This window comes from Streptomyces sp. NPDC029159, assembly GCF_055564055.1.
This window is the reverse complement of record NZ_JBVHWT010000009.1, coordinates 1-56,439: the sequence shown is the minus strand read 5'-3', so window position 1 is coordinate 56,439 and position 56,439 is coordinate 1. Positions and strand designations below refer to the sequence as shown.

Annotated in this window: 54 protein-coding genes and 2 riboswitches (1 of these 56 only partly in view); of the genes, 34 read left to right on the top strand and 20 right to left on the bottom strand. The window is 72.7% G+C overall.

The window, feature by feature from the left end; genetic code table 11:
• On the bottom strand, positions 1-266 hold the 5' end (the start) of the coding sequence (locus tag ACZ4U4_RS18910; RefSeq protein ID WP_467875369.1) for an MBL fold metallo-hydrolase. Its footprint begins 622 nt before the window's first position; only the first 266 of its 888 coding nucleotides appear in the window; it begins with the start codon at positions 264-266; the stop codon falls past the left edge of the window.
• A 198-nt stretch (positions 267-464) separates the two neighbouring features.
• Here ACZ4U4_RS18910 and ACZ4U4_RS18905 point away from each other — a divergent pair, with 198 nt between their 5' ends.
• The gene (locus tag ACZ4U4_RS18905; protein ID WP_467875366.1) at positions 465-626 is read left to right on the top strand and encodes a hypothetical protein; all 162 of its coding nucleotides are present in this window, start codon (positions 465-467) and stop codon (positions 624-626) included.
• A gap of 84 nt (positions 627-710) precedes the next feature.
• Here ACZ4U4_RS18905 and nadA read toward each other — a convergent pair whose 3' ends face one another.
• Positions 711-1,901 (bottom strand): quinolinate synthase NadA, encoded by a 1,191-nt coding sequence (gene nadA, locus ACZ4U4_RS18900; RefSeq protein ID WP_467875363.1) that lies wholly within the window; start codon positions 1,899-1,901, stop codon positions 711-713.
• Positions 1,902-2,258: 357 nt separating this feature from the next.
• On the opposite strand from nadA, the gene ACZ4U4_RS18895 reads away from it, so the two are divergent.
• Positions 2,259-2,615, top strand: a complete 357-nt coding sequence (locus tag ACZ4U4_RS18895) for a HesB/IscA family protein (protein WP_345083378.1) — start codon at positions 2,259-2,261, stop codon at positions 2,613-2,615.
• A 162-nt stretch (positions 2,616-2,777) separates the two neighbouring features.
• On the opposite strand, the gene ACZ4U4_RS18890 is transcribed toward ACZ4U4_RS18895, so the two are convergent.
• Together ACZ4U4_RS18890 and ACZ4U4_RS18885 are read right to left on the bottom strand one after the other, a co-directional pair.
• A complete protein-coding gene (locus tag ACZ4U4_RS18890) occupies positions 2,778-4,262 on the bottom strand; it encodes a hypothetical protein (protein ID WP_467875359.1) in 1,485 nt (494 codons plus the stop codon).
• A 184-nt stretch (positions 4,263-4,446) separates the two neighbouring features.
• Positions 4,447-4,671 carry a hypothetical protein gene (locus tag ACZ4U4_RS18885; protein ID WP_467875357.1) on the bottom strand — a complete coding sequence of 75 codons (225 nt, stop codon included), beginning with the start codon at positions 4,669-4,671 and terminating at the stop codon, positions 4,447-4,449.
• Between the two features lie 137 nt (positions 4,672-4,808).
• Here ACZ4U4_RS18885 and ACZ4U4_RS18880 point away from each other — a divergent pair, with 137 nt between their 5' ends.
• A complete protein-coding gene (locus ACZ4U4_RS18880) occupies positions 4,809-5,783 on the top strand; it encodes a carbohydrate kinase family protein (protein ID WP_467875355.1) in 975 nt (324 codons plus the stop codon).
• 87 nt (positions 5,784-5,870) lie between these two features.
• Here the strand turns inward: ACZ4U4_RS18880 and ACZ4U4_RS18875 are convergent, their stop codons facing one another.
• Complete coding sequence (locus tag ACZ4U4_RS18875; RefSeq protein ID WP_467875352.1) at positions 5,871-7,265, bottom strand: aminotransferase class V-fold PLP-dependent enzyme; 1,395 nt, start codon at positions 7,263-7,265, stop codon at positions 5,871-5,873.
• A 314-nt stretch (positions 7,266-7,579) separates the two neighbouring features.
• On the opposite strand from ACZ4U4_RS18875, the gene ctaC reads away from it, so the two are divergent.
• From ctaC to ACZ4U4_RS18855, 4 genes are all read left to right on the top strand, one after another.
• Positions 7,580-8,548, top strand: coding sequence for an aa3-type cytochrome oxidase subunit II (gene ctaC / locus ACZ4U4_RS18870; protein WP_467875350.1), 969 nt, complete (start codon positions 7,580-7,582; stop codon positions 8,546-8,548).
• Positions 8,545-10,281 (top strand): aa3-type cytochrome oxidase subunit I, encoded by a 1,737-nt coding sequence (gene ctaD / locus ACZ4U4_RS18865; RefSeq protein ID WP_467875347.1) that lies wholly within the window; start codon positions 8,545-8,547, stop codon positions 10,279-10,281. The genes ctaC and ctaD overlap by 4 nt, the downstream gene beginning before the upstream one ends.
• Positions 10,278-10,676, top strand: coding sequence for a cytochrome c oxidase subunit 4 (locus ACZ4U4_RS18860; protein WP_467875344.1), 399 nt, complete (start codon positions 10,278-10,280; stop codon positions 10,674-10,676). The genes ctaD and ACZ4U4_RS18860 overlap by 4 nt, the downstream gene beginning before the upstream one ends.
• Positions 10,677-10,790: 114 nt before the next feature.
• Positions 10,791-12,062, top strand: a complete 1,272-nt coding sequence (locus tag ACZ4U4_RS18855; protein ID WP_467875342.1) for a L,D-transpeptidase — start codon at positions 10,791-10,793, stop codon at positions 12,060-12,062.
• A 19-nt stretch (positions 12,063-12,081) separates the two neighbouring features.
• Here the strand turns inward: ACZ4U4_RS18855 and ACZ4U4_RS18850 are convergent, their stop codons facing one another.
• Positions 12,082-12,483 carry a hypothetical protein gene (locus tag ACZ4U4_RS18850; protein WP_467875339.1) on the bottom strand — a complete coding sequence of 134 codons (402 nt, stop codon included), beginning with the start codon at positions 12,481-12,483 and terminating at the stop codon, positions 12,082-12,084.
• A gap of 299 nt (positions 12,484-12,782) precedes the next feature.
• On the opposite strand from ACZ4U4_RS18850, the gene ctaE reads away from it, so the two are divergent.
• From ctaE to ACZ4U4_RS18820, 6 genes are all read left to right on the top strand, one after another.
• On the top strand, positions 12,783-13,403 hold the full coding sequence (gene ctaE, locus ACZ4U4_RS18845) for an aa3-type cytochrome oxidase subunit III (protein ID WP_030281841.1): 621 nt from the start codon (positions 12,783-12,785) through the stop codon (positions 13,401-13,403).
• An 80-nt stretch (positions 13,404-13,483) separates the two neighbouring features.
• Entirely contained in the window at positions 13,484-14,293 is an 810-nt protein-coding gene (qcrC, locus tag ACZ4U4_RS18840; protein ID WP_467875336.1) for a cytochrome bc1 complex diheme cytochrome c subunit, read from the top strand.
• Complete coding sequence (qcrA, locus tag ACZ4U4_RS18835) at positions 14,290-15,351, top strand: cytochrome bc1 complex Rieske iron-sulfur subunit (protein ID WP_467875332.1); 1,062 nt, start codon at positions 14,290-14,292, stop codon at positions 15,349-15,351. Before qcrC ends, qcrA begins: the two co-directional genes overlap by 4 nt.
• Positions 15,348-16,985: a cytochrome bc1 complex cytochrome b subunit gene (gene qcrB, locus ACZ4U4_RS18830; protein WP_467875330.1), complete on the top strand. Its 1,638-nt coding sequence runs from the start codon at positions 15,348-15,350 to the stop codon at positions 16,983-16,985. Before qcrA ends, qcrB begins: the two co-directional genes overlap by 4 nt.
• 138 nt (positions 16,986-17,123) lie before the next feature.
• The gene (trpD, locus tag ACZ4U4_RS18825) at positions 17,124-18,188 is read left to right on the top strand and encodes an anthranilate phosphoribosyltransferase (RefSeq protein ID WP_467875327.1); all 1,065 of its coding nucleotides are present in this window, start codon (positions 17,124-17,126) and stop codon (positions 18,186-18,188) included.
• Positions 18,189-18,320: 132 nt separating this feature from the next.
• Positions 18,321-18,438, top strand: a riboswitch (SAM riboswitch).
• Positions 18,439-18,645: 207 nt separating this feature from the next.
• Positions 18,646-19,968, top strand: coding sequence for an aminotransferase class V-fold PLP-dependent enzyme (locus tag ACZ4U4_RS18820; protein WP_467875324.1), 1,323 nt, complete (start codon positions 18,646-18,648; stop codon positions 19,966-19,968).
• A 551-nt stretch (positions 19,969-20,519) separates the two neighbouring features.
• Here the strand turns inward: ACZ4U4_RS18820 and ACZ4U4_RS18815 are convergent.
• Positions 20,520-20,801, bottom strand: a complete 282-nt coding sequence (locus tag ACZ4U4_RS18815; protein ID WP_345083345.1) for an Lrp/AsnC family transcriptional regulator — start codon at positions 20,799-20,801, stop codon at positions 20,520-20,522.
• On the bottom strand, positions 20,798-21,589 hold the full coding sequence (locus ACZ4U4_RS18810; protein ID WP_467875320.1) for a rhomboid family intramembrane serine protease: 792 nt from the start codon (positions 21,587-21,589) through the stop codon (positions 20,798-20,800). Before ACZ4U4_RS18810 ends, ACZ4U4_RS18815 begins: the two co-directional genes overlap by 4 nt.
• Positions 21,590-21,784: 195 nt before the next feature.
• On the opposite strand from ACZ4U4_RS18810, the gene ACZ4U4_RS18805 reads away from it, so the two are divergent.
• From ACZ4U4_RS18805 to ACZ4U4_RS18790, 4 genes are all read left to right on the top strand, one after another.
• The gene (locus ACZ4U4_RS18805; RefSeq protein ID WP_467875318.1) at positions 21,785-22,024 is read left to right on the top strand and encodes a hypothetical protein; all 240 of its coding nucleotides are present in this window, start codon (positions 21,785-21,787) and stop codon (positions 22,022-22,024) included.
• Positions 22,025-22,043: 19 nt separating this feature from the next.
• The gene (locus ACZ4U4_RS18800; RefSeq protein ID WP_467875315.1) at positions 22,044-23,414 is read left to right on the top strand and encodes an NYN domain-containing protein; all 1,371 of its coding nucleotides are present in this window, start codon (positions 22,044-22,046) and stop codon (positions 23,412-23,414) included.
• A gap of 304 nt (positions 23,415-23,718) precedes the next feature.
• Positions 23,719-24,735, top strand: a complete 1,017-nt coding sequence (locus ACZ4U4_RS18795) for a C40 family peptidase (RefSeq protein ID WP_467875312.1) — start codon at positions 23,719-23,721, stop codon at positions 24,733-24,735.
• Between the two features lie 147 nt (positions 24,736-24,882).
• On the top strand, positions 24,883-26,364 hold the full coding sequence (locus ACZ4U4_RS18790; protein WP_467875309.1) for a hypothetical protein: 1,482 nt from the start codon (positions 24,883-24,885) through the stop codon (positions 26,362-26,364).
• Here the strand turns inward: ACZ4U4_RS18790 and ACZ4U4_RS18785 are convergent.
• The gene (locus ACZ4U4_RS18785; RefSeq protein WP_467875307.1) at positions 26,345-27,754 is read right to left on the bottom strand and encodes a glycosyltransferase 87 family protein; all 1,410 of its coding nucleotides are present in this window, start codon (positions 27,752-27,754) and stop codon (positions 26,345-26,347) included. The genes ACZ4U4_RS18790 and ACZ4U4_RS18785 overlap by 20 nt on opposite strands.
• Positions 27,755-28,045: 291 nt before the next feature.
• On the opposite strand from ACZ4U4_RS18785, the gene ACZ4U4_RS18780 reads away from it, so the two are divergent.
• Positions 28,046-29,188: a glycosyltransferase family 4 protein gene (locus ACZ4U4_RS18780; protein ID WP_467875305.1), complete on the top strand. Its 1,143-nt coding sequence runs from the start codon at positions 28,046-28,048 to the stop codon at positions 29,186-29,188.
• Between the two features lie 131 nt (positions 29,189-29,319).
• Here the strand turns inward: ACZ4U4_RS18780 and ACZ4U4_RS18775 are convergent, their stop codons facing one another.
• Positions 29,320-31,116: an AMP-dependent synthetase/ligase gene (locus tag ACZ4U4_RS18775; protein WP_467875302.1), complete on the bottom strand. Its 1,797-nt coding sequence runs from the start codon at positions 31,114-31,116 to the stop codon at positions 29,320-29,322.
• A gap of 291 nt (positions 31,117-31,407) precedes the next feature.
• Between ACZ4U4_RS18775 and ACZ4U4_RS18770 the strand changes: the two genes are divergently transcribed.
• From ACZ4U4_RS18770 to ACZ4U4_RS18745, 6 genes are all read left to right on the top strand, one after another.
• Positions 31,408-32,184, top strand: a complete 777-nt coding sequence (locus tag ACZ4U4_RS18770) for a metallophosphoesterase family protein (RefSeq protein WP_467875299.1) — start codon at positions 31,408-31,410, stop codon at positions 32,182-32,184.
• A gap of 160 nt (positions 32,185-32,344) precedes the next feature.
• A complete protein-coding gene (locus ACZ4U4_RS18765; RefSeq protein WP_467875296.1) occupies positions 32,345-32,818 on the top strand; it encodes an SRPBCC family protein in 474 nt (157 codons plus the stop codon).
• Between the two features lie 2 nt (positions 32,819-32,820).
• Positions 32,821-34,029, top strand: a complete 1,209-nt coding sequence (locus ACZ4U4_RS18760; RefSeq protein ID WP_467875294.1) for an ArsA family ATPase — start codon at positions 32,821-32,823, stop codon at positions 34,027-34,029.
• Between the two features lie 99 nt (positions 34,030-34,128).
• Positions 34,129-34,608, top strand: a complete 480-nt coding sequence (locus tag ACZ4U4_RS18755) for a DUF5304 domain-containing protein (protein WP_467875291.1) — start codon at positions 34,129-34,131, stop codon at positions 34,606-34,608.
• 74 nt (positions 34,609-34,682) lie between these two features.
• Positions 34,683-35,624 carry an ROK family glucokinase gene (locus ACZ4U4_RS18750; protein WP_467875288.1) on the top strand — a complete coding sequence of 314 codons (942 nt, stop codon included), beginning with the start codon at positions 34,683-34,685 and terminating at the stop codon, positions 35,622-35,624.
• Between the two features lie 77 nt (positions 35,625-35,701).
• A complete protein-coding gene (locus ACZ4U4_RS18745; RefSeq protein ID WP_467875285.1) occupies positions 35,702-36,454 on the top strand; it encodes an endonuclease/exonuclease/phosphatase family protein in 753 nt (250 codons plus the stop codon).
• A 4-nt stretch (positions 36,455-36,458) separates the two neighbouring features.
• Here the strand turns inward: ACZ4U4_RS18745 and ACZ4U4_RS18740 are convergent, their stop codons facing one another.
• Both ACZ4U4_RS18740 and ACZ4U4_RS18735 read right to left on the bottom strand, forming a co-directional pair.
• The gene (locus ACZ4U4_RS18740; RefSeq protein WP_467875283.1) at positions 36,459-37,133 is read right to left on the bottom strand and encodes a hypothetical protein; all 675 of its coding nucleotides are present in this window, start codon (positions 37,131-37,133) and stop codon (positions 36,459-36,461) included.
• Positions 37,120-37,917, bottom strand: coding sequence for an alpha/beta hydrolase (locus tag ACZ4U4_RS18735; protein ID WP_467875279.1), 798 nt, complete (start codon positions 37,915-37,917; stop codon positions 37,120-37,122). Before ACZ4U4_RS18735 ends, ACZ4U4_RS18740 begins: the two co-directional genes overlap by 14 nt.
• Positions 37,918-38,113: 196 nt before the next feature.
• Here ACZ4U4_RS18735 and ACZ4U4_RS18730 point away from each other — a divergent pair, with 196 nt between their 5' ends.
• The 5 genes from ACZ4U4_RS18730 (at position 38,114) to ACZ4U4_RS18710 (ending at position 43,338) form a co-directional block, all read left to right on the top strand.
• The gene (locus tag ACZ4U4_RS18730; protein ID WP_467875875.1) at positions 38,114-38,881 is read left to right on the top strand and encodes a lysophospholipid acyltransferase family protein; all 768 of its coding nucleotides are present in this window, start codon (positions 38,114-38,116) and stop codon (positions 38,879-38,881) included.
• Between the two features lie 29 nt (positions 38,882-38,910).
• A complete protein-coding gene (gene macS / locus ACZ4U4_RS18725; protein ID WP_467875276.1) occupies positions 38,911-40,221 on the top strand; it encodes a MacS family sensor histidine kinase in 1,311 nt (436 codons plus the stop codon).
• Entirely contained in the window at positions 40,218-40,913 is a 696-nt protein-coding gene (locus ACZ4U4_RS18720; RefSeq protein ID WP_467875273.1) for a response regulator, read from the top strand. The genes macS and ACZ4U4_RS18720 overlap by 4 nt, the downstream gene beginning before the upstream one ends.
• Before the next feature lie 192 nt (positions 40,914-41,105).
• On the top strand, positions 41,106-42,134 hold the full coding sequence (locus ACZ4U4_RS18715; RefSeq protein WP_467875271.1) for a 6-phosphofructokinase: 1,029 nt from the start codon (positions 41,106-41,108) through the stop codon (positions 42,132-42,134).
• Between the two features lie 187 nt (positions 42,135-42,321).
• Positions 42,322-43,338 carry a 2-hydroxyacid dehydrogenase gene (locus ACZ4U4_RS18710; protein ID WP_467875269.1) on the top strand — a complete coding sequence of 339 codons (1,017 nt, stop codon included), beginning with the start codon at positions 42,322-42,324 and terminating at the stop codon, positions 43,336-43,338.
• Here the strand turns inward: ACZ4U4_RS18710 and ACZ4U4_RS18705 are convergent.
• Positions 43,304-45,292 carry an anthranilate synthase family protein gene (locus tag ACZ4U4_RS18705; RefSeq protein ID WP_467875266.1) on the bottom strand — a complete coding sequence of 663 codons (1,989 nt, stop codon included), beginning with the start codon at positions 45,290-45,292 and terminating at the stop codon, positions 43,304-43,306. The two genes, ACZ4U4_RS18710 and ACZ4U4_RS18705, sit on opposite strands and share 35 nt — an antisense overlap.
• Positions 45,293-45,386: 94 nt before the next feature.
• Positions 45,387-45,443 carry a trp operon leader peptide gene (locus tag ACZ4U4_RS18700; RefSeq protein WP_384598785.1) on the bottom strand — a complete coding sequence of 19 codons (57 nt, stop codon included), beginning with the start codon at positions 45,441-45,443 and terminating at the stop codon, positions 45,387-45,389.
• 202 nt (positions 45,444-45,645) lie between these two features.
• Between ACZ4U4_RS18700 and ACZ4U4_RS18695 the strand changes: the two genes are divergently transcribed.
• Both ACZ4U4_RS18695 and ACZ4U4_RS18690 read left to right on the top strand, forming a co-directional pair.
• A complete protein-coding gene (locus ACZ4U4_RS18695) occupies positions 45,646-46,995 on the top strand; it encodes a class II 3-deoxy-7-phosphoheptulonate synthase (RefSeq protein ID WP_467875264.1) in 1,350 nt (449 codons plus the stop codon).
• A 169-nt stretch (positions 46,996-47,164) separates the two neighbouring features.
• Entirely contained in the window at positions 47,165-47,530 is a 366-nt protein-coding gene (locus ACZ4U4_RS18690) for a (2Fe-2S)-binding protein (protein ID WP_467875262.1), read from the top strand.
• 21 nt (positions 47,531-47,551) lie between these two features.
• Here the strand turns inward: ACZ4U4_RS18690 and bfr are convergent, their stop codons facing one another.
• Positions 47,552-48,031: a bacterioferritin gene (gene bfr / locus ACZ4U4_RS18685; RefSeq protein WP_467875259.1), complete on the bottom strand. Its 480-nt coding sequence runs from the start codon at positions 48,029-48,031 to the stop codon at positions 47,552-47,554.
• 153 nt (positions 48,032-48,184) lie between these two features.
• Between bfr and ACZ4U4_RS18680 the strand changes: the two genes are divergently transcribed.
• Entirely contained in the window at positions 48,185-48,808 is a 624-nt protein-coding gene (locus ACZ4U4_RS18680) for a sulfite oxidase-like oxidoreductase (protein WP_467875256.1), read from the top strand.
• Positions 48,809-48,874: 66 nt separating this feature from the next.
• Here the strand turns inward: ACZ4U4_RS18680 and ACZ4U4_RS18675 are convergent, their stop codons facing one another.
• The 5 genes from ACZ4U4_RS18675 to thiO form a co-directional block, all read right to left on the bottom strand.
• A complete protein-coding gene (locus ACZ4U4_RS18675; protein WP_467875253.1) occupies positions 48,875-49,783 on the bottom strand; it encodes a deoxyribonuclease IV in 909 nt (302 codons plus the stop codon).
• Between the two features lie 112 nt (positions 49,784-49,895).
• Complete coding sequence (pknB, locus tag ACZ4U4_RS18670; RefSeq protein ID WP_467875251.1) at positions 49,896-51,863, bottom strand: Stk1 family PASTA domain-containing Ser/Thr kinase; 1,968 nt, start codon at positions 51,861-51,863, stop codon at positions 49,896-49,898.
• 127 nt (positions 51,864-51,990) lie between these two features.
• Positions 51,991-52,785 (bottom strand): thiazole synthase, encoded by a 795-nt coding sequence (locus ACZ4U4_RS18665; protein ID WP_467875248.1) that lies wholly within the window; start codon positions 52,783-52,785, stop codon positions 51,991-51,993.
• Between the two features lie 3 nt (positions 52,786-52,788).
• Positions 52,789-53,025 (bottom strand): sulfur carrier protein ThiS, encoded by a 237-nt coding sequence (thiS, locus tag ACZ4U4_RS18660; protein ID WP_467875245.1) that lies wholly within the window; start codon positions 53,023-53,025, stop codon positions 52,789-52,791.
• Positions 53,022-54,251, bottom strand: coding sequence for a glycine oxidase ThiO (gene thiO / locus ACZ4U4_RS18655; protein ID WP_467875242.1), 1,230 nt, complete (start codon positions 54,249-54,251; stop codon positions 53,022-53,024). Before thiO ends, thiS begins: the two co-directional genes overlap by 4 nt.
• Positions 54,249-54,360, bottom strand: a riboswitch (TPP riboswitch). It overlaps the preceding gene by 3 nt.
• Before the next feature lie 157 nt (positions 54,361-54,517).
• Between thiO and ACZ4U4_RS18650 the strand changes: the two genes are divergently transcribed.
• Both ACZ4U4_RS18650 and ACZ4U4_RS18645 read left to right on the top strand, forming a co-directional pair.
• Positions 54,518-55,759: an NAD(P)/FAD-dependent oxidoreductase gene (locus ACZ4U4_RS18650; RefSeq protein ID WP_467875239.1), complete on the top strand. Its 1,242-nt coding sequence runs from the start codon at positions 54,518-54,520 to the stop codon at positions 55,757-55,759.
• 121 nt (positions 55,760-55,880) lie between these two features.
• The gene (locus ACZ4U4_RS18645) at positions 55,881-56,246 is read left to right on the top strand and encodes an Rv2175c family DNA-binding protein (protein ID WP_467875237.1); all 366 of its coding nucleotides are present in this window, start codon (positions 55,881-55,883) and stop codon (positions 56,244-56,246) included.
• Positions 56,247-56,439 lie beyond the last annotated feature (193 nt).

The following is a 56,439-nucleotide window of genomic DNA, read 5'->3' as shown; positions in this document are numbered from 1 at the left end:
CACAGGCGCACCGCGTCGTCCAGCCGCAGCGGGAACGGGTCCCGCTCCGCCGCCACCCGCCCGCCGCGCCGCCGCACCGACCGCGTCGGACAGGCGAACGCCACCGCGTGCAGCTGCCGTTCCTCCGCCGCGTCGCGCGGCTGCCGCACCACCTCCGACCGGCGGCCGATCTCCTCGATCAGCTCCGGCGCGAGCTGCCGCGCCACATCGCAGTTGGTGCACCGGCCGTCCACATACCAGTCCCCGCCGTCCGCCGTACCGTCCACGTCCGCCTCCTCGCCCCCGCTGCCCGCCGGCCCCTGACCTACCCGGGCCACGAGCCTCCCGCACCACGCCGGGAAAGAGGAAGGGGGACAGGCCCTTGCCCCGGCCGGCCACGGGGGCTCTCATCCGGGCCCTCGGGTCAGCTGCCGGGACCCGCCTCGTACGGACGGCCACCGCCGGGCCGTGGCTACGATGGCGCGATGAGCGACGACACCCACGACGACACCTCCGAGGCGAGTTCCGGCGCGTCGCGCGGCTCCGGCGGGAGCCTGCCGGGCCTCGACACGCTGCGCCTTCTCGCCCGCTGGGAGCCCTGGGCACTGCTGCTCGTCCTGGCCGTGCTGGCCTTCGTCTTCTCCTGACCCGAGCGCCCGGGTCCCGACGCCGGACGGGGCCGCGCCCACCCGGATCTCCGGGCGGACGCGGCCCCGTCGGGCACGCGGCGGCTACGGCAGCGCCAGCATCCGCTCCAGCGCCAGCTTGGCGAAGTGCTCGGTCTCCTTGTCGACCTGGATGCGGTTGACGGTTTTCCCGGCGACCAGCGACTCCAGCGCCCAGACGAGGTGCGGCAGGTCGATGCGGTTCATCGTCGAGCAGAAGCACACCGTCCGGTCGAGGAAGACGATCTCCTTGCCCTCGGGGGCGAAGCGGTTCGCCAGCCGGCGGACGAGGTTCAGCTCGGTGCCGATCGCCCACTTCGAACCGGCCGGCGCCGCCTCCAGCGCCTTGATGATGTACTCCGTCGAACCCACCTGGTCCGCGGCGGCCACCACCTCGTGCTTGCACTCGGGGTGGACCAGCACGTTCACGCCCGGTATGCGCGCGCGGACGTCGTTCACCGACTCCAGCGAGAACCGCCCGTGCACCGAGCAGTGGCCGCGCCACAGGATCATCTTCGCGGCCCGCAGCTCCTCGGCGGTCAGCCCGCCGTTCGGCTTGTGCGGGTTGTAGACCACGCAGTCCTCCAGGGACATCCCCAGATCACGGACGGCGGTGTTACGGCCCAGATGCTGGTCGGGCAGGAAGAGCACCTTGGTGGACGAGGGGTCCCCCTGCGCGAACGCCCACTCCAGCGCCCGCTTCGCGTTGGACGAGGTGCAGATCGTCCCGCCGTGCCGCCCGGTGAACGCCTTGATGTCGGCGGAGGAGTTCATGTACGACACGGGCACGGTCCGGTCGGCCACGCCCGCCTCGGTCAGCACGTCCCAGCACTCCGCGACCTGCTCGGCGGTGGCCATGTCGGCCATCGAGCAGCCGGCCGCCAGGTCCGGCAGGATCACCTGCTGGTCGTCGCCGGTGAGGATGTCGGCGGACTCCGCCATGAAGTGCACACCGCAGAAGACGATGTACTCGGCGTCCGGGCGGGCGGCGGCGTCCCGCGCGAGCTTGAAGGAGTCGCCGGTGACATCGGCGAACTCGATCACCTCGTCGCGCTGGTAGTGGTGACCCAGCACGAACACCTTGTCCCCGAGCGCCGCCTTGGCCGCGCGGGCGCGGGCGACCAGATCCGGATCGGACGGGGCCGGCAGATCGCCGGGACACTCCACGCCGCGCTCGCTCTTCGGATCGGCCTCGCGGCCGAGCAGCAGCAGCGCCAGCGGGGTCGGCGTTACATCCAGGGGCTGGGCGGTGGTCACGACACGCACCCTCTCTTCTCCTCGGCGGGCGCGGCGGGGCCGCACCGGGGGCCTCGGCGGAGTACCACCGAGACCCTTTTCGTCTATTTGACGTTATCTATCATATCCGCTTCACGTCACTTTGACGATGGCCATAGTGTCGATGTGACGCATCCGTACCCGCCGATCCCCGGGCGTCACGGCGACCTCGCGCGCGGGTGTGCGAGCATGAGGAGAGGAAGGTCAGCGGAGCCCGGCCGGGACGACCCGGAAGGGCCCGACCCACCACGCGTGCAGCCGGAATTAATCCGGGACGACGCCGGTTGCAGTTGGTTGCATCCGTTGACAAGCGGTCCGTACAACCCGGGAGAGATGTAGATGAGCGTTCAGGACGAGAAGGCCGCCGTCAGTGACGGCATCATCCTGTCCGACGCGGCCGCGTCGAAGGTGAAGGCCCTGCTGGAGCAGGAGGGCCGCGACGACCTCGCACTGCGGGTCGCCGTGCAGCCCGGCGGCTGCTCCGGTCTGCGCTACCAGCTCTTCTTCGACGAGCGCTCGCTCGACGGCGACGTGGTCAAGGACTTCGACGGCGTCAAGGTCGTCACCGACCGGATGAGCGCCCCGTACCTGGGCGGCGCCTCGATCGACTTCGTCGACACCATCGAGAAGCAGGGCTTCACGATCGACAACCCCAACGCCACCGGCTCCTGCGCCTGCGGCGACTCCTTCAGCTGACCGGCTGCGGGACGACAGACGCCGGAAGGCGGCACCCCACGCGGGTGCCGCCTTCCGGAGTCTTGGGGCCCCGGCCCGCCCGGCCCCGCCGCGCGGACCGGCCGGACGGGGAGATCCGGCCGGCCCGCACGGCCGGGGCCCGGGCGGACCGGACCCCGCGCCCTACCGCGCCGGCACCGGCTCACCGGTCGACGCGTCGATCACCTTCCGGCCGTCCAGCGGCTGCTCCAGCGTCACGGTCCGGGTGAACTCCTTCGCGATCTTCACGCAGACCTGGCCCGGCTTCTTCTCCTTGCCGGTGATCTCCGTCCGCACCGCCTTCGCCGACTCGTGCGCCCGCACCGCGTAGGTGCTGCACACCCCGCCCCAGAAGTGCAGCGTCAGCTTCCGGCCACCGTCGGAGACCGCGTACGACTCCAGCGCCATCGCACCCGGCTCCCCGGACGGCGAGCCGGACCCCTTCGCGGGACCGTCGCCGGGATGCGTCAGATACTGCGGCTGCACCGCCGGGTGCGCCACCGTCGCCGTCCCGTCCGGGCCGCCGCCCGCACCCGGCTGCACCACCGTGAACAGCCACGACGGCACCAGCGCCTGGCCGCCCGAGACGTACTGCACCGACAGCCCGAAGACCGCGCCGGTCACCCCGGCCGGCTGCTGCGCCCGCGTCGGCGCGGGCTTGCACGGCGCGATCCCGCCGGACTTCCCCGGCGCCGCGTCCGACGACGGGCAGTCGCCCGGAGTGTGGCTCCCGTCGCGGGAGTTGAGCCGCGTCAGCGTCCGGTCCGCACTCAGCACCGGATACTCCGCCCCCTTCACCGGCCGCGCCAACTGCCCGCTGCCGCCGACCACCTGACCGTCCGCGCCGACCTGGAGATCGCTCTGCCAGCCGTACGTCGGCAACCCGCCGAGCACCGGATCGGCCCGCACCGTCCGCACCGCACCCGACAGCCCGTGCGCATCCAGCCGGGCGTCGGACTGGCCCAGCGCCGCCAGCACCGGCCGCACCGCCCGCTCCGCCTCCTTCTGCGACACCGCACCCGCACCGCTGCCGTCGTCCTGCGTCGCGGCGTCCGGCCCGCCCCGGTACGACGGGCACCCCGGCTGCTCCGACGCACCCTCCGCCCCGCCCTTGGGGGACGCGGGCAGTGCACAGTTGGTGCCGCCGGGCGTGCCGTACGCGGAGTACGTCCACGAGCCCGAGCCGGTCTTGGTCACCTGGAGCACCGGGCCCCGGCCGTCGTGCGTCGGCCCGCCCACCTTCCAGCTGGTCCCCTCCGACCGGACCTTTCCGGCCACATCCAACGCCTTCGCCAGCCGCTTCACCGCTTCCGGCGTGACAGTGCCGTGCGGCCGGTACACCGGCGCGGAACCGGGCCCGTCCGGCAGCGCCTTCACCGCGCGGTACGCCGCGCCCTGCGGATTGGGCTCACCGGCGGCGATCTGCCCGCGCCCCTGGTACCCGTCGAGCACCAGCGGCGGCGGCCCGCCCGCACTGCCGTGACCTCCGTCGTCACCGGCGGCCGCGGCCCAGTACGCGGCCCCGCCGCCGGCCAGCAGCACCGCCGCGGCCACCGAGACGACCGCGGTCCGGCTCCGCCGCGACCGCGGGGGCGCTACCGCCTCGGGGGTGGTGTCCTCGCTGTTCACCGCATCGCTCCTTCGGCTCCGCCATCCGTCCGTCGTGCCGCCCTCCGCGAGGAGGACACCCTTGGGACGGCGCGGGCGCACGGGCGGTTCCCCGGGGCGCGCGGTACGGGACGCGCGCCGCCGGCGCGCCGGGAACCGGAGGCCGGGGCGCCGCACAGCCGTCCAGGCCCGGCCCTACCCGGTCTCAGTCGCCGTACTCCGCCATCCCGTCCACCAGCGCCGTCGACGCCGGGGACACCCGAACGCCGTGCAGCTCGGCGGCGTGGTCCGGCGGCGGGGGAGTGCGGTGCGCCGACCGCCAGCGCGGCGCCATCCGCGCACAGTCGCTACGCAGCTGGTCCAGCGATTCGGGCTCGCCGGCACCCGCGGGCCCGGCCGGGGATGTGAGGGGGTTCACATGCTTGGTCATACGGGAACCGTACGCATCCGGTGCCAGTCGGGAAAGCCCTACTATGCGGTAGTTTCGGCAGGTGGGAGGGGTCCGGGGAACCGGGTAGCGTGGTGCAACGCCCGCCCCTCCCTACGCCTCCACAGGAGTAGACAGCCGTGCGTATCGCAGTCACCGGCTCCATCGCCACCGATCACCTGATGACCTTCCCCGGCCGCTTCGCCGACCAGCTGGTCGCCGATCAGCTGCACACGGTCTCCCTCTCCTTCCTCGTCGACGACCTCGACGTCCGGCGCGGCGGCGTCGCCGCCAACATCTGCTTCGGCATGGGCCAGCTCGGCGCCGAGCCGATCCTGGTCGGCGCCGCGGGCAACGACTTCGACGACTACCGCGCCTGGCTCGACCGCCACGGCGTCGACACCCGCTCGGTCCGCATCTCCGAGGTGCTGCACACCGCCCGCTTCGTCTGCACCACCGACGCCGACCACAACCAGATCGGCTCCTTCTACACCGGCGCCATGAGCGAGGCCCGCCTCATCGAGCTGCACACCGTCGCCGAGCGCGTCGGCGGCCTCGACCTCGTCGTCATCGGCGCGGACGACCCCGAGGCGATGATCCGCCACACCGAGGAGTGCCGTACCCGCGGCATCCCGTTCGGCGCGGACTTCTCCCAGCAGATCGCCCGCATGGACGGCGAGGCCATCCGCACCCTCATGGAGGGCGCCGCCTACCTCTTCTCCAACGAGTACGAGAAGGGCCTCATCGAGTCCAAGACCGGCTGGAGCGACGAGGAGATCCTCGCCAAGGTCGGCACCCGCGTCACCACCCTCGGCGCCAACGGCGTCCGCATCGAGCGCGTCGGCGAGCCGGTCATCGAGGTCGGCACGCCCGAGGAGAACACCAAGGCCGACCCGACCGGCGTCGGCGACGCCTTCCGCGCCGGCTTCCTCTCAGGCCTCTCCTGGGGCGTCGGCGCCGAGCGCGCCGCCCAGGTCGGCTGCATGCTCGCCACCCTCGTCATCGAGACCGTCGGCACCCAGGAGTACGAGCTCCAGCGCAGCCACTTCATGGACCGCTTCACCAAGGCATACGGCCACGAGGCCGCCGCCGAGATCCAGCAGCACCTGGCCTGACCGGTACGGGGGAGACCCCGCACCAGGGCCCGCCCGAGGTCCGTGCCCCGCCCGAGGGTGTACGGCACGGCCGCCCGGCCCGCCCGCCTAGACGCGGCGCCGCACCACATACGCGGCGCCGCGTCCCCCTTCCAGGGGGCGCTCGCCGACGTACTCCTGACCCTGCGTCCAGCACCAGGCGGGGATGTCCAGCGCGGCCACCTCGTCGTCCGACCGGACCGTCACGGTGGCGCCCACCGGAACCCGTTCGACCGCCTTCGCCAGCTCGATCACCGGCACCGGACACCGCTCGCCCAGCGCGTCCACCACCAGCGAGGCGGGCTCCCCACCCGCCGGCGCCGCCGCGGCCCCCTCCGGCGCACCGAGCGCCGCCCGGACCTCCCGCACCGCCCCCGGCAGCACCTCCAGAAACCGCTCCACCGCGTCCGCCCCGGTCCCGGGCGGCAGCGACACCCGGACGTTCCCCTCCGACAGCACCCCCATCGCCTTGAGCACATGGCTCGGCGTCAACGTGCTGGAGGTGCACGACGAGCCGGACGACACCGAGAACCCGGCCCGGTCCAGCGCATGCAGCAGCGACTCGCCGTCCACGTAGAGACAGGAGAACGTCACCAGGTGCGGCAGCCGCCGCTCCGGATCGCCCACCACCGCCACATCCGGCACCACCGCCGCCACCCGCTCCCGGATCCGCGCCACCAGCCCCCGCAGCCGCCCGGCCTCCGCCGCCGCCTCCGCCCGCACCGCCCGCAGCGACGCGGCCGCCGCCACGATCGCCGGAATGTTCTCGAAACCGGGGGAGCGGCCCGCCTCCCGCTCGTCCACCGGACCCCGCGGCGCGAACCGCGTCCCCTTCCGCACCGCCAGCAGCCCCACCCCGGGCGGCCCGCCCCACTTGTGCGCACTGCCCGCCAGCACCGACCACGGACCCGCCACCGGCCCCCACGGCAGCGACTGCGCCGCATCCACCAGCAGCGGTACGCCCGCCGCCGCACACGCCTCGGCCACCTCGGCCACCGGCTGCTCCGTCCCCACCTCGTGGTTGGCGGACTGGAGTGCCGCCAGCGCGGTCTCCGGCGTCAGCGCCGCCGCGAACCCGTCCGCCGTGACCCGCCCGGCCCGGTCGCACCCCACCACCGCCACCGACCCGCCGTCCGCCGCATGGACCTCCGCCGCATGCAGGACACAGGAGTGCTCCACGGCGGAGTGCACCAGCCGCCGCCCGGCCCGCCGCCGCCCCGCCAACACGCCGAAGATCCCCGAATGCACCGCCTGCGTACCCGAAGGGGTGAAAACCAGCTCGTCGGCCCGGCACCCCACCGCCTCCGCCGCCGCCTCCCGCGCGGCGTCCAGCAGCAGCCGCGCCCGCCGCCCCTCCCGGTGCAGCCGGGCCGGATCGGCCCAGCCCTCGTCCAGCGAGGCGAGCAGCGCCTCCCGGGCGACGGGATGCAGCGGGGCGGCGGAGGCGGCGTCGAAGTAGGGCACGTACGAGACGGTAGAGGACGGCCGCGGCCCGGCGGCGGGCGGTCGCACCCGGCCCGCCGGCCCGCCCGGGCGGGGCGTCAGATGCCGCGGAAAGGCGGGTATTCGGGGGCGGAACGGAGGCCGCGGACCTGCGGGAACCACCCCTTCGGGGAGGGACGCGCCGCGTTGGGCACCCTCCCCGCGCACCCTCAAATAGCGTCCAGTAGGGTTTGGTCCGCATAAACATCCAAACCCCTGCCCGCGCCAGGGCCGGCGACCGACCAGCGAGACGGCCGCAGCCGGTCTCGCGGGCGAGACTCTCGGGAAGGCGCTACGTGAGTCCCAACGGCTCCGACCGCTCGTCGCGGCGCCCGATGCGGCGGAAGCTGCCGCAGGTGCTTGCTGCGGGCCTGGTCCTGGCGACCGCGACTGGTTGCACATCAAAGGACTTCCCCCGCCTCGGTATGCCGACGCCCGTCACGGACGAGGCGCCGCGGATCCTCTCTCTTTGGCAAGGCTCCTGGGCCGCCGCCCTCGCAACGGGCGTGCTGGTCTGGGGTCTGATCATTTGGAGCGTGATCTTCCACCGCCGCAGCCGGACCAAGGTGGAGGTCCCCGCACAGACCCGGTACAACATGCCGATCGAGGCGTTGTACACGATTGTTCCGTTCATCATCATCGCGGTGCTCTTCTACTTCACCGCGCGCGATGAGAGTGAACTCCTCAAGACGTCCAAGAAGCCCCAGCACGTCATCAACGTGGTGGGCTTCCAGTGGAGCTGGGCGTTCAACTACATCGAGGACGTGGACGGCAACAAGTCCACCGTCGCGAGCAAGAGCGACCAGGAACAGCTCAAGGCGATTCCTGACCGGCTGAAGAAGGGCTTCCCGGCCGGCGCCGAAGGCGTCCACGACGTGGGCACCCCCGCCACCCGGAACCCCCAGACCGGTAACCCCGGCCCGACGCTCTGGCTCCCCAAGGGCGAGAAGGTCCAGTTCGTCCTGACCTCGCGCGACGTCGCCCACTCCTTCTGGGTGGTGCCCTTCCTGATGAAGATGGACGTCATCCCGGGCCACACCAACGCCTTCGAGGTGACCCCCAACAAGGAGGGCACCTTCCTGGGCAAGTGCGCCGAGCTCTGCGGCGTCGACCACTCCCGGATGCTCTTCAACGTCAAGGTCGTCTCCCCCGAGAAGTACCGGGAGCACCTGAAGGACCTGGCGAAGAAGGGCCAGACCGGCTACCTGCCGTCAGGCGAGGACCAGACGGATCACGCCAGGAACGCGGAGACCAAGACCAAGTGAGCATCCTCAACGAACCCCAGGGTGCCGCCGCCGATTCGGCTCCGGCAGCACCGCCCGTACGCAAGAAGCAACCAGGCATCGCCGTGGTCAAGTGGCTCACCACCACCGACCACAAGACGATCGGCACGATGTACCTGGTCACTTCGTTCGCGTTCTTCTGCATCGGCGGCGTCATGGCGCTCCTCATGCGCGCCGAGCTGGCCCGTCCGGGCACGCAGATCATGTCGAACGAGCAGTTCAACCAGGCGTTCACGATGCACGGCACGATCATGCTGCTGATGTTCGCGACGCCGCTCTTCGCCGGATTCGCCAACTGGATCATGCCGCTGCAGATCGGCGCGCCCGACGTGGCGTTCCCGCGGCTGAACATGTTCGCGTACTGGCTGTACCTCTTCGGCTCGCTGATCGCGGTGGCCGGCTTCCTCACCCCGCAGGGTGCGGCGGACTTCGGCTGGTTCGCCTACTCCCCGCTGTCCGGCGTCGTCCGGTCGCCGGGCGTCGGCGCCGACATGTGGATCATGGGTCTGGCCTTCTCCGGCTTCGGCACGATCCTCGGTTCGGTCAACTTCATCACCACGATCATCTGCATGCGCGCCCCCGGCATGACGATGTTCCGCATGCCGATCTTCACCTGGAACGTCCTGCTGACCGGTGTGCTGGTCCTGCTGGCCTTCCCGGTCCTGGCCGCCGCGCTGTTCGCCCTGGAGGCGGACCGTAAGTTCGGTGCCCATGTATTCGACGCGGCAAATGGCGGCGTACTGCTCTGGCAGCACCTCTTCTGGTTCTTCGGCCATCCCGAGGTGTACATCATCGCGCTGCCGTTCTTCGGCATCATTTCCGAGGTCATTCCGGTCTTCTCCCGGAAGCCGATGTTCGGTTACATCGGTCTGATCGCCGCGACGATTTCCATCGCCGGTCTTTCGGTGACGGTCTGGGCGCACCACATGTATGTGACGGGCGGCGTGCTCTTGCCGTTCTTCTCCTTCATGACGTTCCTCATCGCGGTCCCGACCGGTGTGAAGTTCTTCAACTGGATCGGCACGATGTGGAAGGGCTCGCTCTCCTTCGAGACGCCGATGCTCTGGGCGATCGGCTTCCTGATCACCTTCACCTTCGGTGGTCTGACCGGCGTCATCCTGGCGTCGCCCCCGATGGACTTCCACGTCTCCGACTCGTACTTCGTGGTGGCCCACTTCCACTACGTCATCTTCGGTACGGTCGTCTTCGCGATGTTCTCCGGATTCCACTTCTGGTGGCCGAAGTTCACCGGCAAGATGCTGGACGAGCGCCTCGGCAAGATCACGTTCTGGACGCTGTTCGTGGGCTTCCACGGCACGTTCCTCGTGCAGCACTGGCTGGGTGTCGAGGGCATGCCGCGTCGTTACGCGGACTACCTCGCGGCCGACGGCTTCACGACGCTGAACACCATCTCGACGATCGCGTCCTTCCTGCTCGGCCTGTCGATCCTGCCGTTCTTCTACAACGTCTGGAAGACCGCCAAGTACGGCAAGAAGGTCGAGGTCGACGACCCCTGGGGCTACGGCCGCTCCCTGGAGTGGGCGACGTCCTGCCCGCCCCCGCGGCACAACTTCCTCACCCTGCCGCGCATCCGGTCCGAATCCCCGGCGTTCGACCTGCACCACCCGGAGATCGCCGCACTGGACGCCCTCCAGAACGGCCACGGCACGGCGGATGACAAGGCCCTCGCCGGCGGCAAGGAGGCTGGCAAGTGAAGATCCAGGGCAAGATGTTCATCTGGCTCTCCGTCTTCGTCCTCGCCATCGCGATCGTCTATGGCGTCTGGTCGAAGGAGCCGGCGGGCACCACCGCGCTGTTCCTCGCGTTCGGTCTCTGCATCATGATCGGCTACTACCTGGCCTTCACGGCCCGGCGGGTCGACGCGGGTGCGCAGGACAACGAGAACGCCGAGGTCGCGGACGACGCGGGCGAACTGGGCTTCTTCAGCCCGCACAGCTGGCAGCCGCTCTCGCTGGCCGTCGGTGGCGCCCTCGCCTTCCTGGGCGTCGTCTTCGGCTGGTGGCTGATCTACTTCTCGGCACCGGTCATCTTCGTCGGCCTGTTCGGTTGGGTCTTCGAGTACTACCGCGGCGAGAACCGCACGCAGTGACCACGGCTCTCGTGCCGTGAAGGGCGGGCCCGGACACCTCAACTGGTGTCCGGGCCCGCCCCGTTTGCAGTCCTCCAGCGCGCCGCTCCCGGGATTTCTCCATATTTTTGGTACATGAGTCCCAGACCCCGAACCCGGACGGTGCTGAGCTGCGGCCTCCTGCTCGTGCCCCTCGCGGTGTCCGCCACCGCGTGCGGGGGCTCGTCGTCGGAAGCGCTCTCCGCAAACCCCTACGACGCGGCCGACCAGATCACGTCCAACACTCCGGACGGGACACGGACGGCGGACCCCAACAAGCCGCTCGAAGTGTCCGTCAAGGACGACGAGGCGCGCCTCACGGACGTGACCGCGACCGACGCCTCCGGCCGCTCCATCCGCGGTGAGCTGACCGCCGACGGCAAGCACTGGCGGACCACCGTGCCGCTCGCCGCCGGCGTCCGCTACACCGTGCAGATCAGCACCGAGGACGAGGACGGCAACCCCGGCAGCAAGACGCTCCACGTCGCCACCAAGGGCGGCGGCGACCGCCTCCAGGTCACCTTCGGCCCGGACAGCGGCGAGTACGGCGTCGGCCAGCCGGTCACCGCCAAACTCAGCCGGGACGTCAAGGACCCGCAGGCGCGCGCCGTCGTCGAGAGCGCCCTCAAGGTCGACTCCACGCCCCGCGTCCAGGGCTCCTGGTACTGGGTCGACGGCAAGACCCTGCACTTCCGCCCCAAGGAGTACTGGCCCGCGCACGCCGCCATCGAGGTGCACAGCAACCTGGAGGGCCTGAAGATCTCCAAGGGCCTCTACGGCGGCCCCGCCAAGCCCGTGAAGCTCACCACCGGCGACAAGGTCGTCGCCGTCACCGACGCCTCCTCGCACACCATGACGGTGCTGCGCAACGGCCGGCAGATCAACACGCTGCCCGTCACCACCGGCAAGCCCGGCTTCGACACCCGCAACGGCGTCAAGGTCGTCCTCGCCAAGGAGAGCTTCGTCCGGATGACCAGCGGCAGCATCGGCATCCCGGAGGGCAGTTCGGACTCCTACGACCTGCCCGTCTACTGGGCGACGCGGGTCACCACCAGCGGCGAGTACGTGCACGCCGCGCCCTGGTCCGTGGGGTCGCAGGGCGCGGCCAACGTCAGCCACGGCTGCACGGGCATGTCCACCGGCGACGCCCAGTGGTTCTTCAACACCGTGCACGTCGGCGACATCGTGAAGGTCGTCAACAGCGGCGGCGACACCATGGCGCCCTTCGGCAACGGCTTCGGTGACTGGAACATGCCCTGGCAGGAGTGGCGCGAGGGCAGCGCCCTCAGGAACGGCACCGCCACCACAGGGGCGGCCGAGCGGCAGCGGGAGCCCGCCGATGCCGCCCGGCTGCGCCCCGAGGTCTGAGGACGCCTCAGACGGCCGCTCAGCTGCGTGCGAGGAGCCGTCCGCGCAGCAGGGAGGCGAGCGAGTCGGCGAACGCCACCGGGTCCACCGGATGCGTCACCGCCGCGTCCGCGCGGCTCCAGGTGGCCAGCCAGGCGTCCTGCGGGCGTCCGATGAGCAGCAGCACCGGCGGGCAGCTGTAGATCTCGTCCTTGATCTGCCGGCACACGCCCATCCCGCCGGCCGGTGCGGTCTCGCCGTCCAGGACGCAGACGTCGATGCCGCCCTGCTCCAGCGCCTCCAGGACGGCGGGCAGGGTCGCGCACTCCAGGATCTCCACCGGCGGGACATCGGCCGCGGGCTGCCGCCCGGCGGCCAGCCTCACCTGCTCGCGGGTGGTGGCGTTGTCGCTGTAGACCAGCACCGTGGCAGTCGCCTGCATCGTTCCTCCACGCTTCGAAGCGGTACGGACCGGGACGGGCACCTGTGCAGGGAACGCCCCCACCGTAGGTAGGGCTCGGATGCTACTCCCGCAGGGGCCGCGGACAGGAGGGTGCGGACACCACCAAGATCCGTCCGACGGCCCGTCAGGACTGGCCACGGTACGGCACCGAGCCGCTCCGGCACCCCGCGTTTCCCCCCTTCGGGCGAAGCCGGAAGAGCCCCGCAGGAGCAGGGCATACGGCCTTGACACACCGAACGGCACCCCCCGGAGTGAGGGCGGGATAAGCGACCGACATAATGTCGGTCGTGGCGACAGCAACGACAGTAGAAACCGGGCACGCGCACCCGTCGGTCAATCGACCGAATCTCACCAGCGTCGGAACCATCATCTGGCTGAGTTCCGAGCTGATGTTCTTCGCGGCCCTCTTCGCGATGTACTTCACCCTTCGATCGGTGACCGGTGCCGAGTATTGGAAGGAAACCTCCGATGCGCTGAACCTTCCGTTCTCCGCGACGAACACGACGATCCTGGTGCTCAGCTCGCTGACCTGCCAGCTCGGTGTTTTTGCGGCGGAGCGCGGCGACGTCAAGAAGCTCCGCACGTGGTTCGTGATCACGTTCATCATGGGCGCGATCTTCATCGGCGGTCAGGTCTTCGAGTACACCGAACTGGTCAAGGAAGAGGGCCTCTCGCTCTCGTCCGGCCCGTACGGCTCGGTGTTCTACCTGACCACCGGCTTCCACGGCTTGCACGTGACGGGCGGCCTGATCGCCTTCCTGCTGGTTCTGGGCAGGACGTACGCGGCCAAGAGGTTCACCCACGAACAGGCCACCGCGGCCATCGTCGTGTCCTACTACTGGCACTTCGTCGATGTCGTCTGGATCGGCCTCTTCGCCACGATCTACCTGATCCGGTAACCGGTCCCGACCGGGAAACCGCAGTTCAGACAGACATAGCCAAAGCATCGACGCAGAAGATCCTGACACCGGGGTAATCCGTGAAAAAGCTCTCCGCACGACGGCGCCATCCGCTGGCGGCGCTCGTCGTCCTACTCTTCGCGCTGGCGGTCACTGGGGGGCTGTACGCCGCGTTCGCGCCGGCGGACAAGGCTCAGGCCGATGACACCGCCCAGTCTCTTGCCATCAAGGAGGGCAAGAAGCTCTACGCCGTCGGCTGCGCCAGCTGCCACGGCACCGGCGGTCAGGGCTCGTCCGACGGCCCGAGCCTGGTCGGTGTCGGCGCCGCAGCCGTCGACTTCCAGGTGGGCACCGGCCGTATGCCGGCCCAGCAGCCCGGCGCCCAGGTGCCGCGGAAGACGCCCATCTACAACCAGGCGCAGATCGACCAGCTGGCGGCGTACGTCGCGTCGCTGGGCGCCGGTCCCGCCGTGCCCGGCAAGGACCAGTACAGCCCGGACGGTGCCGACGTCGGCAAGGGTGGCGAGCTGTTCCGCACCAACTGCGCGCAGTGCCACAACTTCACCGGCAAGGGCGGCGCCCTGACCAACGGCAAGTTCGCACCGACGCTCGAAGGCGTGGACCCGAAGCACATCTACGAGGCCATGCAGACCGGCCCGCAGAACATGCCCTCCTTCGGTGACGGCACGCTGTCCTCGGCGAACAAGAAGGACATCGTCGCGTACCTCGACGCCGTCAACGGCGATGACACCGCGAGCCCCGGTGGCCTGGACCTCGGTGGTCTCGGTCCGGTCAGTGAGGGTCTCTTCGGCTACATCTTCGGCCTGGGCGCGCTGGTCGCGGTCGCCATCTGGGTCGCTGCCCGGACTACGAAGGCCAAGAAGTCATGAGTGAGACTGGACGACACGCAGACGTGCCAGAAGAATCCCTTCCGAGTGAGCGCACCGCTCACGACAGTGCGCCGGCGAAGGCGGACAACCCCTTCGCCGATCCGGGTCTGCCCGCGCACGAGCATCGCATCCAGGACATCGACGAGAAGGCCGCCCGGCGCTCCGAGCGCGTCGTGGCCTACTTCTTCCTCCTGTCGATGCTCGCGACCGTCGCGTTCATCGCGTCGTATGTGATCTTCCCGATCGACAAGATCGTCTTCATCTGGCCGATCGGGCACATCAGCGCGCTGAACTTCTCCCTGGGCCTGTCCCTGGGTATCGCCCTCTTCGCCATCGGCGCCGGCGCGGTCCACTGGGCCCGCACGCTGATGTCGGACGAGGAGGTCGCCGACGACCGGCACCCGATCGAGGCGGAGCCCGAGGTCAAGGCCAAGGTGCTCGCCGACTTCGCGCAGGGCGCGAAGGAGTCCGGCTTCGGTCGCCGCAAGCTGATCCGTAACACGATGTTCGGTGCGCTGGCCCTGGTGCCGCTCTCCGGCGTCGTCCTGCTGCGCGACCTCGGGCCGCTGCCCGAGAAGAAGCTGCGCGGCACGGGCTGGAAGAAGGGCATCCGCCTGGTCAACCAGTCCACCAACCTCCCGCTGCGTCCCGAGGACATCGCGGTCGGCTCCCTGACGTTCGCCAAGCCCGAGGGCCTGGAGGAGGACGACGAGGAGTTCAACAGCAAGATCGCCAAGGACGCCCTGATGCTCGTGCGGATCCAGCCGCAGAACATCAAGGACAAGCAGGAACTTGAGTGGTCGCACGAGGGCATCGTGGCGTACTCGAAGATCTGCACCCACGTCGGTTGCCCGATCAGCCTGTACGAGCAGCAGACGCACCACGTGCTCTGCCCGTGCCACCAGTCCACCTTCGACCTGTCCGACGGCGGTCGCGTGATCTTCGGCCCCGCCGGCCACGCGCTTCCGCAGCTGCACATCACGGTGAAGGACGGCTACCTCGAAGCCGTCAGCGACTTCGCGGAGCCCGTCGGCCCGAGCTTCTGGGAGCGCGGATGAGTAACGAGACGAGCGCGACCACCGCGCGTCGCGGCCAGGCGCCGCGGGGCGAGCGGATCGCCGACTGGGCGGACGGCCGGCTGGGCATCTACAGCCTCGCCAAGGCCAACATGCGCAAGATCTTCCCGGACCACTGGTCCTTCATGCTGGGTGAGATCTGCCTCTACAGCTTCATCATCATCATCCTGACCGGTGTCTACCTGACGCTGTTCTTCCACCCGAGCATGGCCGAGGTCGTCTACCACGGCTCCTACGTGCCGATGCACGGGATCCGGATGACCCAGGCGTTCGAGTCGACGCTGAACATCAGCTTCGACGTCCGCGGTGGTCTGCTGATCCGGCAGATCCACCACTGGGCGGCGCTGATCTTCCTCGCCGGCATGATGGTCCACATGATGCGGGTGTTCTTCACCGGCGCCTTCCGCAAGCCGCGTGAGGTCAACTGGCTGTTCGGCTTCCTGCTGCTGGTGCTGGGCATGTTCACCGGCTTCACCGGCTACTCCCTCCCCGACGACCTGCTCTCCGGCACCGGCGTGCGGTTCATCGAGGGTGTCATCCTGGCGATGCCGCTGATCGGCTCGTACCTGCAGATGTTCATCTTCGGCGGGGAGTTCCCGGGGCACGACATCATTCCGAGGTTCTTCACGGTGCACGTGCTGCTGCTGCCGGGCATCATGCTCGGTCTGCTGGTGGCCCACCTGATCCTGGTCTTCTACCACAAGCACACGCAGTTCCCGGGTGCCGGCAAGACCAACAAGAACGTCGTCGGCATGCCGCTGCTGCCGGTCTACATGGCCAAGGCCGGAGGCTTCTTCTTCCTGGTCTTCGGTGTCATCTCGGTCATCGCGGCCATCGCCAGCATCAACCCGGTGTGGGCCATCGGCCCGTACCGCCCGGACCAGGTGTCCACCGGCGCCCAGCCCGACTGGTACATGGGCTTCGCCGAGGGCCTCGTCCGAGTGATGCCGGGCTGGGAGTGGGACTTCTGGGGTCACACCATCAACTTCGGTGTGCTCATCCCGATCCTGATCTTCCCGCTGGTGCTGGTGGCCATCGCGGTCTACCCGTTCATCGAGTCCTGGGTGCGGGGTGACAAGCGCGAGCACCACATCCTGGACCGTCCGCGCAACGCCCCGACCCGTACCGGCTTCGGTGTGGCCTGGCTGGTCGCGTACTTCGTGATGCTGATCGGTGGCGGTAACGACCTGTGGGCGACCCACTTCCACCTGTCGATCAACTCGATCACCTGGTTCGTGCGGATCGCGTTCTTCGTCGGCCCGGTGCTGGCGTTCATCGCCACCAAGCGGATCTGCCTGGGTCTGCAGCGCCGCGACCGGGACAAGGTGCTGCACGGCCGCGAGTCGGGCATCATCAAGCGCCTGCCGCACGGTGAGTTCGTCGAGGTCCATGAGCCGCTCACCCAGGAGCAGCTGCACGTCCTCACCCAGCACGAGCAGCCCGCTCCGCTGGAGCTGGCGGCCGAGGTCGACGAGAACGGCGTCGAGCGCAAGGTCACGCGGTCGCAGAAGCTGCGTGCCAAGCTCTCGAAGGCGTACTACGGCGAGGACAACGTCATCCCGAAGCCGACCGTCGAGGAGTACAAGGAGATCAGCAGCGGCCACGGCCACCACTGATCACCGAGCCGCCGTGAGGACACGGCGGAAGTGACGCCACCCAGAGGGCCCCGTCCGGACACCGGACGGGGCCCTCCGGCATTCCCCGGGCTCGGTAGGGTTTGCCTCATACGCAGGAACCGACCAGGAGTGTGGACCATGAACGTTGCGACCCCGGCAGGCGGCGACAGCGTGGCGGCCCACACCTGGCCGGGTGTCCTGAACGCCCTGCTCGACGGCCGGGACCTCGCCGCGGACGACACCGCCTGGGCGATGGACCGGATCATGCGGGGCGAGGCCACCGACGCGCAGATCGCCGGGTTCGCGGTGGCGCTGCGGGCCAAGGGCGAGACCGTCGCGGAGATCTCCGGGCTGGTCCGCGCGATGTATGCGCACGCCCGGCTGATCGAGGTGGCGGGCCCCGGTGTGGACATCGTGGGCACCGGCGGCGACGGCGCCAAGACCGTCAACATCTCCACGATGTCCTCCATCGTGGTGGCCGGTACGGGCGCGAAGGTCGTCAAGCACGGCAACCGTGCCGCGTCCTCGGCGAGCGGCTCCTCCGACGTCCTGGAGAAGCTCGGCGTCCGGCTGAACCTCTCGCCGCGGCGGGTCGTGGAGGTCGCCGAGGAGGCGGGCATCACGTTCTGCTTCGCGGTCACCTTCCACCCGGCGCTGCGCCACGTCGCCACCGCCCGCGGTCAGCTCGGCATCCGGACCACGTTCAACGTGCTGGGCCCGCTCACCAACCCGGCGCGGGTGCAGGCGCAGGCGACCGGCGTCGCGGACGCCCGGATGGCGCCGATCCTCGCCGGGGTGCTCGCCGAGCGCGGTTCGTCCGCGCTGGTCTTCCGCGGCGACGACGGGCTGGACGAGCTGACGACGACGGCGACGTCGCGGGTGTGGATCGTGCGGGACGGCGCGGTGCGGGAGGAGACCTTCGACCCGCGGGACGTCGGCATCCCGCTGGTCCCGGTGGAGGCGCTGCGCGGTGCCGACGCGGCGTACAACGCCGAGGTGGCGCGGCGGCTGCTGGACGGGGAGAAGGGCCCGGTCCGGGAGGCGGTGCTGCTGAACTCGGCGGCGGCGCTCGCCGCGCTCGCGCCGACCGCGGCGCCGCTGACCGAGCAGCTCCGGGCCGGTATGGAGCGGGCGGCGGAGTCCATCGACTCCGGCGCGGCCAAGCGGGCGCTGGAGCGCTGGGCGGCGGCCAGTCACGCCTGAGCGACGGGCGGCGGCCGGTAACGCCCGAGCGCCGTACGGCCGTTGCGGGAATTCCGTGCAATTCCGGTCCGGTTGATCTCAACAACCGGACCGGGCTTGCGCCGTTCCGTGCATATGGCATGATGCTGCGCAGGTCACGAGTGACAGCGACACAGGCCCCGGCCCGCTGTCCGGCAACCCTCCTTCCGTGGCGGGGTGCCCCGGGTGATGACCAGGCCGCAGGCAGCGAGGTCTGCGGCAAGCGCGGATCCCTCGCCAGGGATCCTGGTCCTCAGAGGGAGAACTTCCGTGAACCAGCGAATGCGATAGGGCTGCACAAGCCCCCTCTCCAGCTTTTCGCTTTCTGAAGCAATTCAGCGCTCCGCCGCTGCTTTTTCCTGCCGAATTCCGCCGCGCCCTTTCGCGCTTCCGCCTGCCCGCGCGCGGTGAATTCGCCTTTCTCTCACGGGAGTTCGCCATGTCTGTCTCCACCGTTGCCACCGACCGCCCCCTCTGTGACGAACTGAGCGTTCTGGGGCGAGATGTTCAGGTGCCGCTGGCCACCGGCGGCGAGATCGGCTACGCCGCCCTGGACTACGCGGCGAGCGCCCCGGCGCTCCAGCGGGTCTGGGACGACGTGGCCGCCTACGCCCCGTACTACGGGAGCGTGCACCGCGGCGCCGGCTACCTCTCGCAGCTCTCCACCGACCTCTTCGAGAACGCCCGCGCCACCGTCGCCGACTTCCTCGGCTGCCGCGACGACGACCAGGTGATCTTCACGCGCTCCACCACCGACTCCCTCAACCTGCTGGCCGCCGCGCTGCCGCCGGCCACCCGGGTCTTCGTCTTCGAGACCGAGCACCACGCCGCGCTGCTGCCGTGGGAGCAGCGCGACGGCGTCGACGTCACCTACCTCGACGCACCGCGCACCCCCCGGCAGGCCGTCGACACCCTGGAGAAGGCCCTCGCCGCCCGCGAGCCCCACGGGCAGGCTTTGGTCTGTGTGACCGGCGCCTCCAACGTCACCGGCGAGATCTGGCCGATCAAGGAGCTGGCCGCCGCGGCCCACGCCCACGGCGCGCGGATCGTGCTGGACGCCGCCCAGCTGGTGCCGCACCAGCCCGTCCACCTCGCCGAACTCGACGTGGACTGGGTCGCGTTCTCCGGCCACAAGCTGTACGCGCCGTTCGGCTCCGGGGTGCTGGCCGGCCGTGCCGACTGGCTGCAGGACGCCGACCCGTACCTGGCCGGCGGCGGTGCCAGCCGCACCGTCGCACGCCGCCCCGACGGCGGCGTCGACGTCGCCTGGCACACGACCGCCGCCCGTCACGAGGCCGGTTCGCCCAACGTCATCGGCGCCTACGCGATCGCCTCCGCGTGCCGGGCGCTCACCGAGGCGGGCTTCGACGCGGTCGTCGCCCGCGAACAGGAACTCATCACCCGCGTCCGGACCGGCCTCGCGGAGATCCCCGGCGTCCGCGTCCTGTCCCTCTTCGGCGACGACGCCCACCGCGTCGGGGTGCTCTCCTTCGTCGTCGACGGCTGGGACAGCTCCCGCCTCGCGGCGGCGCTGTCCACGGAGTACGGGATCGGCGTCCGCGACGGGCTCTTCTGCGCCCACCCGCTGGTCCGTGCGCTGCTCGGCGGGGCTCGGGACGAGCCCGCCGAGTGCGGGTCGCCTGCGCCTGTGCCTGCGGCAGGCGGGAGCGCGTTGGGTGCGGTGCGGGTCAGCTTCGGTGCCGGGACGCCCGACGAGCATGTGGACCGCTTTGTCCGGGCGGTCCGGGAGCTGGTGGCCTAGCGGCCTGCGTTGTGCCCGTCCGCTGCGCGGTGCCGGGTGCGGTGCGTTGCCCGCTGTCCGTTTGTTTGCGCCTGCGGCGGGCGTGGTCGCTGCGCGAGGCTTTTCGGCTGCGGTGCCGGACCTCCGGACTTCGTCCTGCGGTCCGTCCCCTTCCGTGGGTGGGTGGGGAAAGAAAAAGACGGTGGGGGCTGGCCTTGACTGTCCGGCGTGCCTGAGTGGGAGGGGCCGCTCGTACGGACTGTGGTCGGGGGCGGACGACGACGGTGGCACGCCCATGGATCGACCACTGACAGGGAATGTCGACAACGGTGGCGCACCCCCACCGGCCTCTCACCACCCACTCACGGGAGGGGGCCCGCCGGAGGACGGAGTCCGCAGGTGGGCCCCCGCTCCCGACAACCCACGCCCGCCGCAGGCGCAACGGCGAACAACCCCCACGGCGGGCGAGCCGAACAACTACGCAGCCCGCCGCAGGCAAACCCCCCACGGCGGGAGAGCCGAAGAACTACGCAGCCCGCCGCAGGCGACCGGCGAACCGCACGCCGCAGGCGTCAGGCATCCAAACCGATGGCAAACGCCGCCTCCAGGTCATGCTGCGAATACGTGCGGAACGCAATATGCGTCTCGGTGGAGGCGACGCCGGGGACCTTGCTGATGCGGCCGGGGATGACGTCGGCGAGGTCGTCGTGGGCGGCCACGCGGACCATCGCGATGAGGTCGTGGGCGCCGGTGACGGAGTACACCTCGCTGACCCCTTCGAGCGCGGCGATCTGCTCGGCGATCTCCGGGATCTGGTCCACGCTGGTCTTGATGAGCACGATCGACGTGATCACGGCTGGCTCTCTCCCTCGGTCGCCGGTGCATTCCCCCTGGTGACCTCCACAGTAGCGGGCCGGTGGCGGGCCCATGCGTAGAGGAAGCCGAGGGCGAAGCCGATGACGTGGGCGAGGTAGGCGACGCCGGGGCCCGCCGGGTCGCGTTGGGCGGCCAGCCACTGGAGGGCGAACCAGAAGAGCAGCACCACCCAGGCGGGGAAGCGCAGCGGGAGGAAGAAGAGGAAGGGGAAGAGGCTGGTGACGCGGGCGCGGGGGAAGAGGTAGAGGAACGCGCCCAGGACGCCGGAGATGGAGCCGGAGGCGCCGACCAGCGTCTGGCCGGAGGTGGCGTGGGCGGCGGCGTAGCCGAGGAGTGCCAGGTAGCCGGTGACGAGGTAGAAGACGGTGTACGCGGTGCGGCCCATGCGGGCTTCGGTCATGCCGCCGAAGACGTGCAGGAAGAGGGCGTTGCCGAGCAGGTGCAGCCAGCTGCCGTGGACGAAGAGCGCGGTGAGCGGGGTGAGCCAGGCGGCCGGGTGGCCGGCCCACAGGTCGCGGGGGATGACGCCCCAGCGCGCGAAGTACGCGGACTGTGCCTGGAGGAGGGCGTCGCCGGTGCCGTGGAGCGGGTTGAGGCCGGAGGCGGGGCCGAGGACGAAGAGGACGCAGCAGACGGCGATGAGGAGGTTGGTCACGGAGTACGTGCTGCGGGCGGGACGGTCCGGATGGCGGGCGTCCGGTGGGGTGCCCGGCTGCCGGGGCCGGGCGTCGTCGGGCGGTGGGGGAGGCAGGGGCGGCGCCGTCATGAGGGGATCATGCCGTAATGGGGGGGATCGGGGCGGACTGCCTCGCCGCGTCCCGTCTCCTGGGCGGTGCCCGCGCGGCCGTGCCGTCAGGCCGTAGGGTTACGGTCGGTACTTTGCGTACTTCCCGCAGTCCGACGGCGCACCGCGTGAGGCCGCAGCACCCGCACCGCACGAGTAGGAAGAAGGACGATCACGATGGCTGTTCCCCTGCCGACGGACCGGACCCGGTGGCGCTGCACGCTCTGTGGCAACCTCACCCGCTTCGACGTGACCCGCACGTCCAAGGTGGTCGAGTACACCCACCTCGATCTGGCCGGGGAGCCGAAGATCGAGGAGCGCGAGGTGCTCAGCGACGCCGTCGAGTCCGTGCGCTGCCGCTGGTGCAACGCGGTCGACCAGATCGAACTGGTCGACCGTCCGGGCGCGGACGTCTGAGGGTCGGGGCGAGTAGACCGTGGTGGAGCGTCCAGCAGGGGAGCCGGGGGCGAGCGGGGCGGCGTCCGGCGGCGGGGGCGAGGAGGCCCTCGACCGTCCGCTGCCCGAGGGCGTCCGGCACCGTGTCGTGGCGCTCACCGCGGACGCGTTCGGCGCCCTGACGGTGTCCGAACTCCCGCCGTCGCTGCGGCAGTACGCCCGTTTCACGCCCTCGCGGCGCGCCAAGTTCGCGGGGAACGCGATGGCCGCCGCGCTGGAGAGCGACGCCGTCTTCCGGCAGCGCATCGCGGGGAAGGTCCGCGAGGCGCAGCCGGAGGTCGCCGAGGCGCTGGAGCGGGGCACCGCGCCCGCCGCCGCCGATCCGCTGGACCTCGCGGCGGCGGCGTACGTGCTGCGCCCCGACGGCTGGCCGAAGCTGGTCGCCGCGGCGGGCGAGGAGGCGCAGCGGGCGCGCGCCGAGCGGGCGGAGGAGGAGGCCGAGCGCGAACTGACCCGGCTCCGTGAGGAGCTGGCGCGGGCCCGGGCGGACGCCCGCGCCGACGCCGACCGGGCGCGCGCCGAGCTGGACGCCGCCCGCAAGGAGAACGACGCGCTCCAGCGGAAGCTGCGCAGCGCCCTCAGCGATGTGAAGCGCGGCGCGGCGACGGTCCGCAAGGCGGAGGCGGAGCTGGAGTCGGAGCGGTCCCGGGCGGCGTCCGAGAAGGCGGCGGCCGACAGCGAGCTGCGCCGCCTCAAGGCGCGGATCGGGGAGAGCGAGGCGGCGCTGGAGACCAGCCGCCGGGCCGCCCGGGAGGGCCGCAGCGTCGAGGACATGCGGGTGCGGCTGCTGCTGGACACCGTGCTGGACGCGGCCCAGGGGCTCCGCCGGGAGCTGGCGCTGCCGCCCGCCGGGGTGCGGCCCGCCGACACCGTCGAGGCGGTGGAGCCCGGCCGGATGACGCCGAAGGACATCGCCACCCGCGCGCTGTCGGAGACCGATCCGGCCCTGCTCGACCAGTTGCTGGCGCTGCCGCAGGCCCATCTGGTGGTGGACGGCTACAACGTCACCAAGACCGGTTATCCGACGATGCCGCTGGACAAGCAGCGGCTGCGGCTGCTGGGCGGCCTCGCGGTGCTCGCCGCCCAGACCGGCGCGGAGATGACGTGTGTCTTCGACGGTGCGGAGCTGGCGGCGCCGGTGCTGCTCGCGCCGCCGCGCGGGGTGCGGGTGCTGTTCAGCAAACCGGGCGTGACGGCGGACGAGTTGATCCGGCAGCTGGTGCGCGCGGAGCCGCCGGGGCGGCCGGTGGTGGTGGTCTCCACCGACCGTGAAGTGGCGGACGGGGTGGCGAAGGCCGGGGCGCGGCCGGTGGCATCGGCCCTGTTGCTCAAGCGACTTGCCCGCGTCTGACGGACGGCGTGCCCGGGGGTGACGGTTCGACGATTTGTCCGCTCCCCGCTCTCTGACCGTCAAGTGCCCACTACAGCCCGTGTGATGTTGGTAAAACCTGGCCTCGGCGCGGAGTTTTTTACCCGGGAGGATTTGAAGCGATCACAACTCGGTTACTAAGGTCGGGCCTCGAACCTTCATGCAGTTGATCATCCACCCGGGATGAACAGTGAAGGAACCGCCGAGTCCGCGGCGTCCACGCGGAGCCGGGGTCACCACCCCCCACTTCCCGGTAGGCGGCTGAAGGAAGAAGGAGCTCGCCCCCGTGGCGTCCCACCGTCGACCCAAGCAGCCGAGCCGTACTCGTGTGACCGTGCTCACCGCGACCGCAGCGGCGGCCGTCGCCCTCTCCTCCCAGGCCGCGCAGGCCGCCCCGTCGAAGAAGGACGTCAAGTCCGAGGTCGACAAGCTCTACGAGCAGGCGGAGCAGGCGACCGAGAAGTACAACGGCGCCAAGGAAGATCAGCAGAAGCTCCAGAAGGAGGTCGCCGACCTCCAGGACAAGGTGGCCCGTGGCCAGGGCGAGCTGAACGAGCTGCGCAAGGGCCTGGGCGCCGTCGCCTCCGGCCAGTACCGCAGCGGCAGCATCGACCCCTCCGTCCAGCTGTTCCTCTCGGGTGACCCGGACACCTATCTGGAGAAGGCCGCCACCCTCGACCAGCTGAGCGGCAAGCAGGCCGACCAGCTCAAGGTCATCGCGGACAAGCAGCGCCGTCTCGCGCAGGAGCGCGCGGAGGCCGCCGGCAAGATCAAGGACCTCTCCGAGACCCGTAAGGCGCTCGGCGAGAAGAAGGACGAGATCCAGGGCAAGCTCGCCAAGGCGCAGGAGCTGCTCAACACCCTCACCGCCAAGGAGAAGGAGGCGCTCCAGGCCAAGGAGGACCGCGCCAACCGCTCCAACGACCGCGTCGACCTCGGCCACGACGTCCCCGCCTCGCAGCGCGGTGCCGCCGCCCTCGCCGCCGCCCAGTCGAAGATCGGCTCGCCCTACGTCTGGGGCGCCACCGGCCCGTCCTCCTTCGACTGCTCGGGTCTGACCTCCTGGGCGTACCAGCAGGCCGGCCAGTCGCTGCCGCGCACCTCGCAGGCGCAGGCCAGTGCCGGTACCCGCATCGGCATGAGCGAGCTGAAGCCGGGCGACCTGGTGCTCTTCTACGGCGACCTGCACCACATCGGTCTCTACGCGGGCAACAACACCGTGCTGCACGCGCCGAAGCCCGGCGCCGCGGTCCGCTACGAGTCGATCAACAACATGCCGTTCCAGTACGGCGTCCGCGTCTGACGCTCCGGGCCCACCCGCCCGGCGGCAGCGCCGCACACCTCCCGCCCCGTCGGTGACCTCGTAGGTCGCCGGCGGGGCGGCGTACGGTGCCGCCCGGGCGGCCCCCAGCGGTTTCGTCGCCGTACGCCCCGGCTTACGATCGGCCGCATGGCAGGTCAGGGTGTACGGCGACCGCCCCGGGCCACGGCCGCGGGGAGCGCCGTGCTGCTGACCGTGGTGCTCGCCGCCGCGACCGGCTGTGCGGCAGAGCCGCCGCCGCGGACCCGGTTCCCCGAGGTGCAGCGGATGCTGGACGCCCGCGCCCGGGCGGTGCGGCAGCACGACGAGGCCGCGTTCCTCGCCTCCGTCGACCCGGTGCGGCCCGGCTACCGCGACCGGCAGCGCCGCGCCTTCCGCGCGATCGAGGAGCTGCCGCTGACCGGCTGGCGCTACGACCTCGTCGCGACCGACGCCTTTCCGCTGGCGTCCGGCGGGAACACGATGGCCGCCAAGGTCGAACTCCGCTACCGGATCAAGGGCTTCGACGCCGAGCCGGTGACCTCCGTGCAGTATCTGACGCTGACCCGCACGTCCGGGCGCTGGCGGATCGCCTCGGACGACGAGGGCACCGCGTCCGGGCACGCCGGCACCCGTCAGCTGTGGGACCAGGGGGCGGTGGCGGCCGTGCGGGGGCGGCACGCGCTGGTGCTGGGGGATGCCGGGGACCGCGGGCGGCTGGCGGATCTGGCGCGGCGGGCGGACGCGGCGGTGCCCGCCGTCACCGCCGCGTGGCGGGGCCGCTGGAGCGGTCAGGTGGTGATCGAGGCGCCGGGTTCGGTCGCCGGGATGGCCCAACTGCTGGGCAGCGGTGACCCGTCCGCGTACGCGGGCATCGCGGCGGTGACGACCGGTGAGGCGGGCGCGCAGGCGAAGGCCCCGGCCGACCGGGTGATCGTCAACCCGGAGGCGTACGCGGACCTCAACGACGTGGGCCGCGCGGTGGTGCTGTCGCACGAGATCACCCATGTCGCCACCCGCACGGCCACCACCGGCGACACCCCGCTGTGGCTCTCCGAGGGGTTCGCCGACTGGGTGGCGTACCGGGGCAGGCGCCATGCGGCGGCCGCGGCGGCGCCGGAGCTGTCGCGGGCGGTCGCCACCGGGCATCCGCCGCAGCGGCTGCCCGCCGACGCGGACTTCGGCTTCACCGGCGGCGCCGACCGGCTGGCGAAGGCGTACGAGTCGGGCTGGCTGGCCTGCCGGATGATCGCGGACACCTGGGGCGAGGCGAAGCTGCGCGCGTTCTACCGGGCGGCGGGTGGCGTCCCGACGGGGGAGGGGCACGCGGGGCCGGGGACGCAGCCGGGTGCACAGTCGCCGTCGTCGGGGGCCGTGGGTGGGGCGCCGAGCGGTGTGCCGTCCGCCGGAGCGTCGGCCGGGGGCGACGACTCCCGGGGCGGCGGCGCGGACGGGGCCGGGCGGCGGGTCGTCGGCGGGCATCCGGCGGCGCCCGCGCCGGGGGCGGTGGACGAGCGTCGTACGGCGGTCCGCAACGCCCGTGTCGACACCGCGTTCCGGTCCCAACTCGGCCTGAGCGCGGGTGAGTTCACCAAGAAGTGGCGGGCCTATCTCAAGGCCGCGCTGACCTGACGGGGGAGTGGCTGCCGGGCGGCGCGGACGGGCCGCCGTCCTCGGCCTCGTCCGAGCCGGCGTCCGGGGCCGCCTCCGGTACGGGACGCTCCGCCGCCTCGTCGGCCGTTCTCGGCACCGTCATCCGCCACAGCCTGCGGGCGGCGAGGAGTGCGGCCCAGACCAGCAGGGCGTCGCGGAGCAGCAGGAGCGTCAGGCCCGGTGCGTCGCTCGCCACCACATGGTCGAACCAGAGCGGGAACTCCCAGCAGGTCAGGCCCGTCGCGGCCAGGACCAGCAGCACCGGCAGGGTCTGCCGGCTCGCCCGGACGGTCAGGCAGACCGCGCCGAGCCCCACCGGCCACAGCAGGTACTGCGGGCTGATGACCCGGCTGGTGACGGTGGCCAGCAGCACCGCGGTGAACGCCGCGTCGCACCACACCGCGGGCCGGGGCGCGGAGCGGAGCCCGGCCCGCAGCCGCCACCACGGCAGCCAGCCGAGGGCAGCGGCCGTCAGCACCGTCGCCACCACGCTGACCTGCGGCACCAGCGGGCCGACGAACTCCAGCGAGCCGTAGCGCAGCACCACCTCGCCGGGCCAGCCGAAGTGCCGTGCCACATGGAAGACGAGCGCGCCGAGCGACTCGACCTCCGTACCGCGGTCCCGCTGGGCGGTGAGGAAGGCGAACGCACCCGGGGCGGCGAGGACGCAGCCGAATGCCAGTGCCGCACCGCAGACGGCGGTGGCGCTCCACAGCGCCCGCGCCCGGCGGCCGCGCAGCGGCGCCCCGCACAGCAGCAGCACCGGCCACACCTTCAGCAGCGCCCCGACGGCGATCAGCGCCCCGGACAGACGCGGGTGGCGGGCACCGGCGCAGAGCGCGGCGACCGCGACGGCGGTCACCATCAGGTCGTAGCGGGCGTACCCGGTCGGGCCGAGCAGCGCGACCCCGGCGATCCACACCCAGGCGCCCGCCGGACGGTGGCCCGGCCGCCGCCCGGTCCGTACGAGCAGCGCGAGGACGGCGGCGTCGGCGGCGAGCAGCAGCACGGAGAAGGCGTGCGGGTAGGAGAGGAACGGCAGCAGCCCGGGGGAGAGCATCGCGAGGGCGGCGCCCGGCGGGTACTGCCAGGTGACGTCGCCGACCGGGAAGGAGCCGGAGCGCAGCACCTCCGCCCAGTTCCGGTAGATCACCGCCACATCGCTGGTGACGTCCGGACCCGGCACCACCAGCACCTTCAGGACGCAGAGGAGGAGGACGGCGCGGGTCACCGCCCAGCAGAGGAGCTGGAGACGGGCGGTCGGGAGGCGGCCGGGCCGGATCCGTTCCGCCGGGAGGCGGTCGCGGACGGCCGGGGCGGGGGACGGCCGGGCCGTGGGCCGGGCGCCGCCGGGGTGCGGGGAAGCCATGGTCACCTCGTTGTCCGTCTCTCGCCGGGTCGTCCCGCGGGGCCGTGCGCCGTACCGGTCGCGCCGGGGCGGTCTGCGCCCGGTCCGTCCGGCGCCTCCCGGGCGGCGGGCCCCGGCCCCGCCCCGGGGCATGATGCCGGACGCCGTCCGCCGCACCCCGTCTCCCGGCCCCGGCGCGTCCCGGACCGGCGCCGCCCCCGGGGCCGCTCCGGGAACGACCCGGTACTGTCGGCCGGAGGGCGGGGCCACCGGGCCGCGCCCGCCGAGCCGAACCGACGCCGAGAGACCAGCGTGCACAAGACCCTCATCGTCACCAACGACTTCCCGCCGCGCCCCGGCGGCATCCAGGCGTTCCTGCACAACATGGCGCAGCGCCTGGACCCCACCCAGGTCGTCGTGTACGCCTCCACCTGGAAGCGCGGCGCCGAGGGGCGCGAGGCCACCGCCGCCTTCGACGCCGAGCAGGAGTTCCCGGTCGTCCGCGACCGTACGACGATGCTGCTGCCCACCCCGGCCGTCACCCGCCGCGCCACCGCGCTGCTGCGCGAGCACGGCTGTACGTCGGTGTGGTTCGGGGCCGCGGCACCGCTCGGCCTGATGGCGCCCGCGCTCCGCGCCGCCGGGGCGCGCCGGATCGTCGCCACCACCCATGGCCACGAGGCCGGCTGGGCGCAGCTGCCCGCCGCCCGGCAGCTGCTGCGCCGCATCGGCGAGGGCACCGACACCCTCACCTACCTCGGCGAGTACACCCGCCGCCGGATCGGCGCCGCGCTCACCCCCGAGGCCGCCGCCCGGATGGCCCAACTGCCGCCCGGCGTCGACGAGAAGACCTTCCACCCCGGCTCCGGCGGCGACGAGATCCGCGCCCGCCTCGGCCTCACCGACCGGCCCGTCGTCGTCTGCGTCTCCCGGCTGGTGCCGCGCAAGGGGCAGGACACCCTGATCGAGGCGATGCCCGCGATCACCGCCGCGGTGCCGGACGCCGTCCTGCTGATCGTCGGCGGCGGCCCGTACGAGAAGGAGCTGCGGGCGCTGGCGGAGCGCACCGGGGTGGCGGGGTCGGTGCGGTTCACCGGCGCGGTGCCGTGGGCGGAGCTGCCGGCCCACTACGGCGCGGGCGACGTCTTCGCGATGCCGTGCCGCACCCGGCGCGGCGGCCTCGACGTCGAGGGCCTGGGCATCGTCTACCTGGAGGCGTCCGCCACCGGGCTGCCCGTCGTGGCCGGTGACTCCGGCGGTGCGCCGGACGCGGTGCTGGACGGCGAGACCGGCTGGGTGGTGCCCGGCGGCTCCCCGCAGGCCACCGCCGAACGCCTCGTCACGCTCCTTCAGGACCCGGAGCTGCGCCGCCGGATGGGCGAGCGGGGCCGGGTCTGGGTCGAGGAGAAGTGGCGCTGGGACCTGCTCGCCGAGAAGCTGAAGGAACTGCTCTGAGCCTGCGGGCGCGTCCGTGAACCCGCAGGTCGGAAGGGTGCGGGCGAGCCCCGGAGCGGCCGCCTCCGGACACACCGACGGGGCGCGCCCGGTGGGCCGCGCCCCGTACGTCTGCCGTGCCGGCCGGTCCGTCAGCCGCGGTAGAGCGCCTCGATCTCCTCGGCGAAGTCCTTCGCCACCACGTTCCGCTTGAGCTTCAGCGACGGCGTGACATGGCCGGAGTCCTCGGTCAGCTGGGTCGGCAGGATGCGGAACTTCCGGACCGACTCGGCCTTGGAGACCGCGGCGTTGCCGTCGTCCACGGCGCGCTGCACGGCGGCCAGCAGCTCCGGGTCGTCGGCGAGTGAGACCGCGGTGGAGTCCGCGGGGCGGCCGTGCTCGGCGGCCCAGCGCGGCAGGAACTCCTCGTCGAGGGTGATCAGCGCACCGATGAACGGCCGGCCGTCGCCGACGACCATGCACTCCGCGATCAGCGCGTGCGCCCGCATCCGGTCCTCGATCACGGCGGGGGCGACGTTCTTGCCGCCCGCCGTCACCAGGATCTCCTTCTTCCGCCCGGTGATGGTGAGGTAGCCGTCCTCGTCGAGGGTGCCGAGGTCGCCGGTGTGGAACCAGCCGTCGGAGAGTGCCTCGGCGGTGGCCGCCTCGTTGTTCCAGTACTCCGTGAACAGGTGCTCGCCGTGGAGCAGCACCTCGCCGTCGTCGGCGATCCGCACCACCGAGCCGGGCAGCGGCTGGCCGACGGTGCCGATCTTCTGCCGGTCCCAGGGGTTGAAGGCCGTCGCCGCACAGGACTCCGTCAGGCCGTACCCCTCCAGGGCGGTGAAGCCGATGCCGCGGTAGAAGTGGCCGAGCCGCTCGCCGAGCGGGGCGCCGCCGGAGATGGCGTGCGTGGCGCGGCCGCCGAGGACGGCGCGGAGCTTGCCGTAGACCAGCTTGTCGAAGAACTTGTGGCGCAGCCGCAGACCGAACTTCGGGCCCGCCGCGGTGTCCAGCGCCTTGCTGTAGGCGATGGCGGTGTCCGCCGCCCGGTCGAAGATCTTGCCCTTGCCGTCGGCCTGCGCGGTGGCACGCGCCCCGTTGTAGACCTTCTCGAAGACCCGGGGCACGCCCAGGATCAGCGTCGGCCGGAACGAGGCGAGGTCGTCGGTGAGGTGCTTGATGTCCGGCGCGTGGCCCAGCTTGATCGGCGCCATCACACAGGCGATCTGCACCAGCCGGCCCAGCACGTGCGCGACCGGCAGGAAGAGCAGCACCGACGACTCACCGGTGCGGAAAAGCGGACGCAGCCGCTCGACGACGTTGCCGACCTCGGCGAAGAAGCTGCGGTGGGTGAGGACACAGCCCTTGGGGCGGCCGGTGGTGCCGGAGGTGTAGACGATCGTGGCGGGCGAGTCGGCGTCCGCGAGGGCGGAGCGCTCGTCCACCTCCTCGTCGGTCAGCGCGGCGCCCGCGGCCGACAGCCGGGCGACGGCGTCCCGCTCGATCTGCCAGATGTGGGCCAGCGCGGGCAGCCGGTCGCGTACGGATTCCACGGCCGCCTCGTGCGCGGGCGTCTCCACCAGGCAGGCCACCGCGCCGGAGTCGCCGAGGATCCACTGGATCTGCTCGGCGGAGCTGGTCTCGTAGACCGGTACGGTGATCGCCCCGGCGCTCCAGATGGCGAAGTCCAGCAGCGTCCACTCGTAGCGGGTGCGCGACATCAGGCCGATGCGGTCGCCGGGCTGGATGCCGGAGGCCATCAGCCCCTTGGCGACCGCGCGGACCTCGGCGAGGAATGCGGTGGCCGTGACGTCCTGCCACGCGCCGTCGACCTTCCGGCCCACGACCGCGACCTCCGGGTGCTGCGCGGCGTTGCGGCGGATGAGATCCGTCAGATTGCCGTCCGAAGGGACCTCGTACAGAGCCGGAAGGCTGAACTCGCGCAAGACTGCTGCTCCTCATTGGCGCCGGTGCCACGACGCTGTGTGCTGCACCGGTTCGGTCCATGACTGGCAGGGGACTGGACTGCCCGGACGTTACCCACCGGTATTGCTTTGGGGTAGGGGGTACGGCCAGATGTTCGATGCGTCACATGTCAAGGGTGCGCCGTGGGACTTACGGCCCCACCTGCGAGGCGCAGGCCGCCCGCGCAGACTAGACCAGCGTTTCGGTGACCGGAAAGTAACCGGCGGACGGCGCCCTCCCGACCCGCGGAACCGGCACCTAGGATTTCCGGCATGCGACTGCATGTGGTCAGTGACGTACACGGCAACAGCCGGGACCTCGCCCGCGCCGGTGAGGGCGCCGACGCCCTCGTCTGCCTCGGCGATCTCGTGCTCTTCCTCGACTACGCCGACCACGCGCGCGGCATCTTCCCCAGCCTCTTCGGCGCCGACAACGCCCGCCGCCTCATCGACCTGCGCAACGCCCGCCGCTTCGACGAGGCCCGCGCCTTCGGCCGCCGCCTGTGGGGCGAGCTGGACGCCGCCGGGCAGCCGCGCGAATCCGTCATCGAGACCGCCGTCCGCGGCCAGTACGCCGAACTCTTCGCCGCCCTGCCCACCCCCACCTACGCCACCTTCGGCAACGTCGACATCCCGCGCCTGTGGCCCGAGTACGCCCGCGAGGGCACCACCGTCCTGGACGGCCAGCGCGTCGAGATAGGCGGCCGCGTCTTCGGCTTCGTCGGCGGCGGCCTGCCCTCCCCGATGCGCACGCCGTACGAGATCGGCTACGAGGAGTACGCCGCCAAGATCGAGGCGGTCGGTGAGGTCGACGTCCTCTGCACCCACATCCCGCCGGACGTCCCCGAGCTCTGCTACGACACCGTCGCCCGCCGCTTCGAGCGCGGCAGCGCCGCCCTGCTCGACGCCATCCGCCGCACCCGCCCGCGCTACTCCCTCTTCGGCCACGTCCACCAGCCGCTCGCCCGCCGGATGCGCATCGGCGCCACCGAGTGCGTCAACGTCGGCCATTTCCGCGCGACCGGCAGGCCGTACGTCCTGGAGTGGTGAACCGGCCGCCGCGCCGGGCCGTCCGGGGCCCGCGCCGCCCGGCCCGCTGGTGTCCGGCGCCGCCGCGCCGCGCGGTAGCCTTCAGCAGCAGAGACACCGGGTTCGACGCGAGCCGGGGGCCGGGCCGCACCGGCGCAATCGGCATGGAGGAGTCACGGCGATGGCCGAACACACCAGCTCTAGCATCACGATCGCGGCGCCGCCCGCCGAGGTGATGGGAGTGATCGCCGACTTCGAGCGCTACCCGCAGTGGACCGGCGAGGTCAAGGAGGCCGAGGTCCTGGACAAGGACGACCACGGCCGCGCCACACAGGTCCGGCTCCTCCTCGACGCCGGTGCCATCAAGGACGACCACACCCTCGCCTACACCTGGACCGGCGAGAGGGAGGTCAGCTGGTCGCTGGTCAAGTCCCAGATGCTGCGCGCCCTCGACGGCTCCTACCGCCTCGCCCCGGTCGACGGCGGCGCGGCCACCGAGGTGACCTACCAGCTCACCGTCGACGTCAAGATCCCGATGCTCGGCATGATCAAGCGCAAGGCCGAGAAGGTCATCATCGACCGCGCGCTCGCGGGCCTGAAGAAGCGCGTGGAGTCCGGCCCCGAGGACACCGCCGACGCGGCCGGGACCCGCTGAACGTGCGGACCGTCCTCGTCACGGGCGCGGGCGGCGCCGGCCGCTCCACCCTGGCCGCGGCCACCGCACTGGCCGCGGCCCGGCAGGGCGCACGGGCGCTGCTGCTCACCGGCCGGAGCAGCGCCCCGCAGGCCGTCCTGGGCACCGAGCTGTCCACCACGCCCACCGAGATCACCCCCGGACTGCACGCCCGCGCCATCGACCCCGGCGACCGCTTCCGCACCGAGTTCCTCGCCTTCCAGGACCGCGCGGGCGCCGCCCTCGACCTGCTCGGCGCCACCCCGCTCGACGCCGACGAACTCACCGAACTCCCCGGCGCCGCATCCTTCGCGCTGCTGCACGCGCTGCGCGCCGCGCACACCTCCGGCACCTGGGACACCGTCGTCGTCGACGCCCCGCCCGCCGATGAAACGATCCAGCTGCTGGCGCTCCCCGCGCAGGTCCGCCGCTATCTGCGCCGGCTGCTGCCCGCCGAACGCCAGGCCGCCCGCGCCCTGCGCCCGGTCCTCGCCCAGCTCGCCGGGGTGCCCATGCCCGCCCAGAAGCTCTACGAGGCCGCCGACCACTGGGAGCAGGAACTCGCCGCCGTCCAGGCCGTGATCGACGCGCCGGGCACCACCGTCCGGCTGGTCACCGACGCCGGGCCGGTCGCCGCCGGGGCGCTGCGCGCCGCCCGCGCCGGGCTCGCGCTGCACGGCCGCCGCACCGACGCGGTCCTCGTCAACCGGCTGCTGCCGACCGGCTCCGCCGATCCGTTCCTCGCCGCGCTCGCCGGCGCCCAGCAGGACGCGCTGACGGCGCTGCGTGAGGAGGTGGCGGGCGTCCCGGTCCACGAGGTCGCCCACCTCGGCCGCGACCCGCAGGGCCTAGACGCCCTCGCCGCGCTCCTCGGCCCGGACGCCGCCCGCATCGGCGCCACCACGGACACCGCCGCGCGCGCCGCCGACCCCTGGACCGTCGAGGACCGGCTCGCCGACGACGGACTGCTGGTGTGGCGGGTACCGCTGCCCGGCGCCGCCCGCGAGGGCCTGGGGCTGGTACGCCGCGGCGACGAGATCGTCGTCACCGTCGGCCGCCACCGCCGGATACGGACCCTGCCCTCGGCACTGCGCCGCTGCACCGTCACCGGCGCCGGACTGCGCGAGGGCGTGCTGCAGATCCGCTTCACCCCGGACCCGGCACTCTGGCCCGACAGGCCCGAGGGAAGCTGATCCGCGTACCCCCGTTCGGGTACCGTCGAAGGAGAGTCCCGGCCGCCGGGCGCCCCGGCGTACCGCGGCCATCCGCAGCAGGAGTCCACGGAGCCCGCCATGAGTGATGCCACCGACCGTCCGGCCGAGCCGACGGCCGCTCCCGACGCCGACGCCTGGGAGACGGCCTGCGCCGAGGACCTCGCCGCGGAGAAGGCCCGCCGCCGTGCCGAGCAGGGCGTCCCGCCGGGCAGCGCCGCCGATGAACTGCGCAAGCTCGCCGACGCGGTGAGCGACAAGCTCGCCGGGATCCAGCTGCCCGGCGCGCTCGGCGGCGCCGCCGCGTCCACCGCCGTCAGCAGCCTGTTCCGCCAGGCCAAGGCCGCCGTCGAGCCGGTCGTCGAGCGCCACCCGGACGTCTTCGACCACCTCGCCGCCGCCGGTTCCGAGCTGCTCGCCGCCTACCGTTCCGCGGTCGAGAGCGGCGAGGCCCGCTGGACCCGCAAGGAGACCGGCGACCACCCCCGGCCCGCCGGCCGCCCCGAGGACCCCCGCGACGACGACGGCCCCACGGGCACCGAACGCATCGATCTCGACTGACAGGCCGGAGGGTCCCCCTCTCCCGCTCCGGTACGGTGGATCACGGCGGGGTTCGAGAGACAACTGAGGGACACATGGGACTCACCATCGGCGTCGACATCGGCGGCACGAAGATCGCGGCCGGCGTGGTCGACGAAGAGGGCTCGATCCTGGACACCTGCACGGTGCCGACCCCGCAGACCGCCGAGGCGCTGACCGACGCCATCGCCGACGCGGTCCGCTCCGTCGGCGCCGCCCACCGGGTGGAGGCCGTCGGCATCGGCGCGGCCGGATACGTCGACGAGAAGCGGGCCACGGTCCTCTTCGCGCCGAACATCGACTGGCGGCACGAACCGCTCAAGGACAAGGTCGAACAGCGCGTCGGCCTGCCCGTCGTGGTCGAGAACGACGCCAACGCCGCGGCCTGGGGCGAGTACCGCTTCGGCGCCGGCGCCGGTCACAGCGACGTCATCTGCATCACGCTCGGCACCGGCCTGGGCGGCGGCATCATCATCGGCAACAAGCTGCGCCGCGGCCGCTTCGGCGTCGCCGCCGAGTTCGGCCACATCCGGGTCGTCCCCGACGGTCTGCTGTGCGGCTGCGGCAGCCAGGGCTGCTGGGAGCAGTACGCCTCCGGCCGCGCCCTGCTCCGCTACGCCCGCCAGCGCGCCTCCGCCACCCCCAAGGACGCCGCGGTCCTGCTGGGCCTGGGCGACGGCACCCCCGGGGGCATCGAGGGGCGGCACGTCAGCGAGGCCGCCCGCCGCGGTGACCCGGTCGCCGTCGACTCCTTCCGCGAGCTGGCCCGCTGGGCCGGTGCCGGTCTGGCCGACCTCGCCTCGCTCTTCGACCCGTCCGCCTTCATCGTCGGCGGCGGCGTCTCGGACGAGGGCGAGCTGGTCCTCGACCCGATCCGCAAGTCGTTCCGCCGCTGGCTGGTGGGCAGTCAGTGGCGGCCGCACGCCCAGGTGCTCGCCGCCCAACTCGGCGGCAAGGCCGGGCTGGTCGGCGCCGCCGACCTCGCCCGCCAGGGCTGAACCACCGCCCGCCGCGTCCCGGACGCGGCGGGCGCCGCAGTTTCCGGGCCCCGTCGCCGGCACAAGGAGCCGCCGTGATGTCCGTGCTTCCCGCATCCCGTACCGCACCGGACGGTTCGGCCGTCGTACGGGTGCTCAGCTACAACATCCGCTCGCTGCGCGACGACGGGGCGGCCCTCGCCCGGGTGATCCGCGGCTGTGCGCCCGATCTCGTACTGATCCAGGAGGCGCCGCGGTTCTTCCGCTGGCGCAAGGCCGCCGAACGGCTGGCCCGCGCGAGCGGTCTGACGTATGTCACCGGCGGCGCCACCACCACCGGCCCGATGATCCTCGCCGCGCTCCGCGTCCATGTCGAGCGCACCGCTGACATCCTGCTGCCCCGCACCCCGGGCCTGCACCGGCGCGGCTTCGCCACCGCCGTCGTCCGCGTCGGCGGCGCCCGCCTCGGCGTCCTCAGCTGCCATCTCAGCCTCGCTGCCGAGGAGCGGTACGCGCAGGCCGGACGGTTGCTGACGGAGCTGGCGGCGCTGGACGTGCCGTACGCGGTGGCCGGCGGGGACCTCAACGACCGGCCGGACGGCCGGAGTTTCCGGCGGCTGTCCGGTGCGCTGACCGACGCCTGGGCCGCGCACCCGTGGGGCGGGGAGTTCACCTCGACGCCGCGCGAGCCGCACCAGCGCATCGACGCGCTCTTCACCACCGGCGGTGTGGAGGTGCTGGGCTGCGGCGTCCCGCACGGACTGCCCGGGGTGGACGCCGCGGATCTGACGGCCGCCACCGATCATCTGCCGGTGCTCGCGGCGCTGCGGATCCCGGCCGGCAGGACGTAGCGGTTCAGACCACCGCGCCGCTGCCCGGCGCCGGTCCGTCGCCGTCCTCGTCGTCGTCCTTCATCCGGGCGATCAGGGTGGCGAAGCCGCCGAGGAAGCCGCCGATGCCCAGGACCGTGATCCACCACGTCACCGGCTGCTGGAGCAGCACCATGACGATCAGCAGCAGCGGACCGCCGAGCACGGCGAGCCAGGCGAACTTCGCGGTGACGTCGGCCTGCGGGAGCGGGGGCGGCTCGGGCGGGGTGAAGTGGCCCTCGTCGTCCTCGTCGAAGTCGTCATCGGAGGGCTCGGCGGCGCTCCAGTCGCGCGGGCCGACGCCCGGCGCGTACACCACGAAGCTGCCGGGGGAGCCGGAGCCGGAGCCGGAGCCGGGCGCCGCGGGGCCGGGAGCCGCCTTCGGCCCGTCCTCCTCCGCGGCCTGCTCCTCGGCTCCGCCGTCCTCGTCCGGTGCGTCCGGCTTCGGTGCCGCGGTGCCGGGCCGCTCGCTCTCCGGTGCGGCCGTATCGCTCGTGGCCTGCGCGTTTGCGCCGGGCTTCCCGGAGTCGGCGGTCTCGCCCCGTACCTCCCGGCGGGCGTCGTCCCACGCCGGTTCCTCGCCGTAACCCGCGACGATCTGGGCCCAGGCGGCCTCTTCGTCCAGCGGGTCCTGGGGATCGCGAGGGCTACGCTCCGCCACGGGCCGCCGTCCTCTCGTCCGCCGGGTCGGTCAGGGCGCCCGGGGCCAGCCGCTCGATGAAGGCGGCGGTGTCCCGGAAGATCTGCTCGGCGTCGTGGTCGAGCGTGGCGACGTGGTAGCTGCGCTCCAGCAGCGTCCGGTCCACGTCCGTCGACGACACCCGGGCCAGGATCCGCTCGGAGTCGGCCGGCGGGACGACATGGTCCTGGGGGCTGGTCATCACCAGCAACGGCTGGGTGACCTGCGGGAGTTCGGCGTCCACCAGCCGGAAGAACTGCCGCACGGAGTACGCGGCGTGCAGCGGGACGCGGTCGTAGCCGACCTCCGCCATGCCCGGCGCGGCGATGTCGCTCGTCAGCCCCTTCGTCGTCGGGACGAGGTGGCGCAGCACGGGCAGCAGCCCGGCCATCGCGTCGTGCACCTTGTTGGCGGGGTTGACCACCACGACGCCGCTGATCGCGTCGCCGTGGCGGGCGGCGAGCCGCAGCGCCAGCGCGCCGCCCATCGACAGCCCGCAGACGAAGACCTTGGTGCACCGCTCGGACAGCGCCCGCAGCTCGCGGTCGACCTCCGCGTACCAGTCCTGCCACGTGGTGACCGCCATGTCCTGCCAGCGGGTGCCGTGGCCGGGCAGCAGCGGCAGCGCGACGCTCGCCCCGCGGTCGGCGAGGTACTCGGCCCAGGGGCGTACGGACTGCGGGGAGCCGGTGAAGCCGTGACATACGAGGACGCCGACCTCTCCGCCGTCACGGCGGAACGGCTCGGCTCCGGGAAGGAGCGGCACCGGGGAACTCCGATCGATGGGGGAACTCGCTCGTCACCTGCAGCGTACGCGGAGTGACGCCGGTGGGGTAAGGGCGATCGCGCGATGCGGGGGCCCGCCTCGGCCCGGACGGCGACCGGAGGCGACGAACCGGGCTCCGGGCCGGGTTAAGGTCTTTGCGTCACACACAGGAGGCAGTCGGTTGATCTACGGCGCAATGAAGTTCTCTCTCGGCGGTTCGCTCAAGCTGGCGTTCCGTCCCTGGGTGGAAGGCATCGAGAACGTTCCCGCCGAGGGGCCGGCGATCCTCGCGAGCAACCACCTGTCCTTCTCGGACTCCTTCTTCCTGCCCGCGGTCCTCGACCGCAAGGTCACCTTCATCGCGAAGGCCGAGTACTTCACCTCGCCCGGCGTGAAGGGCAAGCTGACCGCCGCGTTCTTCAAGGGCGTGGGGCAGCTGCCCGTCGACCGCTCGGGAGCGCGCGGGGCGGGCGAGGCGGCCATCAAGAGCGGTATCGAGGTGCTGGAGCGCGGTGAGCTGTTCGGCATCTACCCGGAGGGCACCCGCTCGCCCGACGGCCGCCTCTACCGCGGCAAGCCCGGCGGCCTGGCCCGGGTCGCGCTGGCCACCGGTGCGCCGGTCATCCCCGTCGCGATGATCGACACCGAGAAGGTGCAGCCGCCCGGCAAGATCGTCCCGAAGATGATCCGGCCCGGCATCCGCATCGGCAAGCCGCTGGACTTCACGCGCTACCAGGGCATGGAGGGCGACCGCTTCATCCTCCGCTCGGTCACCGACGAGGTGATGTACGAGATCATGAAGCTCTCCGGCCAGGAGTACGTCGACATCTATGCGACGGCCGCCAAGCGGCAGATCGCCGACGCGAAGAAGAAGGCCGAGGCCGAGGCGAAGAAGGCCGAGGGTCCTGGTAAAGGCAAGGGGCACGGCACGGACGGACCGGGTAAGGCCGAGGCCGGGGCGTAGGCGCGCCCGGCGAGGGGTGGGGGCCGGGGATGGCGGACACCGACAGCAAGGATCTGGGGAGCACGGCGGAAGCGGACGGGGCGGCGGCGGAGGGCACGGCGCCCGCCGCGCCGCGGCCGGGGCTGCGCATGTCCGTGGAGCTGCCGCTCTGGCGCGCGCTCACCGGCTACCGCATCCTCACGCTGATCTACACCTGCTGCCTGGTCGCCTCGCAGTACGAGAAGTACGTGCATCCGCTCGGCGCGGTCGGCTACATGGCGGCGCTCGCCGTCTGGACCGCGCTGACCTGGCGCCACACCACCTCGGCGGAGCGCTGCACCCGGCGCTTCCTCGCCGGTGACATCACCTTCGCAGTCGGCGGCATCCTGCTGACCATGGTCGTCGAGTCCCATGAGCGGATCATGGGCGGCGCGGCCACGCTGCCGTCGATCTGCACCGCGGGCTCCGTCCTCGGCTTCGCGATCAAGGGCGGCTGGCGGTGGGCGATGCTCGCCTCCAGCCTGGTGGCCGTCGCCAACCTCGTCGAACGCGAGGAGCTGGCCGGCAACACCATCCACAACGTCGTGCTGGTCTGGGTGGCGAGCGTGGCGATCGGCTACGTCGTCGAGGTGGCCCGCGACAGTGAGCGCACCCTCGCCCGCGCGCTCCAGATCGAGGCGGCCACCCGGGAGCGGGAGCGGCTGGCCCGCGACATCCACGACAGCGTCCTCCAGGTCCTCGCGATGGTGCAGCGCCGCGGCGCCGCGATCGGCGGGGAGGCGGCGGAGCTGGGCCGGATGGCCGGGGAGCAGGAGGTCGCGCTGCGGACGCTGGTGGCCGGCGGGCTGGTCCCGCATCCCCGAGCGGGCGCACCGGCAGCCGCCGCGGCGCCGCCGGTGGCCGCCGCGCCGCCCGCCGAAGCGGCGCAGGGCAGCAGCTGTGACGTACGGGCGCTGCTCGCCCCGTACGCCGGGAGCGGGGTGACGTTCTCCGAACCGGGCGCCGCCGTGGAGCTGCCGGCGCACGCCGCCGGGGAGCTGGCCGCCGCGGTCGGCGCCGCGCTGGACAACGTACGGGTGCACGCCGGGGAGGGCGCCCGGGCGTGGGTGCTGCTGGAGGACGAGCCGGAGGCGGTCGTGGTGACGGTCCGGGACGACGGCCCCGGCATCCCCGAGGGACGGCTCGACGACGCCGAGCGGGAGGGCCGGCTCGGGGTCGTCCTGTCGATCCGCGGGCGGCTGCGGGACCTGGGCGGCACCGCCGAGTGGCTGTCGGTCCCCGGACAGGGCACCGAGGTGGAGTTGACCGTACCCAAGGGCGCACCGCCCGAGGGCCGACGCGGGGGAAAGGCGCGCGCATGAGTGACCAGGACGGCACGGCTCCGGCAGGCGGCCACGGGATCCAGGTGATGGTGGTCGACGACCACCCGATGTGGCGCGACGCCGTCGCCCGGGACCTGGCGGCCGCCGGGTGCGAGGTGGTGGCCACCGCGGGCGACGGCCCCCAGGCGGTGCGCCGGGCCCGTGCCGTCGTGCCGCAGGTGCTCGTCCTCGACCTCAACCTCCCCGGGCTGCCCGGTGCGCAGGTCTGCAAGGAGGTCGTCGGCTCGCACCCCGGTGTGCGGGTCCTGGTCCTGTCGGCCAGCGGGGAGCACGCCGATGTGCTGGAGGCGGTGAAGTCCGGGGCGACCGGCTATCTGCTGAAGTCGGCGAGCACCGAGGAGCTGCTGGACGCGGTGCGCCGCACCGCCGCCGGTGAGCCGGTCTTCACGCCGGGGCTGGCCGGGCTGGTCCTCGGCGAGTACCGGCGGCTCGCGACGGAGCCGGCCCCCGCCACCGCGGACGAGCCGGGCGCCCCGAGCCTGACCGACCGGGAGACCGAGGTGCTGCGGCTGGTCGCCAAGGGCCTCTCGTACAAGCAGATCGCCGAGCGGCTGGTCATCTCGCACCGCACGGTGCAGAACCACGTCCAGAACACCCTCGGCAAACTCCAGCTCCACAACCGCGTCGAGCTGGTCCGGTACGCCATCGAGCGCGGGCTCGACGACGCCTGACGGCGGGGCGTGGCCGCGTCACCGCCGCGCCGTGCCCCCGCCCGTACGGGTGATCGTCCGGCGCCAACTCGCCCTGAGCGCACCGGAGTCGGCTGTACACCCATCCCGGAGTGACCCAGATCACGTCTAGCGTGACCGCATCGGTTCGTGCGGGGCCGCGCGCGGCCCTCTGACGGGATGTAGGTGAAGGCGATGCGGGTCGGAGTGCTGACCGGCGGTGGCGACTGCCCCGGTCTGAACGCGGTGATCAGGGCCGTCGTCCGCAAGGGTACCCAGGAGTACGGGCACACCTTCGCGGGCTTCCGCGACGGCTGGCGCGGAGCGCTGCGGGGTGACGTCCGCCCGCTGGACATCGCCGCGGTCCGCGGCATCCTGCCCCGCGGCGGTACGGTCCTCGGCTCGTCGCGGACCAACCCCTTCCGGGAGGAGGACGGCGTCCGGCGGATCACGGAGACGCTGGCGAAGGAGGAGGTCGAGGCGTTGATCGCGATCGGCGGCGAGGACACCCTCGGCGTCGCGGCAAGGCTCTGGGAGGAACACGGCATCCCCTGCGTCGGCGTCCCCAAGACCATCGACAACGACCTCTCGGCCACCGACTACACCTTCGGCTTCGACACCGCCGTCGGCGTCGCCACCGAGGCCATCGACCGGCTGCACACCACCGCCGAATCCCATATGCGGGTCCTGGTCGTCGAGGTGATGGGCCGCCACGCGGGCTGGATCGCGCTCCACTCGGGGCTGGCGGGCGGCGCCAACGTCGTCCTCATCCCCGAGCAGCGCTTCGACGTCGAGCAGGTCTGCGCCTGGATCGAGTCCCGCTTCCGGGTCCGCTACGCGCCGATCGTCGTCGTCGCGGAGGGCGCGATGCCCAAGGACGGCCAGATGGTGCTGAAGGACGGCAGCACCGACGCGTTCGGGCACGTCCGGCTCTCCGGGGTGGGGGAGTGGCTGGCCAAGGAGATCGAGCGGCGGACCGGCAAGGAGGCGCGGACCACCGTCCTCGGCCACACCCAGCGCGGCGGCACGCCCAGCGCCTTCGACCGCTGGCTGGCCACCCGCTTCGGACTGCACGCCATCGACGCGGTGCATGCCCGCGACTTCGGCTCGATGGTGGCGCTGCGCGGCACCGACATCGTGCGGGTCCCGCTGGCCGAGGCGACGGCGCAGCTCAAGACGGTCGATCCGGCGCTGTACGCGGAGGCGGGGGTGTTCTTCGGCTGACGGCACGGCGGCGGCGGGCGGGTGCGCTCCGGGGGCGCGCGCCACCGCCCCGGGCGCCCCGCCCGCCGTCGCTCCACCGGGCCCCGCCCGCCCGCGCCGCGGCGGTGCCCGGGCCCCCGCCCCGTATATTCGGCCCGGCGGACAAAAGCCGCGAAACGGTCGGGTGTGGGGCGAGGAGGAGAGCGGTATGGAGATCATCGCGTTCGGGGTGCAGACCGATGAACGGCCGCTGCTGGAGCGGGCGTTCGCCGACCGGCACCAGATCCGCTGCCTGGACGTCAACCTCGACCACGACACCGCGCCCATCGCCCACGGCTACGAGATCGTCACCACCGACGTCAACTCCGAACTCTCCGCCGAGGTCCTCCAGACCCTCTTCGTGGGCGGCACGAGGCTGATCGCCCAGCGCGCCACCGGCTACAACAACATCGACCTCCAGGCCGCCGCCGACCTCGGCATGACCGTCGGCCGGGTCGCCGCCTACTCGCCCTACGCCGTAGCCGAGTTCGCCTGGGCGCTCGCCCTCGCCGTCGACCGCCGGGTGATCCGCGCCGCCCAGCGCACCCGCCTCTTCGACTTCCGCTTGGATGGGCTGATGGGCCGCGACCTGCGAGGACGCACCGTCGGCGTGGTCGGCACCGGCCGGATCGGCGAGGCGTTCACCCGGATCGCGCACGGCTTCGGCATGCGCCTGCTGGGCTGGGACCTCGCCGAGAACCCGGCCTGCCACGACCTCGGGATGCGCTACGTCGACCGCGGCCACCTCTTCGCCGAATCCGACCTGATCACCCTGCACGTCCCGCTGACCGACACCACCCGCCACCTCGTCGACGCCACCGCGCTGGCCGCCATGAAGGACGACGCCCTGCTGGTCAACACCAGCCGCGGCGGACTCGTCGACACCGCCGCCCTCGTCGAGACCCTCAAGTCCGGCCGCCTCTCCGGCGTCGCCCTCGACGTCTACGAGGAGGAGGCCGGGATGTTCTTCCACGACCGCTCCCTCGACGTCGTCCGCGACGATGTCCTGGCCCGCCTGATGACCTTCAACAACGTCCTCGTCACCTCGCACCAGGCGTACTTCACCGCCGACGCGGTCGGCCAGATCACCGACGCCACCCTCGCCAACGTCGAGGACTACCTGGCCGGCCGCGGCGGTGCGAACCTCCTCGTCACACCAGGACGGCCGCCAGCAGCTGAGCGGTGAGCCGCGCCCCGTCCAGCGTCAGCACCGACTCCGGGTGGAACTGCACCCCGGCGAAGCCCGGCCCGCGCAGTGCGTGCACCTCACCGCTCACCTCGTCCCGGCTCAACTCCACGCGGTGCATGGCCAGTTCGGCGTCGGTGGCGTCGTCACAGCGGGCGGTGAAGGTGTTGTAGAAGCCGACGGTCTCCGGCCGCCCGAAGAAGTCGATCCGCTCCTGCGCCCCCTGGAACGGCACCTTCTTGCGGACGATCTCCAGCCCCAGCTCCGCCGCCAGCAGCTCATGGCCGAGACAGACCCCCAGGACCGGCCGGTCCGCCGCCCGCCCGACCACCAGCTCCGCGGCGAGCGACCGCAGGAAGCGCATCTTCGGGTCGCCCACGTCGGACGGATCGCCGGGCCCGGGGCCCAGCACCACCGGCCCCCGGTGCGCCCGCACCGCCTCCCGCAGCCCCGGCTCGTCGAACCGCCGCACCGTGACCTCCAGGCCCGACGTCCGCAGCAGATGCGCCAGCATCGCGGTGAAGGTGTCCTCCGCGTCCACGACCAGCGCATGGCCGCCCAGCGCCGCGGTCGGCTCGCCGGAGCGCATCCGCAGCCAGAACGGCGCCAGATCCGCCCGCCGCGCATCCAGCGCCGCCCGCACCCGCGGATCGTCCGCCAGCCGCGGCACCTCGCCCATTGCCGGCCGCTCCGGCGCCGGCCGCACCCCCAGCGCGGTGAGCACCCCCGCCGCCTTCGCATGGGTCTCGGCCACCTCGCCGTACGGGTCCGAGGCCCGCACCAGCGTCGCCCCGACCGGCACCCGCAGCCGCCCGCCCGCGTCGATGTCGGCCGTCCGGATGAGGATCGGCGAGTCCAGCGTCTGCGCCCCGGACGCGTCCCGGCCCAGCAGCGCCAGCGCGCCCGCGTAGTAGCCGCGGCCCCGGCCGTCGGCGGCGCGCGGCTCGTGGCGCTCGATGACCCGGCAGGCGTTCTGCACCGGCGAGCCGGTGACCGTCGCCGCGAACATCGTCTCCTTCAGCACCTCCCGCACATCCAGCGAGGTCCGGCCGCGCAGCTCGTACTCGGTGTGTGCGAGGTGCGCCATCTCCCGCAGCCGCGGCCCGACGACCACACCGCCGCCGTCGCCGACGGTGCACATCATCTTCAGCTCCTCGTCGACGACCATCGACAGCTCCTCGGCCTCCTTGCGGTCGCCGAGGAACGCCAGCAGCCCCTCGGCGGTGGGGCCGCCCGCCGGGTAGCGGTAGGTGCCGCTGATCGGGTTCATCACGACGGTGCCGCCGCCCGGCGCGTGAGGCCGCGCCCCGGTCATCCGCACATGCACCTCGGGGCTGGCGCCGACCAGCGTCCGCACCCCGGGCCGGTGCACCACGTACGTCCAGTACGCCCCGCGCTCCCCGGCCAGCAGCCGCCGGAACAGCGCCAGCGCATCGGCGGCCCCGAACCCGTCGATCGCGCCCTCGAAGGTCCGCCGGATCACGAAGTTGGCGCCCGCCCCGCTGCCGATCTCGTCCCGCACCACCCGCTCCACGATCTCCGCGTACGCGTCGTCGGCCACGTCGAACGCCCCGTCGCGCACCGCCACGTCGTGCGCCGGGAGCGCGGCCAGCACGGCGTCCAGCGGCAGCTCGTACGCGGTGTGCGGGCGCAGCACGGCCAGCGGGGTGCCGTCGTCGTGGGCGGTGAACCCGCGCTCGCGGATCTGCCGGAACGGGACCAGCGCCAGCGCGTCGGTGACCGGTGCGCCGGAGGCGTCCGGGCCGTCGCCGAGCGGGATGTCCGCCAGCTTCTCGACCTCGGTGACCTCGCCGATCAGCACCTCGACCGTGGTGCCGTCGCGCCCGGGCGTACGGCGGCGCAGCAGCGCGAACGGCGGACAGCCGGGGGCCAGCAGCCGCTGTACGACGGCGGCGGCGTCCTGCGGCGCGGGGGAGGGGGCGGGGTGGTGCATCCGGGGTTCCTTCCGGGAGGGAGGAACGGCCGGTGGAAACACCGAAGGCCGCCCCTCGGGCGGCCTTCGCGAAGTTCGAGTGAGTACGCGCGTGTCAGCGGGCCGCCGGATGAGCGGTCCACCACCAGTTCGTGACGTGCGGCGCGTACATGCCGGGCACCCTACCGGACCCCGCCGCGGCCCGGCGCCGCCGTCCGCACTCCGGACGGCGGTGTGCGGGCGCGCGGAGCGGCCCGGAACCGGCCGCGAACCGGCGCCGGGCCGGGTCCGGAGCACTCCGACGGCGGTTGCGGCCCGTCTCATACTCCGGGCGTGGCCCGGACACCCTCCCCGGACCCCGTAATGTGGACGGTGTGACCGTGAACGCTGATATCCACGCCGGTGGCAACACCTGGCGAGACCTGCCCGCGGCGCAGCAGCCCGACTGGCCGGACCACGAGGCTCTGCGCGATGTGATCGCGGAGCTGGAGTCCTATCCGCCGCTCGTCTTCGCCGGGGAGTGCGACCAGCTGCGCGAGCGCCTCGCGGCGGTCGCCCGCGGTGAGGCGTTTCTGCTGCAGGGCGGCGACTGCGCGGAGGCGTTCGACGCCGTCTCCGCCGAGCACATCCGTAACAAGCTGAAGACGCTTCTCCAGATGGGCGCCGTCCTGACCTATGCCGGGTCCGTCCCGGTGGTCAAGGTCGGCCGGATCGCCGGCCAGTACAGCAAGCCGCGCTCCAAGCCCACCGAGACCCGCGACGGCGTGACGCTGCCGACCTACCGCGGCGACTCCGTCAACGGCTTCGAGTTCACCGAGGCGGCCCGGATCCCGGACCCCCAGCGGCTCAAGCGGATGTACCACGCCTCCGCGTCGACGCTGAACCTCGTCCGCGCCTTCACCACCGGTGGCTACGCCGACCTGCGCCAGGTGCACGCCTGGAACCAGGACTTCGTGAAGTCGTCGCCCTCCGGCCAGCGCTACGAGGCGCTCGCCCGCGAGATCGACCGCGCGATGAACTTCATGAACGCCTGCGGGGTCGACCCGGAGGAGTTCCGCACCGTCGAGTTCTTCTCGTCGCACGAGGCGCTCATCCTCGACTACGAGTCGGCGCTCACCCGCACCGACTCGCGCACCGGGCAGCTCTACGACGTGTCGGGCCACATGGTCTGGCTCGGCGAGCGCACCCGCCAGCTCGACCACGCGCACGTCGAGTTCGCCTCGCGCATCCGCAACCCCGTCGGGGTGAAGCTCGGCCCGAACACCACCCCCGAGGACGCGCTGGCGCTCATCGAGCGGATCGACCCGGACCGCGAGCCGGGCCGGCTGACCTTCATCACGCGGATGGGCGCGGACAAGATCCGCGACCGCCTCCCCGAGCTGGTGGAGAAGGTCACCGCCTCCGGTGCGCAGGTCGCGTGGATCTGCGACCCGATGCACGGCAACACCTTCGAGGCGGCGTCGGGCCACAAGACCCGCCGCTTCGACGACGTGCTCGACGAGGTCAAGGGCTTCTTCGAGGTCCACAAGTCGCTGGGCACCCACCCGGGCGGCATCCACGTCGAGCTGACCGGCGACGACGTCACGGAGTGCGTGGGCGGCGGCGACGAGATCTTCGTCGACGACCTGCACCAGCGCTACGAGACCGCCTGCGACCCGCGGCTCAACCGCAGCCAGTCGCTGGACCTGGCCTTCCTGGTCGCGGAGATGTACCGCGACCAGTGAGTCCGTCCGTCGCGACGGGATGCGACACACCTGTGGGGCGCGGATCTGTGATCCGCGCCCCACGGCGTTGTCCGGCGTTGTCCGGCACCTCCGGCGACAGGTAAGGTAAGGGTTACCTCACTGACGATCAACGGGATCGACGAGGCCGACCTACGCGGAGGTGGACCGGGTGTACGTGTGCTCCTGCTTCGGCATCACCGAACAGCAGGTCCGCGAGCATGCGGACACCGGTGCCTGCACGCCCCGCCAGATCGCCTCCGCCTGCAAGGCCGGCACCGACTGCGGCGGCTGTGTCCGCCGCATCCAGGCACTGCTGGGCCGTGGCGCCTGCCCGCGCCGCGAGCTGATCGACAAGGGCGCCCCCGAACCGCTGGGCGCGGACGTCCCGCCGGTCGCCGCCGAGGCCCCGCCGGTGGCGGCGGAGATGCCGGTGGCGGAGTCCCTGCCGGTGGCCCCGGAGGTCCCGGTGGCCGGGCCGGCCGCGGCGCTGCTCCCGGTGGTGCCGGTGCCCCCGGCGTACCGCGAAGCGGCCTGACCGCTTCCGCGGGCGGCGCGCTCAGGTGCTGGGCTGCTCGACGAGCTGGGCGATGTAGAGCGGCTCGCCGAGCTTCTCCACCAGCTCCAACTGCGTGTCCAGATAGTCGATGTGGTGCTCCTCGTCGGCGAGGATGCTCTCGAAGATGTTGGCCGAGGTGATGTCGCCCTTGGTGCGCATCAGCTCGATCCCGCGCTTGAGCCGGTCGATCGCCTCGACCTCCACCTGCCGGTCCGCCTGGAACATCTCCGTCACCGTCTGACCGACGCGGACATGGAACAGCCGCTGATAGTTCGGCAGCGCCTCCAGGAAGAGGATGCGGTCGGTGAGAATTTCCGCGTGCTTCATCTCGTCGAACGATTCGGCGCGGGTGTACTTCGCAAGCTTCGGCCAGCCGAAGTTCTCCTGCATCTTCGCGTGCAGGAAGTATTGATTGATCGCGGTCAGCTCGGCGGTCAGCTGCTCGTTGAGGAATTCGATGACCTCGGGGTCGCCCTGCATGACAGCGGGCTCCTTCCGCGCGGTAACGGGCACGTGCGCCGCATCCTTGCATCGCCCGGAGCGTAACGTCCAGTAAGTGCACGCTTACTGTGGATTGCCCGTTTCGTCTGATGTTGGTCAGGGGCACCCCTTCCGGTCTGACACCATGGAGGCATGGGTCAGCCGGAAAGCCGCGAAGCGGAGCAACCTCCGCTGCCTCCCGGGCAGCGACTGCAACGGGGCTGGCCCGTCACGCACTACGGCCCGGTGCCGAAGTTCCGCCCCGAACGCTGGGAGTTCCGCGCCTTCGGCGCCACCGCGGACGGCGACAAACACTGCTGGACGCATGAGGAATTCGCCGCGCTGCCGTATACGACGGTCGTCGCCGATATGCATTGCGTCACCAAATTCAGCATGCTGGGCGCCGAATGGGGCGGCGTCCGTACGGCGACGATCCTCGCACTCGCACCGCCCGCACCCGAGGCCACCCACGTGATGGTCTGGGCGGAATACGGATTCAGTTCGAACCTGCGCCTTGAGGATTTCGCGGCGGAGAACTGCCTCTTCGCCACCCACCGCTCCGGCGAACTCCTCACCGCCGAACACGGCTTCCCGGTCCGGCTGATCGTCCCCCACCTCTACGCCTGGAAGGGCCCCAAGTGGGTCCGCGGCATCGAGTACATGACCGCCGACCGCCGCGGCTTCTGGGAGGAGCGCGGCTACCACAACCTCGGCGACCCCTGGCGCGAACAGCGCTACTCCTACCAGGAGGAACCGGGGGACGGGCCGGAGCTGTAGCGGCGCGGCCGCCGTGGCGCGTGGGCGCGCCCGGTGGCCCGGCTCGTACGGACCCGGCCCGCCGGCTCAGCCGATCGCGGCCGTCCGCAGCTCCTTCAGCCGGGCGACGTCCGCCGCATGCCCCTCCGGGCCGCCGGGCGTCTCGATCACCAGCGGTACGCCGTCCGTCGCGGGGTGGGTGAACAGCTCGGCGAACGGCTCCGCACCGAGGTGACCGGCGCCGATGTTGGCGTGCCGGTCCTTGTGGGCGCCGACGACGTCCTTGGAGTCGTTGGCGTGGATCAGCCGCAACCGGCCCTCGCCGGTGACCTCCGTCAACTCGTCCAGCAGCGCCTTCATCCCGCCCGGCGCGGCCATGTCGTGGCCCGCCGCGAACGCATGGCAGGTGTCCAGGCAGACGCCGAGCTTCGGATGGCGCTCCAGCACCTCGAAGTACGGCCCGAGATCCTCGGCGAGCGCGCACAGCGACGCGCCCTGCCCGGCGGTCGGCTCCAGCAGCAGCCAGGGGTCGTCGTCGTGCACCAGCTCCGCCAGCAGCGGCCGCATCCACTCCCCGGCCTGCGCCAGCGCCTCGGCGCGCGGCCGTCCGCCGGTCGCCGAACCGGTGTGCACCACCACCCCGCGCGCCCCGATCTCCCGGCCGCGGCGCAGCGAGTGCCGCAGCGACGCCACCGACTTCTCGACGGTCGCCCCGGTGTGCGAGCCGAAGTTGATCAGATAGGGCGCATGGACGTACGCCGGTATGCCCGCCTCCGCGCAACCGGCCCGGAACGCCTCGTCCTGCGCCGGGTCACCGGCCGTGGTCGCCCAGCCGCGCGGATTGGCGACGAAGACCTGGACCGCCTCACCGCCCATCGTGCGGGCATAGGGAAGACCGGTCTTGGCCAGGCCACCGGCGACCGGCACATGGCCGCCGACCGGATTACGGAGCCGGCCGCGCGCGGCGGCGTCTGCGGGGGAGGAAAGGTTGCTCACCCCACCAGGGTGCCAGGCCCCACCGACAACCCGGCCGGGGCCCGGCCCGGCACCGGCCGCCCTTACGGCGGCCGACCGGCCGGACCCCGTACGGGCACCCGGCGACGCAGCCCTACAGCGCGCCCTTGAGCTTGATCGTGATCGTGCTGCCCTTGGGCGCCTGCTCGCCCGGATCGACCGACTGGGACTCGATGGTGTCCTGCGGGAAGAGGAGAGGCTTCTTGACCTCCACCGAGAACCCGAGGTCGGTCAGGCGCTTCTTCGCGTCGTCGACGTTCTGCCCCGTCACCTTCGGCACCGTGACCATCTCCGGGCCCAGCGACAGCGTCAGCGTGACCGTGTCGCCCTTGCCGAGCTGCCCACCGGCGGGGGACTGCCGGGCGATGGTGCCCTTGTCCTCGGGGGAGTGGACCGCCTGGTCGGCGAACTTCACCACGAAGCCCTCGTCCCGCAGGGTCTCGGCGGCGTCGTCGCGGTCGTCGCCCGTCACATCGGGGACGTCCAGCGCCGTGCCCCGGCTCACCGTCAGTGCCACCGCGGTGTCGGGGTGCCGCTCACTGCCCGCCGCCGGGTCCGTCTCGATCACCGATCCCTTGGCGACCTCGTCGCTGAACGCACGGCGCGTCGCCCCGGGCACCAGCCCGCGCTCCCGCAGCGCACGCCGCGCGTCGGCCACCGGGGTGCCCGACAGGTCCGGGACGGTGACGATCTCCGGGCCGCGCGAGACCGTGAGGGTGACCGTCCCGGTGCCGCGTATGCGGGCGCCGGTGCCCGGGTCGGTGGCCATCACCCGCCCGCGCCGCACATTGGGGCTGTAGTCGCGCACCACCTTCACGCCGAGGCCCTCGTCCCGCAGCGTCCGCTCGGCCTTCGCCTGCGCCATGTCCAGCACCGCGGGGACGGCGGTGAACTGCCCGGCGGTGACGTACCAGATGCCGGTGCCGCCCCCGAGGACCAGCAGCACCGCGGCGAAGATCGCCACCAGCCGGCGCCGCGGATCGGCGAACGGTCCGCGCCGCGCGGGCGGCGCCGGGCGCAGCCGGGTGGTCGGCTCGGACGCCGGGACCTCCAGGCGGCTGGTGCGGTTCAGCCCCTCCTCCCCGGGCGCCGCGCCGATCGCCGCGAACCCGGGCAGCGGCGGCTGCACCACGGCGCGCGGCAGCACGCTCGTACGCTCCGTGCCGTCGCCCGCCACAACCTCCCTGGCCTGCGGCGGGACCGCGTCCAGCTGGGCGTCGGACAGGCCCTCCCGCGCCTCGCGCACCGCGGAGAGCAGCGCCACCGCGTCCTCGGGGCGGCCCTGCGGGGCGCGGGCGGTGGCCAGCGCGACCAGCGCGTCCAGCGGCGCGGCGAGGCCCGGCACCGCCTCCGACGGCGGGGCGACGTCCTCGTGCAGATGGCGGTGGAGCACCTGGGCCGCCGTGCCGCCGGTGTGCGGTTTGGCGCCGGTGAGCATCTCGTAGAGCACCACACCGCAGGCGTAGACGTCGACGCGGACGTCGGCGGCGCCCTCCTCGATCTGCTCGGGGGCGAGATACGAGACGGTGCCCAGGACCGCGCCGGTGGTGTCGGTGTGCGCGCCGACCGTGCGCACCAGACCGAAGTCGGCGACCTTGACCCGGCCGTCGTCGCCGATCAGGACGTTCTCCGGCTTCATGTCGCGGTGCACCAGACCCGCGCGGTGGGCGGCGCCCAGCGCGGCGAGGATCGGCTCCAGCACGTCCAGCGCGGCCCGCGGGCAGAGCGCGCCCCGCTCCCGCAGCACATCGCGCAGCGTGCACCCGGCGACGTACTCCATCGCCAGATAGACGTACGTGCCGTCGGTGCCCTGGTCGAAGACGCCGACCACATTGGGGTGCGACAGCTTGGCGGCCGACTTCGCCTCGCGGATGAAGCGGTCCACGAACGCGCCGTCCACGGCCAGTGACGGATGCATCACCTTCAGGGCGAGCACGCGGTCGAGCCGGGTGTCCAGGGCGCGGTAGACCGTCGCCATGCCACCGGCGGCGATGCGCGCCTCGACGCGGTACCGGCCGTCGAGCAACTGCCCGACCAGGGGGTCCTGAAGGGTCGTATCCACGGCAGACGAGTCTACGAGGACCCACCGACACCGCCGCCCGCCCGGCGGCCGTACGGGCGCACTGCGGCCGAACGGTGACCGGAAGCGGACGCGGGGCGACGGGACACGGCCCGCCGCCCCCGGGGAATCAGAACGCCGGGCGCTCCGGATCCAGCTCCGCGCGGCCCTCCATGGGCGACGACGCCAGCGCGAAGTGGCGGCGCGGGATGCGCCCGGCGCGGAACGCCAGCCGCCCCGCGTCGACCGCGTACCGCATCGACCGCGCCATCAGCTCCGGCTCCTGCGCACGGGTCACCGCCGACGCCAGCATCACCGCCGCGCACCCCAGCTCCATCGCGAGCGCCGCGTCCGAGGCGGTCCCGGCGCCCGCGTCGAGGATCACCGGGACCCCGGCGCGCTCGGTGATCAGCTGGAAGTTGTGCGGGTTGCGGATGCCCAGACCGGAGCCGATCGGCGAGCCCAGCGGCATGATCGCGGCGCAGCCCACGTCCTCCAGCTTCCGGGCCAGCACCGGATCGTCGCTGGTGTAGGGCAGCACCGTGAAACCGTCGTCCACCAGGGTCTCCGCCGCGTCCAGCAGCTCCACCGGGTCGGGCAGCAGGGTCCGCTCGTCGGCGACCACCTCCAGCTTGACCCAGTCGGTGCCCAGCGCCTCCCGGGCGAGCCGGGCGGTGAGCACCGCCTCGCCCGCCGTGAAACAGCCCGCGGTGTTCGGCAGCACCCGGATGCCGTGCCGGTCGAGGACGGAGAGGACCGAACCCTGGACGGTCGGGTCCAGCCGCCGCATCGCGACCGTCGTCAGCTGCGTACCCGAAGCCAGCAGCGCCCGCTCCAGGACGTCCAGGCTGGGCGCGCCCCCGGTGCCCATGATCAGCCGGGAGGTGAAGTCACTGCCGCCCAGGGTGAGGAGATCGTCGGCCATCGCTCAGCCCCCCTGGACCGCGGTCAGCACCTCGACGCGGTCCCCGGCGCCGAGCGGCGTGTCCGTCCACCGCGAGCGTGGGACGACGGTCTCGTTGACGGCCGCGGCGACCCCGGACGAGGCGGCGGACACCGTCGCCACCAGCCGGTCCAGGGTCAGCCCGCCGGGGATCTCCCGGGCGGTGCCGTTGACCGTGACCGTGACGGGGGCGGACGGGGTGGGGGAGGTCGGTGTGGTCATACCTGCTGCTCCTGGAGGACGCGTCCCGGGGCGGCCGGCGCACCGGCGCCCGGGGCGAAGCGGTCGGGGGAGAAGGGGCGGGCCTCCTCGGGCAGCCGCCCCGTGGTGAGCGCCTCGGCCAGCGCGTCACCGGTGATCGGCGTCAGCAGCACGCCGTTGCGGAAGTGCCCGGTGGCCAGCAGCAGCCCGGGCAGCGCCGTCGGGCCGAGCAGCGGCGCGTTGTCCGGCGAGGTGGGCCGCAGCCCCGCGCAGGTCTCCACCAGCGGCAGCTCCGTCAGGCCCGGCACCAGCTCGTGCGCGTCCCGCAGCAGCTCGTAGACGCCGCCCGCGGTGACGGTGGTGTCCCAGCCCAGCTCCTCCGTGGTGGCGCCGACGACCAGCTCGCCGTTCTCCCGCGGCACCAGATAGAGCGGCCCCCCGCGCACCACGGCCCGTACGGTGCGCGACAGGAACGCCGGGCTCCCCTGGGGCATGCGCGGCAGCCGCAGCCGCAGCACCTGGCCCTTCACCGGGCGCACCGGCGGCCGCACCTCGTCCGGCACCCCCGCCAGCCGCCCGCTGAGGCTGCCCGCGGCCAGCACGGTGCTGCCCGCCGGGACCCGGGTGCCGTCGGCCAGCTCGGCGCCGGTGGCGCGCCCCGCGGCGACCGTCAGGCGGGCGGCGCGGGTGCGGTGGAAGGCCACCCCGGCCCGCTCGCACGCCACCAGCAGCGCCGCGGTCAGCCGCCGCGGGTCGGTCTGGTGGTCACCGTCGACCCGCAGGCCCCCGCGCACGCCCGGCGCGAGCATCGGCTCCAGGCGCCGGCACTCACGCCCCGACAGCCAGACCGACTCCAGCCCGCACCGCACCTGGAGGGAGTGGAGTTCGCGCAGGTGGGCGCGGTCGTCGGCGTCCAGCGCCACGGCCAGGGTGCCGCAGGCGCGGTAGCCCGCATCCAGGCCGCTCGCCTCCTCCAGCTCCGCCACGAAGTCCGGGTAGCGGCGGGCGGAGGCGAGGTTGAGGCCGAGCAGCGTCTCCTCGCCGTGGTGGAGCTCGGTGACGGCGGCGAGCATCCCGGCCGCGACCCGGCCCGCGCCGCCGCCCGGCTCCGGATCGGCCAGCGCGGTCCGCAGCCCGCGCCGCGCGGCCCGCCAGGCGGTGACCAGCCCCATGAGGCCGCCGCCGATCACCAGGACGTCGGGGTGCGGCGGATCCGTCGGGTTCGGTGGTGTGGCAGATGGAGGCATGGGCGTCCAGCCCCTCCCTTCGCCGGCATGACCCGGATCAGGTTCGTACGGTCGGAGGCCGGTCAGCCTCCCTCTCAGCCCGGTACGCCGGGCTCCCGCGAGTGCGTGTCCGCCTCACCCTAGTACCCGCGCCCCAGGCCCCGTAAGGCGGCGGCCGGGGAGCGGACGGGCCGTCCGGGGGAGCTGCGACCGGTCCGTAACGCTGTGTCAGAGATCTCCTTGCGCGGTGCTGCGGACCGCTTCGCGCGCCGTCCTAGAGTGACCGGGTGAGCGAGCAGAGGAAGTCCTCCCAGGCCCCTGACCACACGCCGCGCGTGGTGATCGCCGGTGCGGGTATGGCGGGCGTGCAGACCGCCGTCGCGCTGCGCGAGAACGGCTGGCACGGTGCGATCACCGTCTTCGGCGACGAACCGCACCCGCCCTACGACCGGCCGCCGCTCTCCAAGGCGGTCCTGCTGGGCAAGGCCGACGGCGCCGCCTTCGACGTCGACTTCCGCTCCCTCGGCATCGAACTGGAACTGGACCACCCGGTGACCGGCATCCGCCCCGCGGAACACCAGCTGGACACCGCGCGCGGCCCGGTCCGCTACGACCACGCCGTCCTCGCCACCGGGGCCGCACCCCTGCGGCTGCCCGGCACCGAGGGGCACCCCGGGGTCCACCTGCTGCGCACCCTGGACGACGCCCGGCGGCTGCAGCCCGTCCTGGCCGGGCGGAGCGAGATCGTCGTGGTCGGCGCGGGCTGGATCGGCGCCGAGTTCGCCACCGCCGCGCGGGAGGCGGGCTGCACCGTCACCGTCGTCGAGGCCGCCGACCGCCCGCTGGCCGGGGCGCTGCCCGCCGAGGTCGCCGCCCACATGACGCCCTGGTACGCCGCGGCCGGTGCCGAACTGCGCACCGGGGCGCGCGTCGCCACCGTCGAGGAGCGCGGGGTGTTGCTGGACGACGGCACCGCGCTCCCCGCCGACGCCGTCCTCGTCGGCATCGGCGCCCGCCCCGCAACCGGCTGGCTGGCCGGCTCCGGCATCGCCCTCTCGCCCGAGGACGGCTCGGTCCTCGCCGACGACCGGCTGCACACCTCCGCCCCGGACGTCCACGCCGTCGGCGACTGCGCCTCCTTCCCCTCCGCCCGCTACGGCCGCAGACTCCTCATCCACCACTGGGACAACGCCCTCCAGGGCCCCCACACCGTCGCGCAGAACATCACCGGGGACCCCGCCGAGGCCGCCGTCTACGACCCGGTCCCGTACTTCTGGTCGGAGCAGTTCGGCCGCTTCGTCCAGTACGCGGGCGACCACGGCGGCGCCGACGAACTGGTCTGGCGCGGTGACCCGGACAGCGCCGCCTGGTCCGTCATCTGGCTGCGCGACGGCGTCCTGGTGGCGCTGCTGGCGGTCGGCAGACCCCGCGACCTGGCCCAGGGCCGCCGCCTCATCGAGCGCGGCGCCGCCCTGGACCGGGTGCGGGCCGCCGACGCGTCCGTCCCGCTCAAGTCCGCGGTCCGCTGAGCCGTACGGGCGTACGGGGACGGGCCCGGCGCCCCGCGCACCGGGGCGGCGGCACCCCCGCGCGGCCCTCTCCGGCGATGCCCGGCTACCGACTGTCAGTGCGAGGTGGCACGCTTGTCCTGTGACCGAGATTGACGCAAACATCGATGGACTCGTCCCCGCCTGGCTCACCCTCCCCGACATCGCCGAAGAGCTCGGCGTCGAGGTGACGCGCGTCCGGCAGCTGGTCAAGGAGGGCCAGCTGATCGCGGTGCGCCGCGGCGAGAACAGGGCACTGCACGTGCCGGCCGAATTCATCCAGGACGGCAAGGTCGTCAAGGGCCTCGTCGGCACCCTGACGCTCCTGCGGGACGACGGCTTCGCCGACGACGAGATGCTGGAGTGGCTCTTCACCGCGGACGACACCCTGCCCGGCACCCCCGCGCAGGCGCTGCGGGAGAACCGCGGCACGGAGGTGAAGCGCCGGGCGCAGGCGCTCGCCGTGTGACGCCCCGGGGGTGTCTCTCCCCGGAATGACGCCCCGGGCGGGCCGCACCCCGGCCCGCCCGCACCACCCGCATCCGTAAACCGCTACCGAAGTGGGGGGGGGGGGGGGGGGGGGGGGGGGGGGGGGGGGGGGGGGGGGGGGGGGGGGGGGGGGGGGGGGGGAGCACCTCCTCCTCTTCGCTCTCTCCTCACTC

Coding starts and splice junctions, on each gene's coding strand:
- ACZ4U4_RS18905 (WP_467875366.1), top strand. CDS start 465: ATGAGCGACGACACCCACGACGACACCTCCGAGGCGAGTTCCGGCGCG.
- ACZ4U4_RS18895 (WP_345083378.1), top strand. CDS start 2,259: ATGAGCGTTCAGGACGAGAAGGCCGCCGTCAGTGACGGCATCATCCTG.
- ACZ4U4_RS18885 (WP_467875357.1), bottom strand. CDS start 4,671: ATGACCAAGCATGTGAACCCCCTCACATCCCCGGCCGGGCCCGCGGGT.
- ACZ4U4_RS18855 (WP_467875342.1), top strand. CDS start 10,791: ATGAGTCCCAGACCCCGAACCCGGACGGTGCTGAGCTGCGGCCTCCTG.
- ACZ4U4_RS18850 (WP_467875339.1), bottom strand. CDS start 12,483: ATGCAGGCGACTGCCACGGTGCTGGTCTACAGCGACAACGCCACCACC.
- ctaE (WP_030281841.1), top strand. CDS start 12,783: ATGTCGGTCGTGGCGACAGCAACGACAGTAGAAACCGGGCACGCGCAC.
- qcrA (WP_467875332.1), top strand. CDS start 14,290: ATGAGTGAGACTGGACGACACGCAGACGTGCCAGAAGAATCCCTTCCG.
- qcrB (WP_467875330.1), top strand. CDS start 15,348: ATGAGTAACGAGACGAGCGCGACCACCGCGCGTCGCGGCCAGGCGCCG.
- trpD (WP_467875327.1), top strand. CDS start 17,124: ATGAACGTTGCGACCCCGGCAGGCGGCGACAGCGTGGCGGCCCACACC.
- ACZ4U4_RS18820 (WP_467875324.1), top strand. CDS start 18,646: ATGTCTGTCTCCACCGTTGCCACCGACCGCCCCCTCTGTGACGAACTG.
- ACZ4U4_RS18810 (WP_467875320.1), bottom strand. CDS start 21,589: ATGACGGCGCCGCCCCTGCCTCCCCCACCGCCCGACGACGCCCGGCCC.
- ACZ4U4_RS18805 (WP_467875318.1), top strand. CDS start 21,785: ATGGCTGTTCCCCTGCCGACGGACCGGACCCGGTGGCGCTGCACGCTC.
- ACZ4U4_RS18790 (WP_467875309.1), top strand. CDS start 24,883: ATGGCAGGTCAGGGTGTACGGCGACCGCCCCGGGCCACGGCCGCGGGG.
- ACZ4U4_RS18785 (WP_467875307.1), bottom strand. CDS start 27,754: ATGGCTTCCCCGCACCCCGGCGGCGCCCGGCCCACGGCCCGGCCGTCC.
- ACZ4U4_RS18770 (WP_467875299.1), top strand. CDS start 31,408: ATGCGACTGCATGTGGTCAGTGACGTACACGGCAACAGCCGGGACCTC.
- ACZ4U4_RS18765 (WP_467875296.1), top strand. CDS start 32,345: ATGGCCGAACACACCAGCTCTAGCATCACGATCGCGGCGCCGCCCGCC.
- ACZ4U4_RS18755 (WP_467875291.1), top strand. CDS start 34,129: ATGAGTGATGCCACCGACCGTCCGGCCGAGCCGACGGCCGCTCCCGAC.
- ACZ4U4_RS18750 (WP_467875288.1), top strand. CDS start 34,683: ATGGGACTCACCATCGGCGTCGACATCGGCGGCACGAAGATCGCGGCC.
- ACZ4U4_RS18745 (WP_467875285.1), top strand. CDS start 35,702: ATGTCCGTGCTTCCCGCATCCCGTACCGCACCGGACGGTTCGGCCGTC.
- ACZ4U4_RS18730 (WP_467875875.1), top strand. CDS start 38,114: ATGAAGTTCTCTCTCGGCGGTTCGCTCAAGCTGGCGTTCCGTCCCTGG.
- macS (WP_467875276.1), top strand. CDS start 38,911: ATGGCGGACACCGACAGCAAGGATCTGGGGAGCACGGCGGAAGCGGAC.
- ACZ4U4_RS18720 (WP_467875273.1), top strand. CDS start 40,218: ATGAGTGACCAGGACGGCACGGCTCCGGCAGGCGGCCACGGGATCCAG.
- ACZ4U4_RS18715 (WP_467875271.1), top strand. CDS start 41,106: ATGCGGGTCGGAGTGCTGACCGGCGGTGGCGACTGCCCCGGTCTGAAC.
- ACZ4U4_RS18710 (WP_467875269.1), top strand. CDS start 42,322: ATGGAGATCATCGCGTTCGGGGTGCAGACCGATGAACGGCCGCTGCTG.
- ACZ4U4_RS18705 (WP_467875266.1), bottom strand. CDS start 45,292: ATGCACCACCCCGCCCCCTCCCCCGCGCCGCAGGACGCCGCCGCCGTC.
- bfr (WP_467875259.1), bottom strand. CDS start 48,031: ATGCAGGGCGACCCCGAGGTCATCGAATTCCTCAACGAGCAGCTGACC.
- ACZ4U4_RS18680 (WP_467875256.1), top strand. CDS start 48,185: ATGGGTCAGCCGGAAAGCCGCGAAGCGGAGCAACCTCCGCTGCCTCCC.
- ACZ4U4_RS18665 (WP_467875248.1), bottom strand. CDS start 52,785: ATGGCCGACGATCTCCTCACCCTGGGCGGCAGTGACTTCACCTCCCGG.
- thiS (WP_467875245.1), bottom strand. CDS start 53,025: ATGACCACACCGACCTCCCCCACCCCGTCCGCCCCCGTCACGGTCACG.
- thiO (WP_467875242.1), bottom strand. CDS start 54,251: ATGCCTCCATCTGCCACACCACCGAACCCGACGGATCCGCCGCACCCC.